The organism is Pseudomonas sp. NC02 (assembly GCF_002874965.1).
Taxonomy (GTDB): Bacteria; Pseudomonadota; Gammaproteobacteria; order Pseudomonadales; family Pseudomonadaceae; genus Aquipseudomonas.
In genome coordinates, this window is record NZ_CP025624.1 from 3707298 (window position 1) to 3762414 (window position 55117).

A 55117-nucleotide genomic window follows, 5' to 3' on the forward strand; every position below is an offset into this window, starting at 1 on the left:
AGGGGCCGTTTCCACAGCTCGGAAGCGGCAGGCTGTGTGCGGTCCTTGCTGGTGGTGCCGGGGTGGTTGGGCGAGGCGACGATGTAACCCTGCCCGGCCAACGCGCTGGCGAGCCAGGACTGGTTGATCCAGTTGCCGAAGATGCCGTGGGAGATCACCACCAACGGATGCTCGCCGGCAGCCGGTGCAGCGTCCTTCAAGGCCGGCGCGCCGTAGAAAACCGGATTGTCGGCGATCAGTTGTGGCGTGCCGGTGGCATCGGTCGGGTACCACACTGCCACCTGCAACGGCCTGCCGTGTTCAGCGTCGGGAATCACTATTTCCTGGAAGCCGATCCGAACCTCATTGGCCTGGGCCAGACCGGTTACAACCGTCAACAACAGCGCAGCACACAGCGTTTTCATCCTTGAGTTCCCTAAGTGGCTAAGCGCCATATTCTGGCATGGCCGTCATGGGAAAGCAGGTGGGAAATCAATGCGCGTATAAATCATCAGGCTATGGCAACTATCCGAATGGTACGTCTACCATGTAGTCACACTCCTTTCAGATAGCCCCCAATGATCAAAGCCAGCCTGCGTAGTCACCTGACCCTCTGGTTTGCCGGTTTGTCGCTGCTCACCCTGGTGAGCGTAGGGTTCTACGTTGGGCACATCGCTACCGAGCAACTGAAACTGGCCAGTGGCAATGCCTTGTTGAGCACTGCCCGCTCCACCGCCGCGCTATTGGCGGTGCAGCTGCGTGAACGCCAGCTCGAAGTGTCGCTGCTCAGCCGCGCACCGCTGTTCAGACGGGGCAACCTGGACGATCCGGACATACTGACCTCCATGGAACAACGCACCCAGTCCCGCGCCGAGTACGCGTGGATGGGCGTCGCCGACACAGACGGGCGTGTGCGCCAGGCGGTGAATGGGCTGCTGGTCGACCAATCCGTAACGGCACGGCCCTGGTTCCAGGCCGGTTTGCAGGGCAACTACACCGGCGATCCCCACGAGGCGGTACTGCTTGCCAAGCTGCTGCCGGGCTCCAACGGTGAGCCCTGGCGCTTCATCGACTTTGCCGCACCGATTCGCAATGCCGGGGGCCAGGTGATCGGCGTACTGGGGGCTCACGCCCATTGGACGTGGGTGACACAAATTGTCGAAGCGGCCAAAGGCAATACGCCGGACATCGAGGCGCTGATCATCGACAACGACGGCAAGGTGCTCTACCCGGAACAACTGGCCGGCCAGCAACTGCCCCAGGACCGCCTGGCCAATGACACCGGCTGGTCGGTCGACAACGGCTACGTGACCAGCGCCGTGGCGGTGCCCAGCCCGTCGAATTCCAGCCTGACCTGGTACATCGTGATGCGCCAGCCGCTGGAAATCGCCCTGCACCCTGCCCGCGTATTGCTCTACAAACTGCTGCTGTTGGGCGTCATTGCCGCGGTGATTTTCGGCTTCGTGGCGTATTACCTGGCGTCGTACCTCAGCCGGCCCATCGAAGAACTCGCGCGTTCAGCCAAGCAGGTCCAAAACCAACAGCCTGGCGCGTATTTCCCTCAAGACCATTTCGTACTGGAAATCGCCCAGCTCGGGCGCTCCATCAAGGGCATGACCCAATCGCTGCTTGGCAAAGAGCGCGAGCTGCAGGACACCAATGCGTCCCTGGAAGCCACCGTCGCCCAGCGTACTGCCGCCCTCACCCAGGCCAATGCCGAGCTGTTGAACCTGGCCAGCCATGACGCCCTGACCGGCGTCTACAACCGTCGGCGCTTCGATGAAAAACTGGCGGAGTACAGCCTGCTGTTCCAGCGCAGCGGGCGCGCATTTGCCTTGCTGCTGATCGACGTTGATCATTTCAAGCGGATCAACGATACCCATGGGCATGCCGTCGGGGACGATGTACTGCGCCAGCTCGCGCAGTTGATTCAGGACGCCACCCGCGCCACCGACTTCGTCGCCCGTTACGGCGGTGAAGAGTTTGCGGTGCTGTTGCCGGAAATCGAAGCGCCGGACAGCCCGGATGTGGTGGCCGAGAAGATTCGCGCGGCAATTGCCGGAGCGTATTTCGAGACCGCTGGGCAGGTCACGGTGAGTATTGGCGTCGGGCTCGTTGAAGCGTCGGACAGCGACACCACAGTGCTGATCAAGCGTGCGGATCAGCAGTTGTATCGGGCCAAGTCGTCGGGGCGCAACCGCGTGGCGTGACGGTGTAGTGCGTCATGAGCCTTTCCAGAAAGCCACAACGCTCTTGATTAAATATCGACAGCCGCGCGCCCATGACCGTAATCTGCCCCACGAACGATGAACACAACGTATGCAGGTCATCAATGGCTGAGGTGCTGGACCGTTTCGACCAATGGCTGGCTCGGTTCGGCAAGCGTTACGTTCATCTGGACTCGGGAGATGACGATTTCCAGGGCTTTATCATCGATGCTGAACAGGTCGCGGCAACCATCGAGCTGGCGCGTTTCGCCGGTATCAACGCCAGTCTTGAGAGTTTCTGATTTCAGGTAAATATCCATGTCCATCACCGACAACCTGCTCGCCTTCACCTTCGCCGCCACGTTGCTCACGTTGACGCCCGGACTGGACACGGCCCTGGTATTGCGCACTGCAACGGTGGAGGGCAAGCAACAAGCCTTGCGCGCCACCCTGGGTATCAATGCCGGCTGCCTGCTGTGGGGTGCAGCGGTGGCCTTTGGGCTGGGCGCGTTGATTGCCGTGTCCGAGGTGGCCTTCAACGTCTTGAAGTACTGCGGCGCGGCTTACCTGGCGTGGCTGGGCTTGAACATGCTGGTGCGTCCGCGCAGTTCGCTGGCGTCCGTCGAGGCCGATGGAAAGCCCGGCGCCAACTGGTTCCTGAAAGGCATGATGGGCAACGTCCTCAACCCCAAGATCGGGATTTTCTACGTGTCTTTCCTGCCGCAGTTCATTCCCCAGGGGCATCCGCTGGTGGCGTGGACGTTCGGGCTGGTGAGCATCCACGTGGTGATCAGCCTGGCCTGGGCACTGATACTGATCGGTGCCACGCAGCCATTGGCCGGTGTGCTGCGGCGTGAAAAGGTGATCAAGTGGATGGACCGCACCACCGGCATGATATTCGTGCTGTTCGCGGCCCGGCTGGCCTTCAGCAAGCGCTGAAGTCAGCGCCGGTCCCGATGCCGTACCAGGCCTTCGAGGGTAAACCGCGCCTGCATCAGCACCACATCCCGCACCAGTTCCATTTCCTTCTGGCTCACTTCGGTCCAGTTCAAGGCGGAGAGCAGCTTGGGTTTCTGTACCCGAAACGCCAGGCCCTGGGTGAACAGCGCCATCGAGTGGATCACCGTGCGTTCGTCGTCAACGGCAAGGCCGGCAACGCGCGCGATCAGCAGGCGGATCACGTTGGCGATGCGCGCCTTGAAGCGTTCCTCGAACGCCATGGTCGCGCTTTCAGGGCAGAGCCCGGCTTGATGGCGATCAAGAAACGCCCGCCACGCGGTGGTCTGGGGACTGTCCTGGATCGTTGAAACCACCGCGCCGAGAATGCCCAGTGAGGCGTCGATCAACCTCTGATCGTCGACCCCGGGATCGGCCAGCGCACCTTCCGCGGCTTCAACGGTGGGCGCCATCTTCTGCCACAACAGCGCGATCAAGTGCTCGACGCATTCCAGGTACACGCCTTCCTTGCCATCGAAGTAGTACTGGATCGCGGGCGCATTGACGCCGGCAGCATTCGCGATGTCTCGCGTGGACGCGCCGTCGTAGCCACGCTCGCCAAATACCTCGACAGCCGCCTCGATAATGCGTGCGCGGGTTTCTTCACCCCGCTGATAACCCCCTTCGGCGGCCGGTTTGTGTCGTGCCATGTGCCACTCCATTTTTTTAACGTAACCAAAATATACCAGTTGACAAAAATTCGCGAAAAAACGAATTTATTCCAACTGATATAAAACTGGAGTGACTTGATGTCCGCTGCACCTCCCTCTCCTCAGGTCATTCCTGAAACCACCGTCAACGGCCAACGTGGCAAAGCCCGACGGATTCTACTGTCACTCGCCGGCGTGGCGCTGTTGGCCGGGCTGGCGTGGGGCGCCTGGTGGTGGCTCACCGGGCGCTTTATCGAGACCACCGACGACGCCTATCTGCAAGCCGACAGTATCAGCGTGGCGCCGAAAATCAACGGCTACGTCGCCGAGGTGCTGGTGGCCGACAACCAGAACGTGAAGCGTGGCGACGTGCTGGTGCGCCTGGATGCGCGCAAATACCAGGCAGTCAGTGACGAAGCCTCGGCGACGATTGCGGCCCGCGAGGCCGACTTTGCCAAGGCCCAGGCCGACCTGGTCCAACAGGACTCGACCATCGCCGAAGCCCGCGCCCAACTGCAAGGCGCCCAGGCCGACGCCCAGCACGCGCAAACCGAAGTCGCACGTTATGCGCCGCTGGCGCGTTCCGGGGCCGAGCCGGAAGAACGCCTGGCGCAGCTCAACAACCAGCTCGCCCAGGCCCGCAGCACCGTGGCCGCCAAGCAGGCCGCGTTGCGCTCCAGCCAGACCCGCTACGGCACCCTCGAAGCCCAGCTCAAGCAAGCCCAGGCGCAACTCGGCGTGGCCAAGGCCAGCGAAGCCCAGAGCCAGCTGGACGTGGACGACGCGGTGATTCGCAGCCCGCTCGATGGCCGCGTCGCTGATCGCGGTGTACGCGTCGGCCAATACGTGCAGCCGGGCACACGCTTGTTGACCGTGGTGCCGGTGAGCGCGATCTACCTGACCGCCAACTACAAGGAAACCCAGATCGGCGAGATGCGCGCCGGGCAGGCCGTCACCGTGCATGTGGACGCACTGCCAGGCCATGATATTCAGGGCCATATCGACAGCCTGTCCCCAGGCACCGGCGCACAGTTCGCGTTGCTGCCGCCGTCCAACGCCACCGGCAACTTCACCAAGATCGTGCAGCGGGTGCCGGTGCGGATTTCCCTGGATGTACCGGATAACGACGTGCGCCAGGCACTGGTGCCCGGCTTGTCCGCCACCGTGGAAGTCGACACCCGCACCCACAAGGCAGACGCCAACCATGGCTGAAGCCATCTTGACGGAAGTGCCCGCGGACAAACCGCGCAACGCTTCGCTGACCGACTGGATCGCAGTCGCCGCCGGCTCGCTGGGCGCCTTGCTGGCGACCCTGGACATCTCGATCACCAACTCGGCGCTGCCGCAGATCCAGGGCCAGATCGGCGCGACCGGTACCGAAGGCACGTGGATCGCCACCGGTTACCTGATGTCGGAAATCGTCATGATTCCCCTCGCCGCCTGGCTGACCCGGGTATTCGGCCTGCGCCGGTTCCTGATCGGCACCGCGTTGATGTTCACGTTTTTCTCGATGTTCTGCGGGCTCTCCTCAAGCCTCGGCGCGATGATCGCCGGGCGTATCGGCCAGGGTTTTGCCGGCGGCGCGATGATCCCGACCGCGCAGACCATCGTGCGCACCCGCCTGCCTGCCCATCAGTTGGCAATCGGCACCACGATGTTCGGCATGACGGTGATCCTCGGTCCGCTGCTGGGCCCGGTGATTGGCGGATGGCTCACGGAAAATATCAACTGGCGCTGGTGCTTCTTCATCAACCTGCCCGTCAGCATCACCTTGATCACCTTGCTGATCACCGGCCTGCCCAGCGACCGCATGAACCTCCAGCAATTCATCAAGGCCGACTGGCTGGGCATCATTGGCCTGGCCATGGGCCTGAGTTCGCTCACCGTGGTGCTGGAAGAAGGCCAGCGCGAACACTGGTTCGACTCGCAGTTGATCATCTGGTTGAGCATCACGATGGTGATCGGCTTCTTCCTGATTGCCGTCGGGCAAGTCCGCTCGAGTACGCCGATCCTGCGCCTGCAACTGGTGCTCAACCGCAGCTTTGGCAGCGTGCTGCTGATCGCCACGGCGGTCGGCGCCGGGCTGTATGGCACGGCGTACCTGGTGCCGCAGTTCCTCGGCATCCTGTCGGGCTATAACGCGCAACAGTCGGGTTCGATCATGTTGCTGTCGGGGATTCCGGCGTTCCTGCTGATGCCGATCCTGCCGCGAATGCTTGGCCGCCTGGACCTGCGGATGATGGTCGGCGTGGGTTTGTTGATGTACTGGGCCAGCTGCTTTCTCGACACCCAGCTCACCGCCCAGAGCGTCGGCCATGATTTCTACTGGTCGCAGATCCTGCGGGGCTTCGGGCAGATCCTGGTGATGATGCCCCTCAGCCAACTGTCGATGCGCTCGGTGGAAACCCGCGATGCGGGTGACGCGGCCGGGCTCTACAACATGTCACGCAACCTCGGCGGCACCTTGGGGCTGGCGCTGCTCGGCGTACTGATGGACCGGCGCAGCCACTTCCACGACGACATGTTGCGCGAAGGCATCCAGGCCAACACCCAGTTGACCCAGGATCAAATGGCGAGCGATACCGCCAGCTACCTGGCGCAAACCGGCGACCCGTCCACCGCCTCGCTGCAGGCCCTCAGTCATCTGGCCAACGACATCGCCCAACAAGCGGCGGTGATGGCCTACAACGACGCGTTCTACGTGCTGGGACTCGCCATGCTGGCGTGCCTTCCCCTGATCTTCATCCTGAAAAAGCGCGCGGCGCAGGCAGGCCAACGAACATGATTTATCGCTCACTTCCCTTGCTCTTCACCGTCGGCCTGCTGACGGCGTGTACCGTGGGGCCGGACTACCAGGGCGCGCCGGATGCCGCGCCAAAGACCCTCGCGGCCGGGCGCTTGCCCCACGCCGACATAGGCCTGCCGCGCACACCCGCGGTCGCCCAGTGGTGGCAAGCCCTGGGCGATCCGCAGCTCAACCAATTGGTGGCCCAGGCCCTGCAAAACAGTCCGGACATGGCGACCGCCCAGGCGCGCCTCAAGCAATCGCGAGCCAGCCTGAGTGGCGCCAACGCCAACGCCCTGCCCAAGATCACCGGCGATGCAGCGATGCTGAAGCTGCGCTCCCCCGACACCTCGGCGCTGGGTGGCAGCAGTGGCGGTGGTCGCGGGCCATTGAGCCTTTACCTCGCCGGCTTTGATGCCAGCTGGGAGGCCGACCTGTTCGGCGGCACCCGGCGTGCAATCGAGGCGGCCCAGGCGGAAAACGACGCCTCGCAGGCGCAACTGGCCGATGCCCAGGTGCAACTGGCAGCCGAGGTGGTGCAGACCTATGCCGACGTGCGTGACCAGCAGGCGCGACTGGCGCTGGTGGACGCCAGTGTCGAGATTGAGGAACAGGCGCTGGACCTGACCCAGCAGCGACGCAGCCGTGGCGTGGCCTCGCAGTTACAGCTGGAGCAGGTCCTGACACAGGCCGAAAACACCCGGGCCCAACGCCTGCCGCTGCAAGCGTCAATCGTCGAGGCGATTGACCAGTTGAACCTGCTCTGCGGCCTGGAACCGGGCGAGTTGGACGCGAGCCTCAACACTCCCCGCGCCCTGCCCGCTATCCCTAGCCAGGTGCCATTTGCCGACCCGGCGGCGATCCTGAAAGCACGCCCGGATATCCGGGTGGCCGAGCGCCAACTGGCTTCCAGCAACGCGCAGATCGGCGAGAAAACCGCCGACTGGTTTCCCAAGCTCAGCCTGATGGGCGACTTGTCGTTCTCGGCGGCCGATCCCGGGCACCTGGCGCGCAAGGACAGCGGCACCTGGCTGCTGTTGCCGCGGCTGACCTGGAACGCATTGGATTTCGGCCGGGTGGCGGCCAGTGTCAAAGGTGCGGAAGCCGGGCGCGACGAGGCCCTGGCCCATTACAAAAGCGTGGTGTTGAGTGCGTTGCGTGATGCGGATGTGGCCCTGGCGCGGTATGGCAACCAGCGGCAGAACGTGGTGCTGCTGCGTAACGTGGAATCTTCGGCAGTACGGGCCGCGGACCTGACGCGCCAGCGTTATAAGGCAGGTACGGCGAGCACGCTGGATTGGCTGGACGCGGAACGTACGCGGTACCAGGCGCAGGAAAGCCGGATTTCCGGGGATGCGCTGTTGCTCAAGGACTTTGCGTCATTGCACAAGGCGCTGGGGTTGGGATGGACGTTGTGACAAATAACCCGAGTGACCACTGACCTGTGGCGAGGGGGCTTGTCCCCCGTTGGGCTGCGCAGCGGCCCCAAAAAAGAGGGACTGCTACGCAGTCCAACGGGGGACAAGCCCCCTCGCCACAACAAGCCCTCTCACCACAGGTACGGTGTCAGCTTTTAATTGGCCGTATTGGCCCGCGCCGCGTGCAGCTTCTTGTAGCTGTCGATCAACCGCAGGTGCCGGTCCAGCCCTTCCAGCTTCATGCTCGTCGGCGTCAAACCATAGAACCGCACACTGCCATTCACCGACCCAATCGCCGCGTCCATCCGCTCGTTGCCAAACATCCGGCGGAAATTCACTTCGTAGTCCGCCAGTTCCAGGTCTTCGTCCAGCTCCATCTCCAGCACCGCATTCACAGCCTGATAGAACAAGCCGCGCTCGACGGTGTTGTCGTTGTACTGCTGGAACATCTCCACCAGTTCCTTGGCTTCTTCAAACTGCTGCAGGGCCAGATAAATCAGCAGCTTCAATTCCAGGATGGTCAGTTGACCCCACGCCGTATTGTCATCGAACTCGATGCCGATCAAGGTGGTGATGTCGGTGTAGTCGTCCAGTTCGCTTTCCACCAGGCGCTCAACCAACCCCTTCAATTCCGCTTCGTCGAGACGATGCAGGTTCAGGATGTCCTCGCGAAAAAACAGCGCCTTGTTGGTGTTGTCCCAGATCAGGTCGTCGATTGGGTAGATCTCCGAATAGTCCGGCACCAGGATGCGGCAGGCGGTCGCGCCGATGTGCTCGTACACCGCCATGTAGACTTCCTTACCCATGCCTTCGAGGATGCCGAACAACGTGGAGGCTTCCTCGGCATTGGAGTTTTCACCCTGGCCGGAGAAGTCCCATTCGACGAACTCGTAATCCGACTTCGAGCTGAAGAAGCGCCACGACACCACACCGCTGGAGTCGATGAAGTGCTCGACAAAGTTGTTCGGTTCGGTCACCGCATGGCCTTCAAACGTCGGCTGCGGCAGATCGTTCAGGCCTTCAAAGCTGCGGCCTTGCAGCAGTTCGGTGAGGCTGCGCTCCAACGCCACTTCCAGGCTGGGGTGCGCGCCGAACGAGGCGAATACGCCGCCGGTGCGTGGGTTCATCAACGTCACGCACATCACCGGGAATTCACCGCCCAGGGACGCATCCTTCACCAGTACCGGAAAGCCCTGGGCTTCCAGGCCCTGGATACCGGCCAGGATACCGGGGAATTTCGCCAGCACTTCCTGCGGTACATCCGGCAGCGCGAATTCACCTTCGATGATTTCGCGTTTTACCGCGCGTTCGAAGATTTCCGACAGGCACTGCACTTGCGCTTCGGCCAGGGTGTTACCGGCACTCATGCCGTTGCTGAGGTACAGGTTCTCGATCAGGTTGGACGGGAAATACACCACCTCGCCATCGGACTGGCGCACGAACGGCAGCGAAACAATGCCGCGCTCTTCGTTGCCGGAGTTGGTGTCGTAGAGGTGTGAGCCGCGCAGCTCGCCGTCACGGTTGTAGATGTGCAGGCAATGCGCGTCGAGTATCTCCGGTGGCAGTTCGTCCTTGCGGCCCGGCTTGAACCAGCGCTCGTCCGGGTAATGCACAAACGCCGCATTGGCGATGTCTTCACCCCAGAACTGGTCGTTGTAGAAGAAGTTGCAGTTCAGCCGCTCGATAAACTCGCCCAATGCCGACGCCAATGCGCCTTCCTTGGTCGCGCCCTTGCCGTTGGTAAAGCACATCGGCGAGTGCGCGTCGCGGATATGCAGCGACCATACGTTGGGCACGATATTGCGCCACGAAGCGATCTCGATCTTCATGCCCAGGCCCGCGAGAATGGCCGACATGTTGGCGATGGTTGTTTCCAGCGGCAGGTCCTTGCCCGCGATGTAGGTGCCCGCGTCGGACGCCGCGCTCGGCATCAGCAATGCCTGGGCATCGGCATCCAGGTTTTCCACTTCCTCGATGACAAACTCCGGCCCGGCCTGCACGACTTTTTTCACGGTGCAGCGGTCGATGGAACGCAGGATGCCCTGGCGGTCTTTATCGGAGATGTCCGCCGGCAATTCGACCTGGATCTTGAAGATCTGGTTGTAGCGGTTTTCCGGGTCGACAATGTTGTTCTGGGACAGGCGAATATTGTCGGTAGGGATGTTGCGGGTTTCGCAGTACAACTTCACAAAGTAAGCCGCACACAACGCCGACGACGCCAGGAAGTAATCGAACGGACCGGGGGCCGAGCCATCGCCCTTGTAGCGAATAGGCTGGTCGGCCACCACGGTGAAGTCGTCGAACTTGGCTTCAAGTCGAAGGTTGTCGAGAAAATTGACCTTGATTTCCATGCGGGATTACCAGAATAGCGAGCAAAATATGGCCGCCATTATCCGGGTTTCGAGGCGTAAGTCTTGTGCTTTCGGGCCTGGCCGATCGTTGGCGATGGGTATCAGCCGTGTTGAAAGTCCGCAATCTGCTGCCACATCGCGATCGGGTTGGAGTACATCGGGAAGTGCCCGCACCGGGCAATCGGCGCCAACCGCACGCCTTGCGCCTGGATATGCGCCAGGTACGACAAATGGGCATTCTGCTCGCCGTACATGAACATGCGCGGGCATTCCAGGCCGAGGAACTTGCCCATCAAGTCGGCGTTATCCGACAGTTCGACCATCGACTGGAAGATCCCCCGCACGGCCCCGGCACGCACCTTGTGCCGCAGGCTCGCCGAATACAGCGCGCTGGCGTAGGCCGGTGCCTGCCGGGTGCGCTCGATAAAGGCGCTGAAAAACGCCTCGGGATCGTCCGCCGGGTAGTCGACGATCTGCCGGCTGAGAAAGCAGTCTTCCGGGGCGATATTGCCTTCGATATCGACAAAGCTCAGCACCCGGCCCGGGAACTGGTGCGCCAACATCAGCGCGGTAAGCCCGCCCATGGAGTGGCCTACCAGATGGAAGCGCTCGATGTTGAAATGCTCGAGCACCTGCAAGGCGGTTTGCAGCAGGAACGGGATGGAGATCTTCGACAGGTCATCGCAATGGCTCTCACCGCAACCCGGGGCGTCATAAGCCAAAAATGGATGACCGTCGAAGGCAGGTTGCTGGACGATGTCGGCGTAATCTTCCTTGGTCGAGCCAAAGCCATGCAGGAACACGATTGGCGCCAGGGTACCCGCGCGGTGGATCGCGGCGATGTTCAACGGCACATCGGCGACGACGATGGGGAGTTGTGTGTGGGTGAATGGCATGGTGAAGACTCCCTGAAAAACCGATTGGCGGCTCAAAAGCCGTTAATTTCAACGGTATTCAGGTTTCTGTAAATTCCTGATTCGGGAAGGTATTCATAGGCTGATCGTATGAGTCGTTCCATAACGCCCTACCCCGCACTCAATCCCCACAACACGTCCAACACATGTTGCGTAGGCCGCTCAACCTCCCCGGCGCGATGGGCGATCCCCAGTTGCCGCCACAGCAACGGTTGCAACGGCCGCATCGCAATCCGGGTGTCGTGCAAGGGCGTGGACGCTTCATGGGGCAACAACGTGGCCCCGTAACCGGCGGCCACCAGGCTTTTGATTGCGTCGTTGTAATTCAGCTGAATACGCGCCGTCGGCTGGTAGCCGTCATTGGCAAACCACTCCGAGGTCAGGCGCGAAAGCCGGGTGGTGTTGTCATTCAGGATTAACGGCTGGGCAGCCAGCCAGGCGGGTGTTACCACCTCGGGGCATTCCTGGCGCGCCGGCAAAAACGCCATGACCGGGTCGCGCCGCCAGGGCTCGATCCGCAAGCCCTTCACCGGTGCCTGGGGCAGCGCCACCAGGCCGATCTCCAGGGCGCCCTCGGCCAGCTTCTTCAATGTGTCCTGCGACGTGAGCACTGCCACCTGCACATCAATGGCGGGATGATGTTGGCTCAAGGTTTCCAGGGCTTGCGGCAGCAACTGTGCGATGGCTCCGGTTGAGGCTCCCAGGCGCACCCGCCCCGCCAGCCCCTGCACCTGTCGCTCCACGTCTTCAAGCGCCTGCTCGGCATCCGCCAACAAGCGGCGCGCGCGCTCCACCAGGGTTTCGCCAATCGCTGAAGGCTGCACCCGCCCACGGGTACGCGATAGCAGCTTGCCGCCCACTCGCGCCTCCAGGTCGGCGATGTGCAGGCTGACGGTGGGTGGCGCCAGGTTAAGCATGCGGGCGGCCTCGGCGAACGAACCGAGGTCGGCAATCGCCACCAACGTACGCAGGCGGTCCAGGCTGATTTCGCGCATGGGTCAATCCTCATTCATAAAAACTGAACTTCATCGTTTGGAAATTCAACTTTTCCTATCCTAGCGGCTGGCCGAAGATTGGAACACCTGATTTCCTATCCGAGTGCATCCCATGGCAAATCCTCTTGTATTCATCGACGGCGACCAAGGCACCACCGGGCTACAGATCCATCAACGCCTGCGCGACCGCACCGATCTGCAACTGATCACCCTCAGCCCTGAACACCGCAAGGACCCGCAGCAGCGCGCCGAGATGATCAACGCCTGCGATATCGCGATTCTCTGCCTGCCCGACGACGCCGCACGGGACGCCGTCGCCAGCATCCACAATCCGGCCGTGCGGGTGATCGACGCGAGTTCGGCACACCGCACTCATCCCGACTGGACCTACGGTTTCGCCGAGATGAACCCGCAACAGGCGCAACGCATTGCCACGGCGCAGCGGGTGAGCAATCCCGGTTGCTATCCCACCGGCGCGATTGGTTTGTTGCGCCCGTTGCTTGAGGCCGGGCTGCTGCCCGGGGACTACCCGACGACCATTCATGCCGTCTCGGGCTATTCCGGCAAGGGCCGCGCCGGGGTGCAGGAGCATGAGGGCGCCGACGCCTCACAGGCGCCCGCGTTCCTGGTGTATGGGCTGGGGCTGGCACACAAGCATGTGCCGGAGATTCAGCAGCAAAGCGGGCTGACGGAAAGGCCGACCTTTGTGCCGGCCTACGGGGCTTTTCGCCAGGGGATCGTATTGACCATCCCCCTGCAACTTCGGTTATTGGCGCCGGGTGTGAATGGCTCGCGGTTGCATGACTGTTTGACTCAGCACTACCGCGATACGAATCACGTCCAGGTGCTGTCGATGCAGGCCGCCAAGGAGCTGACCTACCTTGACCCTCAAGCGCTGAACGGCACGGACGATGTGCGCCTGATCGTGTGTGAAAACCACGAGACGGGCCAGGTCCTGCTGGCGGCGATATTCGACAACCTCGGCAAGGGCGCCGCAGGTGCCGCCGTGCAGAACCTGGATTTGATGATCAAGCCGAGACCGTAGCGATAAAGGCGCGCAGGTCCGCCAGCATCAACGCCGGCTGCTCCCAGGCCGCGAAGTGACCACCGGCGGGCATCTCGCTCCAGTGCACGATGTTGAAGGTCTTTTCGGCAAATGAGCGCGGCGGCGGCACGAACACCGGATCACGAAAGGCGGCAAATCCGGTCGGCACCTGGATGCGGGTGCCGACCGGGAATTTTGACGATCCCTCAAGACGCTTGCCGTGATACATCCACGTCGCGGTGACCATGGAAGATGGCGCGAGATACAACATGATGTTGGTCAGCAGTTGCTCCTCGGTAAAGGTGCCCCAGAGATCCGGGCTGCCATCGGCGGTAGTGGGCAGATCGGCCCATGTGCCGATTTTTTCGAGGATCCATCCCGCGGCCCCCACCGGGCTGTCGGCCAGCGCGACACCCAGGGTCTGCGGGCGGGTTTCCTGCTGGTGGTTGTAGCCGGTTTCCCAGTCGATCAGCACGTCACGCCGGGCGATGAAAGCCTCCTCCTCCGGCGTGGTCGCAACGGTGCCCTGGGCCAGCAGGTCGGCCATGTTCAGGTGAATCCCAAGTAACGCCTCGGGCCGATCGTGGGCCATCCAACCGGCGATGCCCGAACCCCAGTCACCGCCCTGAACGATGAAGCGGGTTGGCCCGAACAGCCGGGCCATCAGCCCGTGCATGAGTTCGGCTGCCCGACGTGGGCCAATCACTCCGGTGATCGGACTGGAGAATGCAAACCCCGGAAGCGACGGCACGATCACATCGTGTCCGTCAGCCGCCAGCGGTTCCAGCAGCGCCTCGAACTCCAGGTACGAACCTGGCCAGCCATGGAGCAGCAGGATCGGCGGCCTGGAACCGTCGCCCCGCACATGGAGAAAATGCAGGTGCTCGCCCTCAATCTCGGTGATGAAGTTGGGCAGTTGGTTGAGGTGTTTTTCGACCCGGCGCCAATCATAGGATTCCAGCCAGTAAGCGACCAGGCGCTGAAGGTCGCGCACGCCTACGCCCGACTTCCACCCTCCCAAATCGGGAAGCTGGGTCCAATCGTAGGCGGCGACTTTGTCGCGGAAGGCCACAAGACGTTCGTCGGGGATATTGATGGTGTAGGGCAAGATCATGGGATTCTCCTGGTGAGTTTCCGTATTACATTGCTTTACGCAATACTGACCCCGACAAAAACCGATGTGAACCCCATTACGTCGCTCAAGGCCTTTGCGAAAAACGCACAAGTGAGTTTCCCGTGGACATAACGGACGAACTGGAAATCTTTACCCTCGTGGCCGAGACCGCGAGTTTCTCGGCGGCCGCGCGTCGCTTGAACCTTGCGCCCTCCTCCATCGCGCGGGTGCTGGACCGCATGGAGGCCCGGCTGGGCGTACGCCTGTTGTTGCGAACCACGCGCTCACTGACCGTGACCCCGGAGGGCGCCGCCTATCTGTCGTGCGCCCGGCGGATCCTCACGGACCTGCGGGAAACCGAACAGCAGATTACCGACCAGAGTTCACCCCGCGGGCGCCTGCGTGTCAGCAGTTCGCTGCTGTATGGCAGGACCTTCGTGATCCCGTTGTTGGGCGAGTTCATTCAGCGTTACCCGGACATCCTGGTGGACATCAACCTGACCGACACCGTGGTCGACATCGCCGCCGGGCAAGCCGACGTCGCAGTGCGATTGGGCCCGCTGCCCGACAGCAGCCTGACGTCCCGCCGGCTGGGCGCCACCCACAAGGTCATCATTGCTGCGCCGAGCTATCTGGCACGACGCGGCACGCCGCAGGTGCCGGAAGACCTGCTGGATCACGACTGCATCGGTTTCAACTTCAAGCGTGCGGCGCCCACCTGGCCGTTTCGCAAGGATGGCCACGACTATTCACTGACGATCAAGGGCCATGTCGAAACCAATAACGGTGACACCCAGGGCCAATTGGCGGCCGAGGGCATCGGCATCGCGCGGGTCTGCGCCGAGACCGTGGCGGACGCCATTCAGGCGGGTCGGCTGGTGCCGCTGCTGGAGGCATTCAATCCCGGCGATGGCGAAGAGATCCATGCCGTGTTCCTCGGCGGTACCCACACGCCGGCGCGGGTCCGGTGTTTTGTCGACTACCTGGTTGAGCGGTTCCAGTAGGCGCGAAATTGCATGATTACTCGGCAACGAGTTCGACGTAGCTCGACTCCCCGCCTCCCGTCGCGCCCGACAACCAGCCCCAGACGAAGGCCAGGGTGGTACGCCCGGCGTCATCCACGCCTAGCGTGCCCCGGGACCAGCCGGCAAGAATCTCGCCCTCGGTGGTCAGGCACTGGTACAGCAACTCGATGGTATCGGGGCCTGTGGCGCGCCCGACTTGATTGCCCATGCGAATCCGGCCGCCCTGGTAGGTGCCCCATATGGCGTTTTCATCGACGTGGTAATGAAACACGGTGCCTGTACCGGACACACCATGGGTGTTGCCCGCGACGATAAACCGGCGGTTGTCCAGGCGTTCGCTGATTTGGCAAAAGGCATTTGGCATTGACAGGCGCTTCCTTGGTCGAGAGGGTTCATTCCGGGGCGCCCAACCTACCTCATATGGCTTTTGTCGGTCATGTAAAACCTGCACAATTGTGGGCTTTCCCGCGACAGGACGTCCCTTCATGCAACGCATCGTGATTCTCGGTAATGCGGGCAGCGGAAAATCCACCCTCGCCCGCGCCCTCGGACAACGCCTGGGCCTGCCCGTGGTGCACCTGGACACCCTGTTCTGGTCGCCCGGCTGGGTCGAGCCCGACGCCGAGCAGTTCCGTACCCGCGTGCGCGACGCCGTTGCCGCCGATGGCTGGGTGTGTGAAGGCAACTATGCGCGGCGCACGTTCGACCTGCGCCTGCCCCGTGCCGATTTGATCATCTGGCTCGACACGCCACGGCTCACCTGCTTTACCCGGGTGATCCTGCGCAGTGCGCTGAACCGCCCGCGCCCGGATATTCCCGCCGGCTGTACCGAGAAACTCGACCGGGAGTTCCTGACATTCCTGAAGTACGTGTGGACGTTTGATCGCGGCCACCGGCCAGGTATCGAGGCGGTGCGGTTGGCGGCAGGCCCGTCGGTGCCCGTGGTGCACTTGCGCGGTGGCCAGCAGATCGCCGAGTTTCTCGAGCGCTTGCCCGCAGCATCTGAAGGCTGCCTTGAATAGAGGGAGCAGGAGCGTTGGCCGCGATAGTGGGTCGTCTTGCCAGTGAAGAAATCATTGATGGCAAGACTTCCACCGCCCTCGGGCCATGCCGTCCTGACAGGTTTTTTCAACTGTAGGATCTTGTTGGCAGCCGCTCCCTCGTGCGACCTGAAGAAGCCCCTATCTGGACCTCAGGTACCGATAGAGCGTCTGCCGACTGATTTCAAAATCACGCGCCAATTTGGATCTACTTTCTCCTGCAGTGGCCCGGTCAATCAAGTTTACAACCTGATTGTCAGACAGCTTTTTCTTGCGACCTCTATAAGTCCCACGATTCTTTGCACTGGCAATTCCCGCCGCCTGTCTTTCCCTCATCGCAGCGCGCTCGAACTCTGCAATCAGCTCCATTACCGCAATGATCGACTCCACGACTTCAAGACAGTCATGCCGGAAAACCAGGTTTTCGTTCAAACACTCCAGCGTGACCTGCTTTTCAATCAACCGGCGAATGATGGCGCACAGCTGCTCCGTGCTTGAAGTCAGCGCTGCCATGCTGTCCACCACCACGGTATCCCCGCACTGCAGGTAGCGGAGTAGCCTTTCCAGGCCTGCAGGATTCGCGGCATTTTCTGCCGGCTCATCGCAAAACACGGCATCAAATACATCGTCGCTTGTTATTTTCTCTGCGCCACCCTCGGGCTCTTTTAGAGCGCGCCGGACATATTTGATGCGATGCAATCTCATGGTGCCTCCTTGGCAATACTTGTACAGCGTCATTTTATACTTGTACAAACTGTAACTAAATCATCAATTCCTTACACCGCACTTGTAACACTGAACCCACCCAAAATACACAGTTGCAAAGAGTTGAACTTCCCTTATCATTTTGAAGCATGGAATTCTAACAAGCTTTTCGCAAAAAAGTCGATTTCGTATTCCTTGAATGCCCCGTGCAATTCAAGCAACCCATATGAGTATCTACTGTTTTACAGCTCAAATAATTGACATGACCGGCTTGACGCGGCTGTTAATTTCTCGATGCAATCAGAGGATGAATGGATGAAAGTCTTGGAAGGCGCCATCGAAATTGATCGCCCAACTACCGATCAGGAAAAGATTGATAAGGTAACCCGCAGTATTACCGATCATGGGAACTACCTGCGAAAGCGTTATCCGATCCTGCAGCACCAGGATGCTCTGGGCGCGAGTGTCATGGCGTTTTCCCTGATAGGGATGGTCATTACGGGAGGGCTCTATCTAAAGGGTTTTATCCCCGCATGGATGTGTATTCTGGTCAATGCGCTGCTGACTTCGTTCATTCATGAAATCGAACATGACCTGATTCATCGCCTTTATTTTAGAAAACAGCCGCTGGCCCATAATGCCATGATGCTCTTCTGCTGGCTGGCACGCCCGGGTATGCCCAGCCCGTGGCTAAGACGCAGTCTGCACTTTCATCACCATAAGGAGTCCGGAACTGATTCTGATGTTGAAGCCTGGATCACCACGAGCGGCAGTCCTTGGGGAATACTGCGATTACTGAAACTGGTGGACGGATTTGTATTTGGTTTTCTAAATGCGGTGTTTGCCCCTGGATGGCGGCAAAAGGTAAAATTGTTAGGCAAGATCATTCGGCTCAATACACCATTCGGGCTTCTGTATTGGGGGTGCTGGTATGTGTTCCTCGGCTACCACCTGTATGTCTGGCTTGGGTCAGTTACCGGGATGGAGGTTCACAGTTCAGCTACGACGCTGGAATTAATGGATATCGTCAATAGCGCAGTGGTTATTCTTATAGCGCCCAATATGATACGGCAGTTCTGCCTGTTCTTTATAAGTTCAAATATGCACTATTACGGCGATGTTGCCCCGCGTAACGCATTACAACAAACCCAGGTGATGAACCCTTGGTGGCTGTGGCCGTTCCAGTTGTTCTGTTTTAACTTTGGCAGCACTCACAGCATCCATCACTTCGTGGTGAGAGACCCGTTTTATCTGCGTCAGATGACGGCACCTTATGCTCATAAAGTCATGGCCCAGGCCGGTGTCAGGTTCAATGACTTCGGCACCTACAAACGAGCCAATCGCTTTTCCATGGAGCACTCCCAAACTCGGTCTCGTGGGTGAATTCCTCCACAACCATTATCCGTGTTCGGCAAGTATCAAGGGCCGCACTTCAAATACGAGGACGTTGAGGTATGAAAGCGCAAGGGATATGTGCGAAGCAGTTTGAAGCGGTCAAGCAGGCCTTCGAGGACATGTTCGATGATCCGCAGGAACGTGGGGCCGGCCTGTGCGTGCAGGTAGGCGCAGAGATCGTTGTCGACCTGTGGGCCGGCATGGCAGACCAGGCGGGCACGAAACCCTGGACCCGCGATACGCTGGCCAATACCTTCTGCGTAATAAAACCCTATGTCGCGGTGGCCGTCCTGATGTTGGTTGAGGCGGGCAAGCTGGAGCTGGATGCACCCGTGGCCCGTTACTGGCCCGAGTTCGCCCGGAGCGGGAAAGCAAAGGTCACCCTGCGCCAGGTGATGAACCATACCGCAGGCCTGCCGGCGCTGCGGGGGCCCGACCATAACCCCATGATGTATGACTGGGAGCACATGCTGCGACTGCTGGAGGCCGAGCCGCTGTGGTGGGAACCGGGAACAGACCTGGGCTACGGCACCACCACGTTTGGCTGGATCCTCGGCGAGTTGATTCGCCGGGTGGACGGACGAGATCCCTGTGTGTTTATCCACGAAGAGATTCTCGATCCCCATGAGTTGGACGTGCACCTTGGCGTGAACGAAGAACACTTTCATCGTATCGCGCGTTTCGACAGTGCCACGGGACGAGTCGGTGACCCTTACTCGCAGGCGTTGCGAACCGTGGTGAAAAACGAGCCGTCGCATATCGCGACGCTCGCCTTCACCAACCCCGGAATGGTGCCCAGACGAACCAGTGACCCTCGCTGGTGGGCCTACCGGCAACCCGCCGTGTGTGGACACGGTTCGGCTCACGGCCTGGCCGGTTTCTACAGTGCATTGATGGCAGGAAACTTTATCGGTCCCGAGCTGCTTACTGAATTCAGCCGTGAGCACAGTCATGGCATGGATCGAGTATGGATGCGCCCCATGCGTTATGGATTGGGTTGCATGCTGGAGCAGCAACGCGACCCGACGGCTTCCCATGCAATGGGCCCGAACACCTTTGGCCATATCGGGCTTGGTGGCCCGATCAGTTTCGCTGATCCCGAAAAACAAGTGAGCTTCGGTTTTGTCACCACGACTTCGGGCAGCCATTCGATGATTGATCCACGCCCCCGCCGACTTTCATCCCTTGTCTATGCGGCGCTTTGAAGGCAAGGGGCGGATCTGTTCATCTGAGGCTTTCAAGGGGGCGCAATACTGCCGAATGCAACGCAGCAAGTTTGTGGCAAGACACAAGTGGCTGATGGCAAACCGAAACATTCCCCTCCCGGCCAACAATGAGTCATTGGCTTATGAACGAAGGCTGGTACAACGACGACATGATTTATTTATAAATAAATTCATACGCCTCGATATAAGAACCTATCTCGTTTGAATGAGCAGTCACCCACACTGCATTCATGCCTGTCTTTCTTTGATCGTTGAATTCCGACTGAGTGGTACAAAGCGCAACCCAGCGCTCAGTCTTTAAATCCTTAATCCGCAGACCCGCCTCACATCGACTGAACTTTCCAACGTAGGGCCCCGGAGTCACCAGCTCGTAAGGTGACGCATACTGAACAATGTCGCCGGGCAACAGGTACGTAACGACGTCATAACTGTGCAAGGACAAAATCAGACCCACGCAAAAACCACCAAAAAAAGATTCTCCAACACGGTTCGGGTTTCTTACAGCCGGACGATAGTAGGTGGCCCTTGCAGCAAAAAAGAGTCCAACCAGACAACCAATGACTATATAGGTCGTCCACTCGGGAATCGATGGCATTAAAACCGTTCGCATTACAATGCGACCGGCCCAGAGCGTATAAGCAATCCATGCTCCAAATAACAGACACACCACCAACAACAAGGTTCTTTTCTTTGATTTGTTTTCAAATGAAGGATATTCCATTCCCTGCCTACTCTATTTTTAATTCCCGGGAAAAGCGCTTCGTGCTTCACGCCAACTTCCTTTACCCGATTGGCATGCCGGGCATATTAACGAATGAGCGTCATGGTGACCGATCTATTTACCCACGACTCACAGACACGGCCAGAGCGCCATCGGTTCTACCCATTAGCGCAAATTGTTCAACCGCCTCACATCCCTTATCCTCGTGGCCTTACCTGCCAGCGCCCGCCGGAGCCCCCCATGGACCTCGCCACCCTCACCCTCTTCCTCCCGGCCTGCTTCGCCCTGAACATGGCGCCAGGCCCGAACAACCTGCTGTCCGTGAGCAACTCCACCCGCTACGGCTACCGCACTTCGTGCCTGGCAGGCGTCGGGCGACTGCTGGCCTTTGCCGGGATGATCGCCCTCGCGTCCGCCGGGCTGGCGGTGGTGCTGCAAACCTCGGAGTTGTTGTTCTACGGGATCAAGATCCTGGGGGCGGCGTATCTATTTTATCTGGCGTATCAACTGTGGCGGTCCAATCCGCACGCGGAGGCTGAGTCGACGGCGCCCAAGGCGGGCTTGTGGGCCTTGGCGCGACAGGAGTTCCTGGTGGCCGCCGGCAATCCCAAGGCAATCCTGATTTTTACCGCCTTCCTGCCGCAATTCGTCGACCCGGCACATCCGATCACGCCGCAATTTGCCCTGCTGGGAGCGATGTTCCTGGCGCTGGAATGGTTCGCCATCAGCGCCTACGCCTATATGGGTTTGCATATGCGCCGCTGGTTCGCGCAGCCTCGGGGCAAGCGGATTTTCAACCGCTGCTGTGCGGGGTTGTTGTCGGCCGCCGCGACGGTATTGCTGATGGCGCGCAGGGCCTGAGCACTGCGAAAAACCGGCGAAAACGCTTACAATCGCCGTCTCACCGCAACTCAGGCAGGCCAGTTCGCCCATGGCGCTCGACCCCATCACCATACTGGTCCTCACCATCGCACTGGCAGGCGCCGCCGCGCTGTACCTGGCCGTCGAGTGGCGCAATGTCCGCGAGCCATCGCTGCTGTACTGGACTGCCGGTTTCGCCATCATCAGCGTGGGCAGCACCCTGGCGCTGTTGCGGGCCAGCGGCCTGCTGTTGATCGGCATCTGGTTCGCCAACGGATTGCTGATCACCGCCCACTGGCTGTTCCTGCTGGGCGTTGCGCGTTTCACCCAGGTGCGCCTGTCTCGCGCCTGGTACCTGATGTTCGTGGCCTGGTTTGCGATGCTGCTGTTGCCGGAAGGACAGTCGTGGTCCAGGGCCATGCTGCTGGCCAACTCGCTGCTGGTTGCCCTGCCGACCCTGCGGGCCAGTTTCCTGTTGCGCCCCCATGGCCGATCACTCAGCGTGGGCGCGGTGCAACTGCGCTATGTGCTGCTGGCCCACGGGCTGTTCTATCTGGCCAAGTCGCTGGTGGCGATCGTGCCGGGGACACTGATCGACCTGACGGCGTTTCGTGGCGAGATCATTCAGGTGTCGCTGGTGGAAGGCGCCATGGCGATCATGCTAATTGCATTGTCGATGACCGGCACCGAGCGCTACCGCCGTGAGGAACAGATTGCACGGTTGGCCGCCCGCGACCCGTTGACCGCGCTGTACAACCGCCGCGCTCTTGAAATGCGCGCGCCGAGCCTGCTGAGCGAGGTGTCGCAGGCCCGGCCAGGTGCCCTGCTGTTGATCGACATCGACAATTTCAAGCTGATCAACGACCTGTACGGCCATACCGCGGGCGACCGGCTGCTGGTGGCCCTGAGCGAGATGATTCGCGCGCAGTTGCCCGATGATTCGCTGGCGGCGCGGTTGGGTGGCGACGAGTTCGTGATCCTGCTTAATGACACCTCGAACGCGCGCATTGTCGCGCTGGGCAGCGCCCTGCGCGAACAGTTTCATCAGGCTGCCTCGCAGGCCTTCGCCACGCCCGAAGCGGTGACATTGAGCATCGGCGCCAGCCTGTTCGACACGCCCCCCGCCAGCCTCGCGGCCTTGATCGAACAAGGCGACGCGGCGCTGTATGAATCCAAGCGCGGTGGACGCAACCGTATTCGTCTGGTGGACCGGACGGCGGTGGGCGCCGATTGACTCAATCGGTGCATCAACCTTTGAGCGCCGCCTCAATCCCCGCAATATCAATCCTGGTCATCCCCATCATCGCGTCAAACGCCCGCTTGGCCGCTGCCGGGTCGGGGTGGGTGATCGCCGCGCTCAGTACACGCGGGGTAATCTGCCATCTCACCCCCCATTTATCCTGGCACCAGCCGCAGACGTTTTCCTGGCCGCCATGGCTGACAATCGCGTGCCACAAGCGGTCGGTTTCCGCCTGGTCGTCGGTGGCCACCTGGAACGAAAACGCCTCGTTGTGCTGCACGCCGGAGCCTCCGTTCAGCCCCAGGCAAGGAATACCCATGACGGTGAATTCCACGGTCAACACATCGCCCTGTTTGCCCGCCGGATAATCCCCGGGGGCGTGATGGACCGCGGTCACTGCGCTGTCCGGGAAGGTCCTGGCGTAGAAGTTGGCAGCGTCCAGTGCACTGCCGTCGTACCAAAGGCACACCGTGTTTTTGCTGAGCATGAGTGTTCTCCAGCGTGGAGGTTCGGACTTGCAGTGTAGTACCGCTACCGACAAGAATGCGTTCGCGTCCTGACATGAACCCAAACGGTGCAGAGAATGAGTAATGGTGTAAGGATCGACCCGCGAATCATCCCGGCTCCGCGGTCCATCAGCCCCGAGGCCCAGGCGATGCTGCAACGCATGGTGAACGCCGATGGCGTGCCGCTGAACAGCCTGTACACCCTGCCCGCACCCGATGACCACGCTGGCTGGCGCCGCATGCAGGCCGCAGTTGCCCAACAGTACGCGGCGTCCCAGGCGGGACAGACGGCAGACCACGTTGAGACATTCACCGTGGAAGACGCCACCGTGTACCGGGCGACGCCGGCATACGGGGCCGAGTTCGCCTATATCGACCTGCACGGCGGCGCCCTGGTGTTCGGCGGCGGCGAAAACGCCCGCCTCGCCGCCGGCAAGCACGCCGACCTGCACAACCTGACCTGCTACGGCGTGGACTACCGCATGCCGCCTGACCATCCGTACCCGGCGGCACTCGATGACTGTCTGGCCACCTACCGGCATGTGCTGAAGCACCACACCCCGGACAAGATCGTGATCGGCGGACGCTCGGCCGGAGGCAACCTCGCCGCTGCCATGGTGCTGCGCGCCCGCGACGAAGGCTTGCCGCTGCCGGCCGCGCTGGTATTGCTGTCACCTGAAGTGGACCTGACCGAATCGGGCGACAGCTTCCAGGTCAACCGCACCGTCGACGTGGTGTTGCCCAACCCGCTGATGAGCACCAACCTGCTGTACGCCGCTGGCGCGGATTTGTCTCACCCGTACCTGTCGCCGCTGTTCGGGGATTTCGCACCAGGCTTCCCGCCGACGTTCGTGCAAAGCGGCACCCGCGACCTGTTCCTGTCCAACGCCGTACGCCTGCACCGGGCGCTGCGCCGGGCCGAGGTACCGGTGGAACTGCACATCTTTGAAGCAATGCCCCACGGCGGTTTCATCGGCGCGCCGGAAGACGCAGAACTGTCGGCAGAGCAGGTGCGTTTCGTGCGCCACTGGTTGAACCGCGACTGATCGCCGTGAGTTGACACACCCTGTAATAATCCATAAAGATAAGCGCCTTCTTCAGGGTGTGTCCTCAATGTCTGCAACGACCTTCAACTTTTCCGTCATTGGCTTGATTGCCAAGGCGCAAGGTTGCGTTGCGCACGCCCTCAAATCGAAGAAACAGTCGCTCATGTGACCGGGGCGCGCTGTCCCGTCAGATGAGCTGACAGGACATTGAGCGCGAAGGCCCCCTCCTCTTGCTTACTTCCCTCTGCCCTTCTGACGGTGACGAAATCGGTCAACCATCAGGAGAAAGCGCATGTCATCGTTTCAAGGTATCTGGGTTCCCGTCGTTACACCGTTTCATAACGGCGTTATCGACTTCATCGGCTTGCGCCGCCTGGTCTGCCATCTGCTGGAACAAGGCGCGGCCGGGATCATGGTCTGTACCACCACCGGCGAAGCCGCAGCACTGAGCCGCCGTGAGCAGTTGGCGATGCTGGATGCCGTACTGGAACTGGTACCGCCGCAGCAGGTGGTAATGGGCCTGGCGGGGTATAACCAGATTGAGCTGCTGCAGTTCCAGAGTGAAATCCTGCAACGCGCGGTGGCCGGTTTGCTGGTACCGCCGCCGAGCTACATCCGCCCGTCCCAGGCGGGCCTTGAGGCGTTCTTCCGCACCGTGGCCGATGCGTCCAGTGTGCCGATCATTCTGTATGACATTCCCTACCGCACCGGTATCGCCTTCGAACAGGCGACGTTGCTGAACATCGTCGCCCATGAACGGATCGTCGCGATCAAGGATTGTGGCGGCAACCTGGCCAATACCCTGGCGCTGCTGGCCAGCGGGAATGTGGATGTGTTGTGTGGCGAGGATGTGCAGATATTCAACGCGCTGTGCCTGGGAGCGACCGGCGCGATTGCCGCGTCGGCGCATGTGCGTACCGCGGATTTTGTGGCGCTGCATCGACAGGTTCGCGACAACCGGTTGCTGGCGGCTCGCGAGACGTTTTTCGGGCTGCTGCCGTTGATTCACACAATGTTCGTGGAGCCCAATCCGGCACCGGTGAAGGCCGCGCTGGCGATGGACGGTTTGATCGGCAGTGAGTTGCGGGCGCCGATGTTGGGGGCGAGTGAGACGGTGACAAATCGGTTGCAGCAAGTATTAGGCGTGCGGCAATAACCCGTGGCGAGGGAGCTTGCTCCCGCTGGGCTGCGCAGCAGCCCCAATTCAGGCACCGCGTTTTCGCCAGGTAAAATGGGGTGACCGGTTTTGGGGGCGCTTCGCACCCCAACGGGAGCAAGCTCCCTCGCCACAGGGCACGGGCTGCTTATCCTCTCGCCACCGCCAACCGATGCAACGTGATCTTGCGCACCTCCTGCTTGCTCACCTCGATGTGAGTCTTGAGCAGTTGCTGCGCCAGATCGCGGTGCCGTGCCGAGATCGCATCGAGGATGCTTGCGTGTTCCTCATAGGTCGCTGCAATACGTGATTGCTGAGTGAAATCCAGCCGCCGAATGATGCGGATTTTCTCGGTTATCTCGTAATGCATGCGCGCCATTTCAGCGTTGCCCGTGGCCTGCACCAACCCGCAGTGGAACTCCTCATCCAGCGCGCAGACGACCTGTGCGTCATCCAGCCGCGCACTTTCGTCCACCCGCCAGATCGCTTCAAGCCGTTCAAGCCCCTGCTCCGCCATGCCACACAAGCGGCTGACGGCGGCCAACTCCAGCACGATTCTTACGTCGTAAAGCTCTTCGAAATAGTTGAAGTCGAACGGCCGCACCTGCCAGCCACTCCTGAAAAACACCTCCAGGTACCCTTCCCGCTCCAGCCGATACAGCGCCTGGCGCACCGGCGTGCGGCTGGCCTGCATGCGCTCGGCCACGTCGCCTTCGCTGAAGCGATCACCCGGCAGCAGGCGAAAGCCGAAGATGTCGTCCTTCACCTGCTGGTAGACCCGTTCCGCCAGGCTGTCCGGCCGTTCGCCGGGTTTTCTCGTGGTTGAGAGCTGCATGCCTAGTTCCTGCTCGCCATGTACGCGCGCCAGCCGCCGAATTCGGTGATGTCGGTGGCGCCTGCCAGGGCCCAGGGCTCGCAGATAAAACCCTTCACGCTGCGCCCGTCCGCCAGGGTGAGGTTGCCGATGCCCAGCGGCGCAGGGATCTCGGCGACGAACTCACCAAAGCGGGCGACAGGCATGTCCCACAGCTCGACGATGATCGAGCGGCCCGAGTCATCCCTGGCCAGCCCCGGCTTGGGCGGAACCGTGCCCGGCAGTGCATGCAGGCGGTAGTTGCTCGCCGTCAGGGTTTGCTCCACCAGCACGGCGTTGCGGCTGGTCAGCTGGAAGTTCAGCGGCATCCCGGTGAGATGCGCCCCAACCACCGCCACCCGCACGCTGCCGGGCGCCTGTCGCGCCGGTGCCGGTTGCGGCAGATTGCGTTGGGTAGCGCCGAGCGGAAGATCAAGGCCGGCCTGCCAACGCTTGCCCAGATGCGCCAGGGCGGCGTCGTGCCAGGCCGGTGCGATAAGGGTGACGCCGCACGGCAGGCCGTCGCTGCGCAGCCCGGCGGGCACGGCCAGTGCCGAGAGGTCGGCCAGGTTGGTGAAGTTGGTGTAGAAGCCAAACTGCGAGTTGTAGAGCACCGGCTCCACGGCCATTTCCGCCAGGGTGCGGATCGTCGGCGATGTCGGCACCAGCAAGGCGTCGAAACCGGCCAGGGTGTCGTTGATGCGGCGGCTCAGTTCGGCGCGCAGGTATTCGGCTTTATAGGCATCGCAGGCGCTGTACGTGTGACCGTTTTCCACAATGCCACGCACCACCGGGTTGATCGCTTCGGCGTTGCTGGCGAGCATGCCTTCCAGTGCCACCGTGCGCTCCGCAACCCAGGAGCCGTAATAGAGCTGCTCGGCGAGTTGCTGAAACGGGCTGAAATCCACCGCCGTGATTTCGGCCCCGAGGGACTGGAACCTGAGCAGCGCCTGTTCAAATACGGCCTGGTTCTGCGCGTCGCCAAAAAACTCCAGGCTGGCCGGAACCGCCAGCTTGATCGTGGCGCCGACCGCTACAGGAGCAGTGTTGGGATTGACGCGTGAATAGGCGTCGCTGGCGTCGTAAGCAGCAGCGAGGCCCGCAACCGTCTCGGCATCTTCAACCGTCAGCGCAAACACCGAAATACAGTCCACGGTACGACAGGCCGGCACCAGTCCGGTGTTGGACAAGCGCCCCTTGGTCGGCTTCAACCCGACGATATTGTTGAAGCCCGCCGGCACCCGCCCGGAACCGGCGGTGTCGGTGCCCAGGGAAAACGCCACCAGCCCGCGGGCAACCACCGAGGCCGAACCCGAGCTGGAACCGCCGCTGACATAGCCCGGGTTAAAACTGTTGCCCACCGCGCCGTAGGGCGAGCGTGTACCCACCAGGCCGGTGGCGAACTGATCGAGGTTGGTCTTGCCCATCAGGATCGCCCCGGCCGCCCGCAGCCGGGTCACCACCGTGGCATCCGCCGCAGCGCGATAGGCAAACTCCGGACACGCCGCCGTGGTCTCCCAACCCGCCGCATCGATGTTGTCCTTGATGGCAAACGGCACGCCATACAACGGCAACTGGTCGATATCGCCGTCGACCGCCGCAAGCCGCTCGGCCAACTGCGCCAACTGGTCACTCAATTGCTGCGGTTGCACCCGGCTGATCCAGGCATTGTCCTCGGCGGGGAACGTGCTCGCCAGGGTCAACAGGATGTCGGGAGTCAGCGCCTGGGTGCGGTAGGCAGCTTGCCATTCACCCAGGGTCCAGCCGAGTTGTTCGTTGCGCATTGAGGATTCCATCTTGTATCCAAGTTTGGATTTCTTTTAGCAATCCCTGGGCCAATCAGCTGCAAGCCAATGAATACGTGAGGTTGACAGAAAACCCACCGATGGATCGCCTCCAGCCGTGCTCCGTCATGAAGCAGCAATGCGCCAAAAAAAGACATTCTGGCGGCCGCGCGGTTGCGAGCGGCCCGATACCGGCCTATGTTCGAAACCATGTTGTAAACGCTGCTGTCCATCCCATACGCCCTTTCCGTAGCCAGGTGACGACATGCCCACCGCTTCCCGCCCCGCCGTGCTCGAACTGATTGGCAATACCCCGCTGGTGCGGGTCAGCCGCTTCGATACCGGCCCGTGCACGCTGTTCCTCAAGCTTGAATCCCAGAACCCCGGCGGCTCCATCAAGGACCGCATTGGCCTGGCCATGATCGACGCCGCCGAGCGCGATGGCCGCCTGCGCCCCGGCGGCACCATCATCGAAGCCACCGCCGGCAATACCGGCCTCGGCCTGGCCCTGGTGGGACGCGCCAAAGGCTACCGGGTGGTACTGGTGGTGCCGGACAAGATGTCCACCGAGAAAGTCTTGCACCTGAAAGCCATGGGCGCCGAGGTGCACATCACCCGCTCGGATGTCGGCAAGGGCCATCCCGAGTATTACCAGGATGTGGCGGCGCGACTGGCCAAGGACATTCCCGATTCGTTCTTCGCCGACCAGTTCAACAACCCGGCCAACCCCCTGGCCCACGAGACCAGCACCGCCCCGGAAATCTGGGCCCAGACCCAACATGACCTGGATGCCATCGTGGTTGGCGTCGGCTCGGCCGGCACCCTCACCGGCCTGACACGCTTCTTCAAGCGCGTGCAACCCGACCTTGCCATGGTGCTGGCCGACCCGGTCGGCTCGGTGATGGCCGAGTACAGCCGCAGCGGCACCATGACCGAGCCCGGCTCGTGGGCCGTGGAAGGTATCGGCGAAGACTTCATCCCCTCGATCGCCGACCTCTCCAGCGTGCGCCACGCCTATTCCATCAGCGACGAAGAAAGCTTCGACCACGCCCGCCAACTGCTGCGGGCCGAAGGCATTCTCGGTGGCTCCTCCACCGGCACCCTGCTGGCCGCCGCCCTGCGTTATTGCCGCGAACAGACCGAGCCCAAGCGCGTGGTCACCTTCGTCTGCGACACCGGCACGCGCTACCTGTCGAAGGTCTACAACGACCAATGGATGAACGACGCCGGCCTGCTGCAATACAAACACTACGGCGACCTGCGCGACCTGATCGCCCGTCGTTTCGAGGACGGCCGGGTGATCAGCGTCGGCCCCGACGACAGCCTGCTCACCGCCTTCCAGCGCATGCGCCTGGCCGACGTCTCACAGCTGCCGGTGCTGGTGGACGGCAAGCAACTGGTGGGGGTGCTCGACGAGTCGGATGTATTGCTCGGCCTGCATCAGAACGCCGCGCACTTTTCCATGACCGTGGGCAGCGCCATGACCAACGCCCTTCACACCCTCGCACCCAGCGCCAGCCTTGCGCAATTGCAGGCCGAGCTGGATCGCGGGCTGGTGGCAATCATTGCCGACGCCTCGGGCTTTCACGGCCTGATCACCCGCGTCGACCTGCTCAATCACCTACGGAGATCCCTTGCATGACCCAGCACGATAAAAGCGCCTTCGCCACCCGCGTGATCCATGCCGGGCAATCCCCGGACCCGACCACCGGGGCGCTGATGCCGCCGATCTACGCCAACTCCACCTACCTGCAAGACAGCCCCGGCGTTCACAAAGGCTTCGACTACGGACGCTCCCACAACCCGACGCGCTTTGCCCTGGAACGCTGCGTGGCCGACCTTGAAGGCGGCACCCAGGCGTTCGCGTTCGCCTCCGGGCTGGCGGCGATTTCCACCGTGCTGGAACTGCTCGACGCCGGTTCCCACGTGGTTTCCGGCAATGATTTGTACGGCGGCACCTTCCGCCTGTTCGACAAAGTGCGCCAGCGCAGCGCCGGGCATCGCTTCAGCTTCGTCGACCTGACCGACCTGTCGGCTTTCGAAGCCGCGTTGCAGGACGATACGCGGATGGTCTGGGTCGAAACCCCGAGCAACCCGCTGCTGAGCCTGACCGACCTCAGCGCCATCTCCCGCATCTGCAAGGCCCGGGGCATCCTCTGCGTGGCCGACAACACCTTTGCCAGCCCATGGATCCAGCGCCCGCTGGAGTTGGGTTTCGACATCGTGGTGCACTCCACCACCAAGTACCTCAACGGCCACTCGGATGTGATCGGCGGCATTGCGGTGGTGGGCCAGAATCCTGAACTGGCCGAACGCGTGGGCTTCCTGCAAAACTCCGTGGGTGCGATTGCCGGACCGTTTGATGCGTTCCTGACCCTGCGTGGGGTGAAGACATTGGCGTTGCGCATGGAGCGCCATTGCAGCAATGCGCTGGAGCTGGCGACATGGCTGGAGCAGCAGCCGCAGGTGGCACGGGTTTACTACCCCGGCCTGGCATCGCATCCGCAGCATGAGCTGGCACGCCGGCAGATGCGCGGGTTTGGCGGGATGATTTCGGTGGACCTGAAAAGCGACCTGGCGGGCGCCACACGCTTCCTGGAAAACGTGAAGATCTTTGCGTTGGCTGAAAGCCTGGGGGGCGTTGAAAGCCTGATCGAGCACCCGGCGATCATGACCCATGCGAGCATCCCGGCAGCGACCCGGGCGCAGCTGGGGATTGGTGATGGGTTGGTGCGGTTGTCGGTGGGGGTTGAGGATGTGGAAGACCTGCGGGCGGATCTGGCGCAGGCGTTGGCAAAAATCTAACGCGCAATCTGCCGGAGCGAGCATGCCCGCTCCGGCAACACCTTAAATAGCGTAATTGACCTCAACCATTCGCCCGGTCTTGATGGACTCCAGCGCACAGTCCGCCAAGTGCAACGCATACAGCCCATCGCGCATGTTGGTGGGCAGCGCGCGCCCCGCGCTCAGTGCCTGGATAAACTGCCCCAACTCATTGCGGTAGGCATCCGCATAACGCTCCAGGAAGAAATGCTGCAACGGCTCCAACGCCTCGGTGTGCTCGTGGTTCCAATGGCGCAAGGTGCTGGGTCGATGGTTATCCGTGAGCAGCACCCCCTTGGCCCCGGATACCTCAAGTCGCTGGTCATACCCGTAGACCGCCTCCCGACAGCAGTTGATATGGCACTGTTTCCCGGATGCGGTGCGCAGCAGCACCATCACGCTGTCGAAGTCGTCAATCTGCGCCAGGCTCGGATCTACCAGCCGGCTGGCTATCGCGCCGACTTCAATGGGCTCTTCACCCAGCAGGTGCCGCGCCATGTCGAAGTCATGAATGGTCATGTCCCGCAGGATGCCGCCGGAATGTGCCAGGTAATCCCGTGGCGCCAACCCCGGGTCACGGCTGGTGATGATCACCTGCCGCACAGCACCAATTTGCCCCGCGTCGATGGCCTGGCGCAGGCGCAGCGTGTCGGGATCGAAGCGGCGGTTGAAGCCCAGCATTACTTTACCGCCCTCGCGCTCCACAGCTTGCGCCGCCGCCCGCGCCTTGGCGAAATCCAGGTCAATGGGCTTCTCGCACAGCACGGCCTTGCCCTGGGACACGGCCGCCAGCAGCAAATCGATATGAGTGTCGGTGGGTGTGCCAATCACCACCGCGTCGATATCGTCCCGACTTAGCACTGCTGCGCAGTCATAGGCCGCCTCGCAACCCAGCTGCGCAGCCAAGCCATCGACGCCCTCCCGCCAGGGGTCGGCGACCACCACCAGAGTGGCATCAGGATGGGCCGCGACATTGGCCGCGTGAATGTTGGCGATGCGCCCTGCACCAAGGACAGCGATACGTAGCATGGTCGAACTCCTGGGATTGTTATTGGGTGTGGAGATTCAGTCCGGCAGGTTGAACGGTGTGACGATCTGTACCTGTGACGGCGCAATCGGCCCAGCCTTCCACAGCCGATGAAATTGCAGGATGTGCAGGAACACATGGCGCGCATCGATCTGCAGGTTGTGATCGATAATCGCGGCGACTTTTTCTTCAGCCAACAGCTGGCGATTCTCTTCGTCGAGGTCGTGAGCAATAAACACGTCCAACGGGCGATCCAGAGCCGCGAAGGCGTCGACAATTGCCCGGTTGCCACCGCCGACGCTGTACACCGCCTTCAGTTCGGGATGCTGCTTCAACGCATCGGTGACCCGGGCAAATGTTCGGTCATACACGCCGTACCCACCGCTGATATCCAGTACCCGCAGGTGCGTCGCACGGCCGCGCAGCCACATGCGAAAACCCATTTCGCGTTCTTCCTCGCCCCGGAACAATTCACTGCCAATCACCACCGCCACTTCCTGGGGTTGGGGTGACAGCCAGCGGGACAGAAGGTACGCGGCGGTTTGTCCAGCGGTGCGGTTATCCATGCCTACGTAGCCGATGCGCTCGCTGTGGGGCAGATCGGTGACCAGGGTCACCACCGGAATACCTGCGGCCGCCAGGTGCTTGACCGCCAGATTCACCGCCGGCTCGTCCGCGGCCTTGAGCACCACACCCTGGCTGCCGGTCTCGAGGCAGCGCAGCAATTGGTCGTGCATCGCCTGAGGCTCGATCTCTTCGAACACATGAAACCGCGGGGCGATACGAAACGGTGCCAGGCTGCCCAGTTGGGCGGTGATGGCGGCCTGCACCGCCGCACTGAAGCGCTTGGGCGTGTGCATGATCACATCGACATGAAAGGTACGGCCTACTGCCAGGCCATTTTTTTCCTGGGATTCCAGCTCATCCAGAGCCTGTTCGATACGCCGCCGGGTTTGGGCGTGCACGCTGCCGCGCTCATGCAAGACGCGATCGACTGTCGCCTTGCTGACGCCCGCCTGGGTGGCCAGTTGCTTGATGGAAAAGTGTTTAGCGCGTTCGAGCATGCTGTTGGACCTGAGGTCTTTTTGAGGTTTTTTTGAGACTTGTTGAGGTGACCGCAATGCTAGTCTCAGTTTTGCCCGGCGTCGAGCCCGGCCTTCAAAACAACAAAAACCCAGGAGACCCCGATGCCTTCAACCGACCTCAGCCATACCTTCAAAGGCCAATACTTTGTCGTCACCGGCAGCACCCAGGGATTGGGGGCTGCCGTCGCCCATACCCTGGCGCGGCGCGGTGCTGCCGGCCTGATCATCTGCGGACGCCGTCCGGACCAGGGCCAGGAGCAAGTACGGCAGTTGGCAGCGCTCGATTGCCGCGCGGTGTTTGTCCAGGCGGACCTGGAACAGATTGGCGACTGCCGCGCCGTGATCGAGGCGGCCCGTGCCCACTTCGGCACCCTCCACGGGCTGATCAACTGCGCCGGGATGTCGGATCGCGGCACCATTCTCGACACCTCCCCCGAACTGTTTGATCGACTATTTGCGGTCAATGTGAGGGCGCCGTTTTTCCTGATGCAGGAAGCCTTGAAGCTGATGATCAGCCAGAGGGTTGAAGGTGCAGTGGTCAATATCCAGAGTGTCACCGGCCACGGCGGGCAATCGTTCTTGAGTGCCTACGCGGCGTCCAAGGGCGCTCTCGCGATTCTGACCAAAAACGTGGCGTTCAGCGCCCTGCGCAACCGGATTCGGGTCAACGGCTTGAACATCGGCTGGATGGACACACCGCACGAGGATGAAATCCAGCGGCACTACCACGGTGCCGGGGATGCCTGGTTGGAAGCCGCCGAAGCCGCACAGCCCTTCGGCCGCCTGCTCAAACCTGAAGAGGTGGCCCGGAGCGTGGCATTTCTATTGTCACGCGAGTCGGGAATGATGACCGGCACGGTGATCGACCTGGAGCAAGGCGTCATCGGCTGTGGCGACGGCGGCACCCCACGCCCCGATCAGGCCTTGAGCCTGGTGGAGGGTGCGTGATGCCTGCCTTTGTCAGCGCCGATGCGGTGCAACTGGAAGATTTTCACTCGATCTGTGCCCAGCAGGCTGCTGCCGAGGACTACCCGCACTGCGCCGAAGTGTGCAGCAACATCCCGATCTATCAGGCCCAGGCACTGCGCAACGGCGATCGTCACGCCGTGCTGGACGAACTGCATCGCCTGTTCAGCCAGGGGCCGGGAGTGATGGTGGTGCGCCAGGGCTACGCCGACCTGGACGTGGTCGACCGTCACAGCCAGGTATTCGAAGCGATCTTTGCCCAAGAGGCTGCGCAAGGTGTGGCCGCCGACCACTTCGCCAAGGCCGGCAGTAACGGACGTATCTGGAACTCATTACAGAAGGCCGCACTGCAGTCGCCGGCATCCTTTGTCGAATATTACGCCAACCCACTGCTGGGGTTGATCGCACAAGCCTGGCTCGGCCCGGGCTACCAAGTCACGGCCCAGGTCAACGTGGTGCACCCCGGTGGCCAAGCCCAGCAACCGCACCGTGATTATCACCTCGGGTTCCAGACCATCGACGTGGTGGAGCGCTTTCCGTTGCCCCTGCACACGCTGTCCCAATACCTCACGCTGCAAGGGGCCGTGGCCCACAGCGACATGCCCCTGGAAACCGGCCCGACCCAACTGCTGCCGTTTTCCCAGCAATACCCACTGGGCTACCTGGCCTGGAGGCGCACTGAATTCATCGAGTACTTCCAGCAGCATGCCGTGCAATTGCCGCTGAACAAAGGTGACCTGCTGTTCTTCAACCCGGCCCTGTTTCACGCCGCTGGCACCAATCGCACACCGGACCGCCAGCGCATGGCCAACCTGCTGCAAATCTCCTCGGCGTTCGGCAAAACGATGGAGGCTGTGGACCGCGACCGGATGATGCTGGCGCTGTACCCCTGCCTGTTGGAGCGCCTGGCGGACAACGTCATGGATGGCGAGGCGCTGCACGCGGTGATCGCCTGCACCGCCGATGGCTATTCCTTTCCCACCAACCTGGATACCGACCCACCCTTACAGGGCCTGGCTCCGCAAACCGGGCAGCAACTGATGTTGCAGGCACTGAACGAACGCTGGCCCTGCGAGACCTTTGCCGAACGCGTTGCGCAACTACACGCCAAACGCCAAGGCTGAGGAATGTTTTCAACGTCTTTCAAAACAACAAAAAAACGGACTGACACCATGAAAAAACAGCTGCTGACCTTGCTCCTGACCCTCATCGTTACCCCGCTAGCCCTCGCCGAGACACGCATCGGCGTCAGCATCGCCCAGGTGGACGACGTGTTCCTCGCCCAGATGCGTGACTACATGGCGGCCCACGCCAGGGACCTCACCGACGTGACCCTGCAATTCGAAGACGCCCAAGGCGATGTGGTGCGCCAACTGAACCAGGTGCAGAGCTTTTCTGCCCAAGGCATGGACGCGATTATCGTCAACGCGGTCGACACCGCCGCCACCCAGAAAATGACCGTAAATGCCCAGCAGGCGGGTATCCCGCTGGTGTACGTCAACCGTCGCCCGGACATCCCGGTCCTGCCGGCCGGGGTGGGTTATGTCGGCTCGGACGAGATCAAAGCGGGCGAGATTCAGATGCGCTACCTCGCGGAAAAAATGAACGGCAACGGCAACCTCGCAATCATGCTCGGCTTGCTCTCTAACAACGCCACCCACAACCGCACACAGGGCGTGAAAAACGTACTGAAGGATTACCCCAACATCCATATCGTCGAAGAACAAAGCGCCGACTGGCAGCGCAGCAAGGCCATGGACCTGATGAACAACTGGATCGTCTCGGGCAAGAAAATCGACGCCGTGGCGGCCAATGCCGATGAAATGGCTATCGGTGCCGCGATGGCGATTACCCAGGCCGGAATGCACCCTGGCAAGGACATCCTGGTGGGCGGCAGCGACGGCGGACCCGCCGGCCTGGATGCGATCAAAAAAGATCTATTGGTAGTCACGGCCTATCAGGACAACAAGGGCCAGGCCGTCGGCTCGATTGACCTGGCGCTGAAGATGATCAGGAAGCAGCCCTACACGGCGGAGCTGACCATTCCCTATCAACAGATCACCAAGGACAACTATCAGGCCTTTCTCACCCCTTGATTGTTATCAGCCCAGCGCCAAGCAGACCGGCCAGCCCCGACAAACAGAGCACTCCCACTCCATAAGCGAGGGTGCGCCAGGGCTGGCGGCCGCTCAGATACATCACCGTATGCATCACACGGGCAGCGGTGAACAGACAGAACAACCCCGCGGTAGCGGTGCCTGGCGTTTCCATCGCCAGGCACAGGCCACCCAAAATGAAGAACAACGGAATATTTTCCAGATCATTGGCCCAAGCCTTTTCGGCCCGGGAGACTTGCGGTAACTCCTCTGGATTCGCATCGCGATGGAAGAAAGCTGCATCCTCGTGGTTAGTGAATGCACGGAATCTGAGTCGAAAGAAACCCTGGTAACAGGAGATCGCCAGCATCTTCAAGAACAGCACCAGTACGCACAACGCATAAACCTCCATCACCGGCCCCCTGAAGGTTCGCGGAACCCGTTGACCACGATATACAGCAGCGGACCGATGGATACGAAAACCGCCGTTACCAGTAAATAGGGCAACACCGACGCCAGGGATTTGCCCCTGGCCCGCGCATCCCGGTACATCCATACGCCCGCCAAGGCCGCCATCAGATACAAATCAATCACCACCTGGGCAGTATCCGGCCTCGATATCAATTCACGTCCGAACGCCATGAGCGATTGTTCGGCGATCAGCATCGTGATCAATGTGTACAGGGCAAAAGCCAACAGCCCGGCCAGGGCAATCCAGGGTCTGCGCATGTTCTCCTCCTTGGAGACAACGGTTCGGGAAGCTGCACATTAGTGATAACGTCGTTCCCCTCTCAATGACCTCGAAGGTCATCGACACCACCGACCCGCACGGCCAGAGTCAACCCATGAGCAGCCAACCTTTCCCCCGCGCCAACCCCGACACTACCGCCGGCACGCAACTGCGCGTGCTGCGTCGGCACGCCAGATTGAGCCAGCTGGAACTGGCGCTGATCACCGGGGTTTCCCAACGCCACCTGAGCTGCATCGAGACCGGGCGCGCCAAGCCGAGCCCGGGCACCTTGCATAATTTGCTGATGGCGCTGGAGGTTCCGCTGGAGCAATGCAACAGCGTGTTCCTCGCTGCCGGCTTCGCCCCGCGCTATGAGGCAACCCCGCTCTCCTCGCCCTCCATGGAGGCTATTCGCGAGGCAATCAGCCATGTACTCCACGCGAACAATCCTGCACCGGCGATCGTGCTGGGCAGCCACTGGGAAGTGCTCGCCGCCAACGCCAGTACCCAGGTGCTGTTCGAGCTGGTGGGGATCAAACCGGAGGCGGCTGATGGGCTGAATTTGCTGGTCACCCTGCTACAGCCTGGCGGCCTGGGTGATCATTTGATCAACGCTGACGAAATCCGCACCATCGCCTGGCAACGGGCGACGCGCGAGGCGTTGGGCAACTCCGAACTTGCCAGGCTTCTGGACAGCCTGCCGGCCCCGCAAAGTACCGAAGCCTTGGTCAATGAACCGCCGCCACTGGTGCTGACACGCGTCAACTCCCGTGAAGGTGAGCTGAACTTCATGTCGACCTTCACCACCTTCGGCATGCCTCAGGACATCACGGTAACGTCGTTGCGCATCGAGCATTTGATTCCGGCGGATGCGCAGACGTGGCAGGTGATGACCGCGGCGTATGAGCGGTCATTGGTGAGGTAGAAAGCCGCGGCGGGGCCATTAGTTATTTGTCGTATTTTGCCCGCCATAGCTATTGGCGCGGCTCTTGGAGGAGGAGCCGTTGCTGTATTGGGTGTCTTGCCCGCCGTAGCTATTGGAGCGGCTCTTGGCTGAGGTGCCGTCGCTGTATTGAGTGTCTTGCCCACCATAGCTGTTGGAACGGGTCTTGGCCGAGGTGCCGTCGCCGTATTGGATATCCTGCCCGCCATAACTATTGGAGCGGCTCTTGGAGGAAGTACCATCGCTGTATTGGGTGTCTTGCCCACCGTAGCTATTGGCGCGACTCTTGGAAGAGGTGCCATTGTCGTATTCGCAATCGGACCCACCATAACTGTTCGCCCTGCACGTCTCGGCAACCGCTTGGTAAAGCGGCGCAGCCAACAAAACCGTGCCCAGCAAAACGACCTTAAGCTTCATGTTAATTCCTTGTAGGGGTGGCGATACGCTATTACAGACTGGAGATTCTGAACTTAGTTTCCAACGTTCTGAAATGCGCTCGCGCGAGCCGACGTGGCAACCCTTTGCCAGCCCCGGCAACTCCTGGCCTGCGCCCTGCCCCGGCAATACCACCCAGCCCGCGCCGCACAAGGCATGCAGCACATGGCCCGGGTTTTGCTCTGTTGCTGCTACCAATAAGGGAGCGGCACCATGATAGGAAGCACGACAAGTCTGTTAGCGCTGGGACAGAAGACTTTTACACAATCCATGGAAAACGGCACCCTGCGGGCCGGGAGGATTGAAGTCACCAACGCCACGCCCGAGATCAAGACCAAGCTGGAAGCCAGCTATCAGGAGCAAGTGCGCTCGACCGCGCAAACCGTTGCCACCGCCAGGGCCAACCCTTCATGGGCGACCTTCGACGATAAAGGCAACGCCGTCGAACTGCCCGATGTTCAGTCACTCAGCAAAAGCGACGCCACCCATGTGGCCAACGGTCTTCAGTACCTGCTCGATATCGGGCGCCTGGACGGCAAGACTGTCACCGCGAAAAATGGCGACCAGTCGACCGATAACATCGCGGTCTACAAAGACTGGCTCCAGGCCCACATCGGCGTTGATGTACAGGCCTGAGACGGTTCACACCATCGGCACGGCAATCAGCAAGATCGCCGTGCCATGGGTGGCCGTCGCCGCCACCACACCGTAGCGCATCCGCACCAGCCCGCAGGCCACGCCTTCAATCAGGGTAAAGGCCAACACTGGCCAGCCCAGTTGCGTCACGCTCAACGCCAGAAATGAATGGCACGCGGCGAACGCCAACCCGCTGAGCAACGCCGCGCGCAGCGGCGTAACGTGCTGTTCGAGATAGCCCTGCAGGAAGCCGCGAAACAGCACCTCTTCCAGCGCATTGGCGCAGTAGGCAAGCACCAGCATGCCCATCAGCCAGGCCCAGTAAACCGGCTCAATGCCTTGATACAGCCGCAATGGCAGGCCGATCAGACACCCGGCCCCGAGTCCCACCGCCAGGCCCGCCCAACGATTGCCCTTGAACAGCACCGTCAGTTGCCACAACTCCGGTGCCAGGCGCGCGAGCAGGGCAATCAGCCCAAGGGATAACCCGCCCAGCGCGGCCAGCACCCACGGGTTGGCCGTGAATTCGATCTGCACCTCGCGGCTCAGCGACCACATGCCCAGTGGCGTCATCGCATCGCGCATCAGCACAAAGGCCAGCAGCAGGATAACGATGCGCAAGCCCGGCAATGTTTTTGGCGTGAGACCGAACCACAGGCCAAACAGGATCAGTCCTGGGAGCAGGTAGATTCCATAGTGGACCAGTACCGCAAACGCCTCGGCGATCACCCGGTTTCAGTCCCGTGCCACGGCGATCATGTCGATTTCCACGGCCGCGCCCTTGGGCAATTGCAGCACGCCCACCGAGGTGCGCGTATGGGATCCTGCGGCCCCCAGGATCTCGTTCAACAGGTCCGACGCACCGTTGGCCACTTCGCTTTGCTGGTCGAAGTCATCCGCGCTGCGCACGTACACATTGATCTTGAGGATCGCCTTGACCTGGTCCAGCGAACCCAGTGCCTGCTTGAGCAAGCCCAGGCAACGCAGTGCGCTGACGCCCGCGGCAATCTGTGCGTCGGCCAGGCTGAGGCTTTCGCCGACCTTGCCGGGCAACACGATGGCGTCACCCACCCGCGGAATCTGGCCGCTGATGTAGACGTGATTGCCGTCCCTCAGCAGCGGCGTGTAGTTGCCGCCGATCTTGAACTCGTTGAGTTGATAACCCAGGCGCACCATGGCCGCCGCGTACTTTTGATCCGGTGTCATTTTTTTGTTTTCCTCAGTCGTTGCGAATCCACGCCATGAAGTCGCCGGCCACAGCATAGCCATGTGCCATTTCCACGGGAAGTGCCGACCGCTATTTCGCAAGTGATACGACAACCAATACTGGCAAACAGCGCTTATCTTCTAGCCAAGAACAAATTTCACTTTCCTTGATCCCGGTAAATACGGCATGGTTGTACGACGACTTAAAAACATAGTCCGAGTCGTCCCGGTACCCACAACAACAAGGAAACACCCATGCAAAACGTCAAGGTTCTGATTGGTTTTCTGTGCCTGTTCAGCGGCTACGCGGCCGCCGCGCCTGCCGCAAGTGACAAGGATGTAGCCGCTGCGGTCGATCACCTGACCCAGGCCATGCTGCACAAGGACATCCCGCAACTGCAGGCCCTCACCGCGAACAACCTCACCTACGGCCATTCCAGCGGCAAGGTCCAGAACAAGCAGGAATTTATCGCCGACATTGAAACCGGCAGAAGCGGTTTCAAGACCCTGGAAATGCAGAAACAGACCATCACCCTCAATGGCGACACCGCCCTGGTGCGCAACCACTTTTCCGCACAGGCGGTGAACAGTGGCGTCGAGGTGCCCACCGAAATTGAAAACTTCCAGGTCTGGCAGAAGCAGAAAGGCAAATGGCTGCTGATCGGGCGCCAGGCCTACAAGTTCTGAGTCCCGCCTGGATCGTTCCCACGCTCTGCGTGGGAATGCATCCGGTGACGCTCTGCGTCACTATCGCGCAAATCTACAGCGGGACGCGGAGCGTCCAAGGCGGCGTTCCCACGCAGAGCGTGGGAACGATCCGGCCCCCTAGCACGCCTCCACCGCCCAGCGCACTTTCACCAACGCCTCGCGCAGCACCTCCCGGTCCACCGACCCCAGCGCCACACGCAAGGCATGGGGCACGTGGGCCGAGACGGCAAACGGCTCGGCGGTGGACACCGAGATATTCTCCCGGGCCAGCGCCATGGTGATCTGGTCGGCGCGGGCATCCTCCGGCAACGGCAACCACAAGAAATACGAAGACGGATGGCGGATCACAGTGAGCCCCGCCAACACCTCATCGGCCACCGCCTGGCGCGCCTGGGCGTCTTCACGCTTTTGCGCTTCCAGTTGCAGCACCGTGCCGTCGTCGATCCACGCGGCAGCCACCGCAGTCATCACCCCCGGGGTGTTCCAGGTGGTGGCCATGACCGTACGTTCCAGCGCCGCCATCCACGGCAGCGGCGCAGCCACGTAACCCACCCGCAGGCCGGTGGCGACGCTCTTGGAAAGCCCCGACACATACACCGTGCGTTCCGGTGCCAGTTCGGCCACGGGCGGTGGCGCGTCCTCGGCTAAAAACGCGTAGGCAGCATCCTCGATCAGGATCAGGTCATGCCGACGGGCAATCGCCACCAGGTGCTCGCGCTGCGCCATGTTCATCACCCAGCCCAACGGGTTATGCAGGGTCGGCATGCTGTACACGGCGCGTACCGGGCGCCGGGCGCAGAGTTGTTCAAGAAAGGCCAAGTCGGGGCCCGTCGCGGTCACCGGGATCGCGACGATTTCCAGGTGCAGAGTCTCGGCCAGTACCTTGAACCCGGAATAGGTCAGCGCATCCACCGCCACCACATCGCCGGGCTTGAGCAGCGACATCATGGTCACCGCCAGCCCATGCTGGGCACCGCTGACGATCAGCACCTGCTCGGCCTGCACCGTCAACCCACGACTCAGCAGATGACGCGCCACCGCTGCCCGCTCATGCAGCCGACCGGCGTGAGGCTGATAGCGCAGCAGCGCCGCCAGGTCGCCGGACAACGCCAACTGGCGCAATGCGGTGCGCAGCAGGTCGGTCTGGCCCGGCAGCGACGGGTAGTTGAAGTTGAGATCGATCATGCCCGCCGCCACCGCGATCTGGCCGACGCCCTGCCCTGGCGACAACGCGATTTCCCGCACAAAGGTTCCGCGCCCGGTTTCACCACTGACCAGGCCCATGGCCTCAAGCTCGGTGTACACCCGGCTGGCGGTGACCAGCGCCAGGCCATGGCTGGCGGCCAACTGGCGGTGCGTCGGCAACCGGGTGCCCGCCGCCAGCGCGCCCGAACGGATATCCCGGGCGAAGGTGTCCACCAATGTCTTGTAGCGGGCGCGGGGCATAGGCGATGTATCCATGACAATTTTTTGATTGTCTTGATAGTGAATCATAGGATGCGCAGGACGCAACTTATCCCTATCGAGCCCTACACCCATGGAACGAACCACCCACCTCAACACCCGGGAAAACAACGCCAGCGGCTGGATCAACGGTTTGATCGGCGTGGTGATCTTCAGCGGCTCGCTGCCAGCCACGCGCCTAGCGGTGCTGGAGTTCGATCCGGTATTCCTGACCGTCGCCCGCGCCACCATCGCCGCCCTGCTCGGCCTGTGCCTGCTGTGGCTGTTCAAGGAAAAAACCCCGGCCCGCAGTCAGTTGCTGCCCCTGGCAATCGTCGCGCTGGGCGTGGTGATCGGCTTTCCTTTGCTCACCGCACTGGCCTTGCAGTACGTCACCAGTGCCCATTCCATCGTATTTGTCGGCCTGCTGCCGTTAGCCACTGCGGTCTTCGGCGTATGGCGCGGCGGCGAGCGGCCCAAGTTGGTGTTCTGGCTGTTTTCGATCCTGGGCAGCCTGCTGGTGGTGGGCTACGCGGTTGCCCAGGGCCTGAGCGCTGCGCCCGCCGGGGATTTGCTGATGCTGTTGGCAATCCTGGTGTGCGGCCTCGGTTATGCCGAAGGGGCCAGGCTCTCACGCACCCTGGGCGGCTGGCAGGTGATCTGCTGGGCGCTGGTGATCTCGCTGCCGATTGTGGCCCCGCTGACGGCAATCCTCGCCCCGGGCACTTTCGTGAGCATCAGCCTGCCGGCCTGGCTGAGCCTGGCCTATGTGTCGCTGTTCAGCATGCTGATCGGGTTTGTGTTCTGGTACCGCGGGCTGGCCCAGGGCGGCATTGCCGCCGTCGGGCAATTGCAGTTGCTGCAACCGTTTTTCGGCCTGGCACTGGCGGCCACGCTGCTGCATGAGCAGGTGAGCCTGGGCATGCTGGGGGTGACCGTCGCGGTGATTGCGTGCGTGGCGGGGGCCAAGAAGTTCGCCCGCTAGCCATCAGCGCTCAGGCGCAACCATCTTGAACTTGATGACAATCGCATTGGACACCACGCTGTCCGCCCACTCCCCCGCGCCGATCCTGAAGTCATCGCGCTTGAGCACGAATTCGCCGTCGAACACGCCAATGCCGCTCTGCTCCTTGAGGGCCACCTTGACCTCCACCGGCCGGGTCTGGCCCTTGAGGGTCAGGTTGCCGCTGAACAGGTAACGGTTGTCGCCCAGGTCAGTGATGTGGGTCGAGGTGAAGGTGCCCACCGGGTAGGTGGTCATGTCGAACCAGCCGGGCTTGGGCAGTTCGGTGTTGGCGTCGTCGCTGCCGGCATTGATGCTCGGCAGCTGGATGGTCAGTACGGTGCTGGCGGCAGCCGGGTTTTGCGTGTCGAAATTCAGGGTCGCCGAATAGGTGCCAAACGTGCCGTACACCTCTTGGCCCATCTGGTCATAGGTGAAGCTGATGGTGCTGGCCGTCGGATTCACGTCGGTGTATTCCACGGCGTACGCGTTGGACAAGGTGGCGAAGGCAAGGAAGACCGCTGGCAATCGAGATTTCATGGGATTCTCAACCGGGAATGAACACGCTGTGCACTGCTAACAGCGTAGGCGCTGGATTTATTCACGCGCCTGGCATTAGGCTCGTGCCTCGACGGAACTCAAACAACAAGGAGCCACGATGCCCGCGCTTTCCCTGCAAGACACCACCGCCCCCGAAGGCGTCTGTTATGGCTGCGGCAGCAGCAACCCCCACGGGCTGCACATCAAGAGCCGCTGGGACGCCGACGGCATCCACGTGATCGCCGAGCACCAGCCCGACGCCCGATACAGCGGCTGGCCAGACCTGGTCTATGGCGGTCTGATCGCGATGCTGGTGGACTGCCACTCGAACTGGACCGCCATGGCCTACCACTACCGGGCCGAGCAACGCGAACCCGGCAGCCTGCCGCGTATCGACTGCGTCACCGGCAACCTGGGAATCAAATTCATCAAGCCGACACCCATGGGCGTGCCGCTGACCTTGCGCGCGAAAGTCGAAGGTGACGTGGGGAGCAAAAGCCGCGTGGTGTGCGAGGTGTACGCCGATGGCGTGCTGACGGCGATTGGCGATTCGGTCTTCGTGCGGGTCGACACTGGGCAACTGGCCGCCGCGGCCCATGGCCGGGAAGCCTGATACTGGTCTACATTCAGTCCCACCGCTAATCGAGGACGCTACCGATGACTCGTCTGACCGCCAAAGACTTCGCCCCTGAACTGCTGGAGCTTTACGACGGCTACGCCCACGGCAAGATCAACCGCCGGGAATTTCTCGACCGCGCAGCACTGTTCACCTTCGGCGGGCTGACGGCCTCCGCCCTGCTCGCCGCCCTGAGCCCCAACTACGCCCTGGCCGAGCAGGTGAAATTCACCGACCCGGATATCGTCGCCGACTACATCACCTACCCGTCACCCAAGGGCAACGGCACGGTGCGCGGCTACCTGGTGCGCCCGGCCAAGGCCAGCGGCAAGGTGCCGGCGGTGGTGGTGGTGCATGAAAACCGGGGGTTGAACCCGTATATCGAAGACGTCGCCCGTCGGTTGGCCAAGGCCGGATTCATTGCCCTGGCGCCGGATGGCCTGACCTCGGTGGGCGGCTATCCCGGCAATGATGAGAAAGGTGTGGAGTTGCAACAGAAAGTCGATCCCGAGAAGCTGATGAACGACTTTTTCGCGGCCATCGAATGGTTGATGCACCACGATGCAAGCACCGGCAAGGTGGGCATTACCGGGTTCTGTTATGGCGGCGGCGTGACGAATGCGGCGGCCGTGGCTTATCCGGAGCTGGGTGCGGCGGTGTCGTTTTATGGGCGCCAGCCGGAAGCCAAGGATGTGCCACGGATCAAGGCACCGATCATGTTGCATTACGGTGAGCTGGATACGCGGATCAATGAGGGCTGGCCGGCGTATGAGAAAGCGTTGAAGGCGGCCGGCACGACCTATGAGGCGTTTATCTACAAGGGCGCCAATCACGGCTTCCACAACGATTCCACGCCGAGGTATGACGAGGCGGCGGCGAATCTGGCGTGGGAGCGGACGTTGGGCTGGTTCAAGAAATACCTGGTGTAACCCGCCCTCCAAAACACCACCCAACTCATGTGGGAGCGGGCTTGCTCGCGAAAGCGGTGTGTCAGTCAGCAGATGTTTGACTGATCCACCGCTTTCGCGAGCAAGCCCGCTCCCACAGGGGACTTTCAGCTTTCTTGAGGTCAGTGCTCCAGCGCATACCGCCGGCAATGATTCAAATACCCTTCCTCATGGCTCCCCACCAACTGCACCACACTGGTCCACAGCCACGAAGGCGCATCCAGTTGCCTGGAGCGGTTCTCTTGCAACTGCGCCATCCAGTCCTTGCGCGTATCCCGGTCCATCTGCCGCGCATGGGCCACGCCGACCACCCGCGCCAGGTACCCGGCCGCGTGCATCGCATCGATCTCGCTCAGCTCATCCAGCTCCAGCTTCATGTCCTGGGGCAGCAGTTCGCGGATGAAAAACCCGTGATCCAGAAACCGCGTGGCCAACATCCGCTCCCCCAACGCCGGTGACAGGTGCCGCGCGCCCTCCACCACCCGCCGGCCGTTATCCCGAGGCATTTTTGCCCGGGCCGCACGCGGCGCCGCAGCGCCTACCGCTTCCTTGATGTCGAGCAGGCAGTATTCCTGATCAGACTTGTCCCCTACTCCCAGCAACACCGCATAACGCAGCAACCCAAGGGAGCTGCAACCCTTGACCCAATAGGCCGAGTCCAGCAGCTCAACCTCGGCGTCGTTGGAGCGGCCTTTGAGCGAAGTCACCAGCCGGTGGATTTCATCCGACGCGCACAACGTTTCAAGGGCTGATTTTTCCGCCCGCGACAACGACCAGAAATGCTTGCCCAGCGGAATCGTCGGCCGGGTGTTTTCAATACGTTCGCGAGCCAGATTCTTCCAGGTGCGCTCCACCGCACTGCGCATCCCGGCCTTGACCTGGGACGGGCGCGGCGGTGCCTCGTCGGGCTTGTCTTTAAACGCCTGCGCGTAGCCCACCATCATCTCTTCAAGCATGCGCGCGGTGGTCACCCCCGGCAGGTCCGAACCCCGCGCAGCGGTGGCCAGGGACAAGGCCAGGCGCACCAGGTCATGGGCCGGATTGCCGATCACCGCCTGGTCAAGGTCACGGATATGCATGTCGATCCGGCCCTTGGTATCGCCCGTGGGCCCAAGGTTACCGGCGTGGCAGTCGCCGCAGATCCAGATCGCCGGCCCGTGGGGCAAGCGCCGGCCGCGCTGGCTGTGCAACCACTCGTAAAACTGAACCGTACTGCCCCGCACATAGGCGTGGGCGGAGCGCGCCATCTTCAGGTTGCGCAGTTGCGTGAGGTGGGGCATTCGCGAAGAGGGACGCGGAATTTTCATAGAAGTACTCGTCGTGGAGATACGGTAGAGGCTGGCCCGCGACAAATGTTTCATTTTGTTTCAGAGGATTCTATTAATAAGCCACGCCAATCAATCCCACTGCAATCGGTCTTTCTATTCCTCCCGTCCCCGGGACTAGCATCGGGTCAACTCGATGCAGCGAGTCACAACTCTAACTGCACACATCCCCAAACACTGCCGCCCTAACAAAAGAGATAACGCAGATGAATGAAGTGATGAACACCGCACCCGCCAAGATCAACCTGGTCAAGGCCCGAGGCTCGCTGGTATGGGACGACCAGGGCAAGGAATACATCGACTGTACCGCCCAGGCCTGGTCGAACAATTTGGGGGCCAATGACCCCCGGGTGGTGGAAGCCGCCGTTGCGCAATTGCGCGAAATGACTCACATCCGCCCCAACTTTGGCTCACCGGCCCACACCCGGCTGGTGAAGAAGCTGCGGGAAGTCTCCCCGGGCGCCCTCAACCAGATGGGCTTTGCCCTGCATGGCAGCCTCGCCGGTGAAATGGCGATGAAACTGGCTTTCAAGAACCGCCCCGGCGCACAGAACCTGCTGGTGCTGCAGGACGGCTACCACGGCCGCTCCCTGGCCACCCTCGGCGCCAGTTGGCCGCACCCGAACAATCCGTTCCTGGCGATCCAGCCACGTTTCACCCGCGTCCCCCACCCCAACCCGTACCGCACGCGCCTGGGCATGGACCCGGAAACCGAGTCGCAGCTGTGCCTTGGCCTGCTGGAAGAAACCATCCTCAAGGGCGTCGACGGTGGCGTGGCAGCAGTGATGATGGAACCGATCCAGGGCAATGGCGGGCATATCGAGTTCCCCCGCTCCTACTACAAAGGCGTGCGCGAGATCTGCGACCGCTTAGGCGTGCTGCTGATTTTTGATGAAGTGCAGACCGGTTTCGGGCGCATGGGCACGATGTTCGCTGCGGACTATTACGACGTGCTGCCCGACATCATCGTGTTCGGCAAAGGCGTCGGCGGCGGCTTCCCGCTGGCCGGGATCCTCGCCGATGACAAGCTCAAGTGGTTCGACGAAGGTGAAGAAGCCCTGACCTTCGGCCACTTCCCGGTCTCGCTGGCCGCCGGCTACGCCACGGTGGAAGCGATCGTCGCCGACAACCTCTGCGAAAAGGCCCGCGACTCCGGCGACTACATCACCGCCCGCCTCAAGGACATGCAAACCCGCCACCCGCTGATCGGCGACGTGCGCTGCCCCGGGCTGATGGCGTCCATCGAGCTGGTCAAGGACCGCACCACCAAGGAACCGGCCTGCCGGGAATCCCAGGAGGTGTATCGCCTTGGGGTGGAGCGCGGCGTATTGTTTGGCGAAAGCCGATACGCCGGGCTGGGTAACCTGATCAAGGTCAAGCCTCCTCTGGATATCGAACGCCCGTTGCTGGCCAAGGCCCTCGATGTGCTGGACGAGGTGATCGGCATCATCGAGGAGCAACGGCCATGAGCACATTCGTTGAAAACACCGTGACCGCCCCGCCGAATGCCCAGGCCCCGCTGTCCAGCGACGACGCCGACCTGGCCAGCCTCGGCTACGAGCAAAAGATGCACCGCACCATGAGTTCGTTCACCTCGTTTGCCCTGGCCTTTTCCATGGTCTCGATCAACACCGGGGTGGTCACGCTGTTCGCCGACCCGTTCAACCGCGTCGGCGGTATCGGCATCCTTTTGTGGCTGCTGGTGATCCCGCTGGTGTGCTGCATCGTCATGGTCTACTGCCACCTGGCCGGGCGCATTCCGCTTACCGGCTACGCCTACCAATGGTCCAGCCGGTTGGCGGGCAATCACTTCGGCTGGTTTACCGGCTGGGTCGCGTTCACCTCGTTTGTCGCCGGTACAGCCGCCACCTCGGCGGCCATCGGCACGGTGTTCGCGCCGGAGATCTGGGCCAACCCGACACAGGGCCAGATCCAGGGCCTGAGCATCGGTGCCACGCTGGTGGTAGGCCTGCTGAACATCTGCGGGATTCGCCTGGCCACGCGGATCAACGACATCGGCGCGATCATCGAAATCATCGGCACGGTGCTGCTGGCGATTGCGTTGTTCTTCGGGGTGTTTTTCTTCTTCGAGCACACCCAGGGCGTGGCGATCCTGACCTCGGCACAACCGGTGAGCGGCGGCACCCTCAGCTTCACCACCCTCGCCCTCGCCACCTTGCTGCCGGTCTCGGTGCTGCTGGGCTGGGAGGGCGCCGCCGACCTGTCCGAAGAAACCAAGGACCCACGCCGCGCCGCGCCCCGGGCGATGATTCGTGCGGTGCTGGTGTCCAGTGTATTGGGCTTCGTGGTGTTCGCCTTGCTGAGCATTGCGATCCCGGGGTCGGTCAGCGAGCTGCTCAGCCACAGCGAAAACCCGGTGATCAATATCGTGCGCCTGCAACTGGGCAACGCCGCCGGCGTGGGCATGATCGTGATCGCCTTCGCCTCGATCCTCGCCTGCCTCATCGCCAACATGGCGGTGGCCACGCGCATGACCTTCGCCTTGTCCCGGGACAACATGCTGCCGGGCTCCAAGGTGCTGGCGAAGATCAACCCGCACTTCGGTACGCCGGTCGCCGCCATCGTGCTGATCACCGCCATCGCCGTGCTGCTGAACCTGGCGAGCGGCGGGTTTGTCACGGCGATCTACTCGATGGTCGGCCTGACCTACTACTGCACCTACCTGCTGACGCTGATTGCCGCGTACCTGGCCTATAAAAATGGCCGGATGCCGGGGGCGCCTGCGGGTGTGTTCAGCCTGGGCAAGTGGTTGTTGCCGATGATCGTCCTCGGCGGCCTGTGGGCCATCGCGGTGATCCTGACCCTGAGCGTGCCCGAAGAAAGCCACACCGGCGCCATCACCACCGGGGTTACACTCGGGGTCGGCGTGCTGTGGTGGTTGTTTTCGCTGCGCACGCGCCTTAACAATGGCACCGCCGGGCCGAGCGGCAAATTGCTCGACCACTAGCCGCTGATTGCAGCCAAACAACAAAACCCCGGGCGCCGGGGTTTTGTCTTGTCACCTTCAAGGAGCTTCCCGATGTTTGAACAGGCCAGTTGGCTCAATCAACCCCAGCAATGGAGCCAAGAAGGCGAGCGCCTCAAGGTGCGCACCGATGCCAGCACCGATTTCTGGCGCGAAACCCACTATGGTTTTGTGCGCGACAACGGGCATTTCCTGTTTGTTGAAACCGACGGTGACTTCACCGCCCAGGTCAAGATCCACAGCGCGTTTACCCACCTGTATGACCAGGCCGGGTTGATGGTGCGGGTGGATGAAGCGCATTGGGTGAAGATCGGTGCGGAACTGTCCGACGGTGTGACGCTGTTGAGCAGCGTATTGACCGATGGTGTGTCGGACTGGGCCACCGGTGTGTTCCCGGGTGATCCCGAGGCGTTCTGGATTCGCGCCACCGTGGCCAAGGGCGTGCTGCGCGTGCAGGTGTCGGTGGATGGCGTGAGCTGGCCATTGGTGCGCCTGGCGCCGTTCCCCGTGGCTGCGTCGTATCAGGTGGGGCCTTATTGCTGCACGCCGGAACGTGGCGGGCTGGAGGTGGAGTTTTCCGAGCTTCAGGTAAGTGCGCCCAACGGCAAATCCCTGCACGACCTGTCCTGACTAACCCCGGCTGCTCGCCACTTCCATTGCCAACTCGGCAAAGTTGCGCGCCGCCACACTCGGTTGTGGCGGCAAGGCGACCGCCACTTCACACATCGGCATATCGCTGATCACCGGGAAGGCCAGGCCGGGCCGTGCATAAAAACGTGCAGTGGACAGCGCGGTGATACTGATCCCGCGCTCCGACGCCACCGCCTGCAACTCGGTCTCCACCGTCGAAGCTTCATGGACGATCCGCGCCGGCTGGCCATCGCGGTACGCGTCGGCGGTCCAGAAACTGCGCCACACGCCCACTCCCGGTGCAGCAATGATCGGCTCATCCAGTACGTCGTAGATGCTCACGCTGCTCTCCCCGGCCAACCGGTGGCTGGACGCCAGGCACGCCACGCAGGGTTCGGTCACCAGGGTGTGCAACTCGATGTCCGGCAGGCCCAGTGGCGGGCGCAGCACCGACACGTCCATGCCCTCGTCGATCCCGGCATGGGGCGAGCCGAAGTCATACTCGCGCACCACCAGTTCGATCTCCGGGTAGCGCTTGGCGAACACGCTGAGGATTTGCGGCATCAAGTCCACACCCGCGCCGATCAGGAAGCCGATATTCAATGAGCCGCGTACGCCGCGTGCATGTTCGTGGGCGGTGCGTACCAGGCGGCTTACCCCATTGACGATTTCCCGCGCCTCTACCAGCAAGGCCAGGCCGGCTTCGGTCAGTGCTACGTTGCGGGTGTTGCGTTGGAACAGTTGTACGTCCAGCAGCGCCTCAAACTGGCGGATGGTCTGGGACAGCGCCGGTTGCGAGACATGCAGGCGGGTCGCGGCGCGCACGAAGCTGAGCTCCTCGGCCACCACCACGAAGGCCTTGAGTTGACGGATGTCTACGCCGGAAGTTTGCATTGCAGCCTCTTATGATCAGTGGCAGACCGAGTGGGAGAATAACCTGTGGCGAGGGAGCTTGCTCCCGTTGGGTTGCGCAGCGACCCTGAAACCATCCGCCGCGTTCTTGCTGAACTAACACCGTCGCTTCTTTGGGGCCGCTACGCAGCCCAGCGGGAGCAAGCTCCCTCGCCACAGCGTCGACCCAACCTCAGTGCATGGCCACTTCACGCAACCACGTCTTGAACGCCAGCATCGCCGGCGTCTCGGCCCGTGACTGCAAGCGCGTCAGCCAATAACTGCCGGTGGTGATGCCGATCTCGAACGGCTGGCGAATCACGTCCGTCGCCAACTGCCGGCTGAACATCATCGCCGGCGCCAGGGCCACCCCCGCCCCTTGCAGCGCCGCCTCCATCATCGCCAGGGACGAGTCGAAAACGATACTGCGCGGCACCAGCGTATCGGCAGGCAAGCCCGCGGCCTGGAACCATTGCGTCCACTCATCCGCGCGATATGAGCGCAGCAGCGTGTGCTTCAACAGGTCCGCCGGAGCCTGCAATTGCCGAGCGAGTTGCGGCACGCACAGCACCGTCAGCGGCGCCTCCAGCAATTGGCACGCCTCGGTGCCGTGCCACGCGCCGGAACCAAACCGGATTGCGTAATCCAGGCCTTCGGCCGCCACGTCGACGCGGTTGTTGTTGGTGGACAGGCGCAAGTCGATAAACGGGTAGCGCGCCTGGAAATCCGCAAGCCGCGGCAACAGCCAGCCCACTGCAAAGGTGCCCACCGCGCCTACCGTCAATACTTCGCGGTAATGCCCACCTTCAAACTGGCCTAAGGTTTGAGCTATCCGGTCGAAGGATTCGCGCAACACCGGCAGCAGGGTCTCGCCCTCGCTGGTGAGCATCAGGCCCCGGGGCAGGCGTTTGAACAGCGTGACATTGAGCTGCGCCTCCAGGCTTTTCACCTGGTGACTGACCGCCGCCTGGGTGACGCACAGTTCAATCGCCGCCCGGGTAAAACTCAAATGCCGCGCAGACGCCTCGAAGGCTCGCAGCGCGTTGAGTGGCAAATGGGAACGGAGCATGGCTTGACCCTAATTTTTCTAATGGCTGTTGCGAGATATCATTGTTTGCCGCGGGATCACAAACTGCCTAGATTTGCGGCGCCTGCGCAGGCAACGGTATTCACCCGATCACCTTCATGGAAGTCACGTCATCATGTACACATCCCTTTTTCCAACCGTGCGCAACACCGCGATATTCGCCTTATTGCTCGGCGCAGGCAACTGCATGGCGGCTACCGACATGCGCCAGGTCGTGGACAGTACTGTCCAGCCCCTGATGCAGCAACAGGACATCGCCGGCCTGTCGGTGGCGATCGTACAGAACGGCAAGGCGCAATACTTTAACTACGGCGTTGCCAGCAAGGAGAGCAAGCAGCCCGTCACCGAAAACACCCTGTTTGAAATCGGCTCGGTGAGCAAGACCTTCACCGCCACCCTCGCCGGCTATGCCCTGGCCAACGGCAAGCTGAAGCTGTCGGACCCGGCCAGCCAATACCTGCCGGCATTGCGCGGCGACACGTTTGACCACATCAGCCTGCTCAACCTCGGCACCTACACCGCAGGTGGCTTGCCCCTGCAATTCCCCGATGAGTCCGATAACGCCGGCAAGATGATCAGCTACTACCAGCACTGGAAACCGGACTTCGCTCCCGGCACGCAACGCCTGTATTCTAACCCGAGCATCGGCCTGTTCGGCCACCTGGCAGCGCAAAGCCTGGGCCAGCCGTTTGACCGGTTGATGGCGCAGACCCTGCTGCCGAAACTCGGCCTCAAGCACACCTTTATCAGCGTACCCAAGTCACAAATGAACCTGTACGCCCAGGGTTACGACAAGTCCGGCAAACCGGTGCGCGTCGGGCCTGGCGCCCTGGACGCCGAGGCCTACGGCATCAAGACCAGCACCTCGGACCTGATTCAGTACGTTGAAGTGAACATGCACCCGGCGACGCTGGAGAAGCCGCTGCAACAGGCGATTGCCGCAACCCACACCGGCTACTACACGGTGGATGGCATGACCCAGGGCCTTGGCTGGGAGATGTACCCCTACCCGATCACGCTGGATGCATTGACGGAAGGCAACTCGGCGCAAATGGCCTTTCAGCCCCACAAGGTCAACTGGCTGACACCACCGCAAGCGCCCCATGCCGACACGCTGGTGAACAAGACTGGCGCCACCGGTGGTTTTGGCGCCTATGTGGCGTACGTGCCGAGCAAAGGCCTGGGGGTGGTGATCCTGGCGAACAAGAACTACCCGAATGCCGAACGGGTGAAAGTGGCCCATGCGATCTTGAGTGCGATGGATAAATAAATCCCTGCACACCTCAAATGTGGGAGCGGGCTTGCCCGCTCCCACATTGTTTTGTGGCGTGATTCAAGTTGGGTTTACATCCCCAGCCAGTGCGGCAAGGCCAGCGATATGAACGGCAGGTAAGTCACCATGATCAGGAACACCAGCAGGATCATCAGCCACGGCAACGCCGCGCGGATGGTCTGCCCCAACGTCAGCCCGGTCACCGCCGAGGTCACAAACAGGTTCAACCCCACCGGCGGATGCACCAGGCCAATCTCCATGTTGACCACCATCACAATCCCCAGGTGTATCGGGTCGATCCCCAGCTTCATCGCAATCGGGAAAAAGATCGGCGCCAGGATCAGCACGATCGCCGACGGCTCCATAAAGCTGCCCGCCACCAGCAGCACCACGTTGACCATGATCAGGAAACCAATCGGCGTCAGGCCCTCGGAGATCACCCACGCGGTGATTTCCTGGGGAATCTGCTCCGTGGTCAGCACGTGAGCGAAGAGCATGGCGTTGGCGATGATAAACATCAGCATGATCGCCAGGCGCCCGGACTCCAGCAGCACCTTGGGGCAATCCCTGATCTTCATGTCCTTGTAGATGAACAGCGCGACAAACGCCGAGTACACCGCCGCCACCGCCGCCGCTTCGGTCGGGGTGAACATGCCGCTGTAGATCCCGCCCAGGATGATCACCAGCAGCAACAGGCCCCAGAATGCCCGGCGGGCGCAGGTCAGCCACTCGCGGAAGGTCGCCCGTGGCTGGGCCGGCAGTTTCTTGATGCGCGCGACGATGTAGATCGCGACCATCAACATCAAGCCCAGCAGCAGGCCCGGAATCACCCCGGCCATGAACAGCTTGCCCACCGAGGTTTCCGTGGCGGCCGAGTACACCACCATCACGATCGACGGCGGAATCAGGATGCCCAGGGTACCGGCGTTGCAGATGATCCCGGCGCCGAATTCCTTCGGGTAGCCCGAGCGCACCATGCCCGCCACGGCAATCGAACCCACCGCCGCCACTGTCGCGGGCGAGGAGCCCGACAGTGCGGCAAACAGCATGCATGCCAGCACCGCCGCAATCGCCAGCCCGCCGCGGATATGCCCGACGCAGGCGTTGGCAAAGTCGATCAGCCGCTGCGCCACGCCACCGGTGGTCATGAACGCACCCGACAACAGGAAGAACGGAATCGCCAGGAAGGTATAGGCGTCCGAGGTTTCAAACAGCTTGATTGCCAGGGAACTCACCGAGTCCGGGCTGAACATCAGGATCGACACCGCGCCCGACAACCCCAGGGAAATCGCGATGGGCACACCGAGGAACATGAACACGAACAGCAGCAAAAACAGACACAGAACGGCCATCAGTGACGCTCCTCATGGCTGCCGGCCAACTTGCTGGCTTCACCGGCTTCGTCGGCCAGGCCCAGCCCGGTTTGGCGGTGGGTGAAGATGCGGTAGAAAATTTCCAGGTAGCGGATGAACACCAGGGCAAAGCCGATGGGCACGATCACCACGATGTCGTCGACGTCGATGCCGAACTTGTCGAGGTCTTCGGCGCCGATGTGCGCGGTGGTGACCGCACTCAGCCATTTGTAGCTGGCAACCATGAACAACCCGGCGTAGGCCAGGCAGCACAGGCAAGCCAGCATGCCCAGCAGGCGCTGCACCCGGCGCGGCGTCAGCTTGACCAGCGCGTCCACGCCCAAGTGGCCGGCGGTG

General features: G+C 61.7%; 56 protein-coding genes (2 of these 56 only partly in view). 30 read left to right on the forward strand and 26 right to left on the reverse strand.

Annotated elements, in window-relative coordinates:
• Positions 1 to 404, reverse strand: the start of a protein-coding gene (locus C0058_RS17545) for an alpha/beta fold hydrolase (RefSeq protein WP_102369197.1). It extends 634 nt beyond the left edge of the window; the window shows 404 of its 1038 coding nt (coding positions 1–404); its start codon is at positions 402 to 404; its stop codon lies off the left edge, out of view.
• 153 nt (positions 405 to 557) lie between these two features.
• On the opposite strand from C0058_RS17545, the gene C0058_RS17550 reads away from it, so the two are divergent.
• The 3 genes from C0058_RS17550 (at position 558) to C0058_RS17560 (ending at position 3125) form a co-directional block, all read left to right on the forward strand.
• Positions 558 to 2189: a sensor domain-containing diguanylate cyclase gene (locus C0058_RS17550; protein ID WP_003215172.1), complete on the forward strand. Its 1632-nt coding sequence runs from the start codon at positions 558 to 560 to the stop codon at positions 2187 to 2189.
• 122 nt (positions 2190 to 2311) lie between these two features.
• The gene (locus C0058_RS17555) at positions 2312 to 2488 is read left to right on the forward strand and encodes a hypothetical protein (protein WP_174717785.1); all 177 of its coding nucleotides are present in this window, start codon (positions 2312 to 2314) and stop codon (positions 2486 to 2488) included.
• 16 nt (positions 2489 to 2504) lie between these two features.
• Positions 2505 to 3125: a LysE family translocator gene (locus C0058_RS17560; RefSeq protein WP_008436344.1), complete on the forward strand. Its 621-nt coding sequence runs from the start codon at positions 2505 to 2507 to the stop codon at positions 3123 to 3125.
• A gap of 2 nt (positions 3126 to 3127) precedes the next feature.
• On the opposite strand, the gene C0058_RS17565 is transcribed toward C0058_RS17560, so the two are convergent.
• The gene (locus tag C0058_RS17565) at positions 3128 to 3832 is read right to left on the reverse strand and encodes a CerR family C-terminal domain-containing protein (protein WP_003215166.1); all 705 of its coding nucleotides are present in this window, start codon (positions 3830 to 3832) and stop codon (positions 3128 to 3130) included.
• A gap of 99 nt (positions 3833 to 3931) precedes the next feature.
• On the opposite strand from C0058_RS17565, the gene C0058_RS17570 reads away from it, so the two are divergent.
• From C0058_RS17570 to C0058_RS17580, 3 genes are read left to right on the forward strand one after another with little or no spacing between them, the layout of a single operon-like run.
• A complete protein-coding gene (locus C0058_RS17570) occupies positions 3932 to 5044 on the forward strand; it encodes an HlyD family secretion protein (protein ID WP_102369198.1) in 1113 nt (370 codons plus the stop codon).
• The gene (locus C0058_RS17575; protein WP_003215162.1) at positions 5037 to 6617 is read left to right on the forward strand and encodes a DHA2 family efflux MFS transporter permease subunit; all 1581 of its coding nucleotides are present in this window, start codon (positions 5037 to 5039) and stop codon (positions 6615 to 6617) included. The genes C0058_RS17570 and C0058_RS17575 overlap by 8 nt, the downstream gene beginning before the upstream one ends.
• A complete protein-coding gene (locus C0058_RS17580; RefSeq protein WP_102369199.1) occupies positions 6614 to 8035 on the forward strand; it encodes an efflux transporter outer membrane subunit in 1422 nt (473 codons plus the stop codon). Before C0058_RS17575 ends, C0058_RS17580 begins: the two co-directional genes overlap by 4 nt.
• A 155-nt stretch (positions 8036 to 8190) precedes the next feature.
• Here C0058_RS17580 and C0058_RS17585 read toward each other — a convergent pair whose 3' ends face one another.
• The 3 genes from C0058_RS17585 to C0058_RS17595 form a co-directional block, all read right to left on the reverse strand.
• Positions 8191 to 10386 carry an OsmC domain/YcaO domain-containing protein gene (locus tag C0058_RS17585; RefSeq protein ID WP_102369200.1) on the reverse strand — a complete coding sequence of 732 codons (2196 nt, stop codon included), beginning with the start codon at positions 10384 to 10386 and terminating at the stop codon, positions 8191 to 8193.
• Positions 10387 to 10487: 101 nt separating this feature from the next.
• The gene (locus C0058_RS17590; RefSeq protein WP_102369201.1) at positions 10488 to 11282 is read right to left on the reverse strand and encodes an alpha/beta fold hydrolase; all 795 of its coding nucleotides are present in this window, start codon (positions 11280 to 11282) and stop codon (positions 10488 to 10490) included.
• Between the two features lie 128 nt (positions 11283 to 11410).
• Positions 11411 to 12295 carry a LysR family transcriptional regulator gene (locus C0058_RS17595; RefSeq protein ID WP_102369202.1) on the reverse strand — a complete coding sequence of 295 codons (885 nt, stop codon included), beginning with the start codon at positions 12293 to 12295 and terminating at the stop codon, positions 11411 to 11413.
• A gap of 112 nt (positions 12296 to 12407) precedes the next feature.
• Between C0058_RS17595 and argC the strand changes: the two genes are divergently transcribed.
• The gene (argC, locus tag C0058_RS17600; protein WP_102369203.1) at positions 12408 to 13340 is read left to right on the forward strand and encodes an N-acetyl-gamma-glutamyl-phosphate reductase; all 933 of its coding nucleotides are present in this window, start codon (positions 12408 to 12410) and stop codon (positions 13338 to 13340) included.
• On the opposite strand, the gene C0058_RS17605 is transcribed toward argC, so the two are convergent.
• Positions 13324 to 14454: an epoxide hydrolase family protein gene (locus C0058_RS17605; RefSeq protein WP_102369204.1), complete on the reverse strand. Its 1131-nt coding sequence runs from the start codon at positions 14452 to 14454 to the stop codon at positions 13324 to 13326. The two genes, argC and C0058_RS17605, sit on opposite strands and share 17 nt — an antisense overlap.
• 122 nt (positions 14455 to 14576) lie before the next feature.
• Between C0058_RS17605 and C0058_RS17610 the strand changes: the two genes are divergently transcribed.
• Positions 14577 to 15458: a LysR family transcriptional regulator gene (locus tag C0058_RS17610; RefSeq protein ID WP_003215146.1), complete on the forward strand. Its 882-nt coding sequence runs from the start codon at positions 14577 to 14579 to the stop codon at positions 15456 to 15458.
• Between the two features lie 16 nt (positions 15459 to 15474).
• On the opposite strand, the gene C0058_RS17615 is transcribed toward C0058_RS17610, so the two are convergent.
• Complete coding sequence (locus C0058_RS17615; protein WP_008436319.1) at positions 15475 to 15843, reverse strand: hypothetical protein; 369 nt, start codon at positions 15841 to 15843, stop codon at positions 15475 to 15477.
• 121 nt (positions 15844 to 15964) lie between these two features.
• Here C0058_RS17615 and C0058_RS17620 point away from each other — a divergent pair, with 121 nt between their 5' ends.
• Complete coding sequence (locus C0058_RS17620) at positions 15965 to 16501, forward strand: ATPase AAA (RefSeq protein WP_008436317.1); 537 nt, start codon at positions 15965 to 15967, stop codon at positions 16499 to 16501.
• Between the two features lie 159 nt (positions 16502 to 16660).
• Here the strand turns inward: C0058_RS17620 and C0058_RS17625 are convergent, their stop codons facing one another.
• The gene (locus tag C0058_RS17625) at positions 16661 to 17224 is read right to left on the reverse strand and encodes a recombinase family protein (RefSeq protein ID WP_102369205.1); all 564 of its coding nucleotides are present in this window, start codon (positions 17222 to 17224) and stop codon (positions 16661 to 16663) included.
• Between the two features lie 315 nt (positions 17225 to 17539).
• Here C0058_RS17625 and C0058_RS17630 point away from each other — a divergent pair, with 315 nt between their 5' ends.
• Both C0058_RS17630 and C0058_RS17635 read left to right on the forward strand, forming a co-directional pair.
• Entirely contained in the window at positions 17540 to 18607 is a 1068-nt protein-coding gene (locus tag C0058_RS17630; RefSeq protein WP_087695041.1) for a fatty acid desaturase, read from the forward strand.
• 71 nt (positions 18608 to 18678) lie between these two features.
• Complete coding sequence (locus tag C0058_RS17635) at positions 18679 to 19824, forward strand: EstA family serine hydrolase (protein ID WP_008436310.1); 1146 nt, start codon at positions 18679 to 18681, stop codon at positions 19822 to 19824.
• A gap of 175 nt (positions 19825 to 19999) precedes the next feature.
• On the opposite strand, the gene C0058_RS17640 is transcribed toward C0058_RS17635, so the two are convergent.
• Positions 20000 to 20566, reverse strand: coding sequence for a hypothetical protein (locus tag C0058_RS17640; protein WP_102369206.1), 567 nt, complete (start codon positions 20564 to 20566; stop codon positions 20000 to 20002).
• Between the two features lie 240 nt (positions 20567 to 20806).
• On the opposite strand from C0058_RS17640, the gene C0058_RS17645 reads away from it, so the two are divergent.
• Complete coding sequence (locus C0058_RS17645) at positions 20807 to 21427, forward strand: LysE family translocator (protein ID WP_008436300.1); 621 nt, start codon at positions 20807 to 20809, stop codon at positions 21425 to 21427.
• A 70-nt stretch (positions 21428 to 21497) separates the two neighbouring features.
• Positions 21498 to 22661, forward strand: coding sequence for a GGDEF domain-containing protein (locus tag C0058_RS17650; RefSeq protein WP_008436297.1), 1164 nt, complete (start codon positions 21498 to 21500; stop codon positions 22659 to 22661).
• 13 nt (positions 22662 to 22674) lie between these two features.
• On the opposite strand, the gene C0058_RS17655 is transcribed toward C0058_RS17650, so the two are convergent.
• The gene (locus C0058_RS17655) at positions 22675 to 23154 is read right to left on the reverse strand and encodes a VOC family protein (protein WP_087695027.1); all 480 of its coding nucleotides are present in this window, start codon (positions 23152 to 23154) and stop codon (positions 22675 to 22677) included.
• Between the two features lie 96 nt (positions 23155 to 23250).
• Here C0058_RS17655 and C0058_RS17660 point away from each other — a divergent pair, with 96 nt between their 5' ends.
• Both C0058_RS17660 and dapA read left to right on the forward strand, forming a co-directional pair.
• Positions 23251 to 24219, forward strand: a complete 969-nt coding sequence (locus C0058_RS17660) for an alpha/beta hydrolase (RefSeq protein WP_102369207.1) — start codon at positions 23251 to 23253, stop codon at positions 24217 to 24219.
• 292 nt (positions 24220 to 24511) lie between these two features.
• Positions 24512 to 25375 carry a 4-hydroxy-tetrahydrodipicolinate synthase gene (gene dapA, locus C0058_RS17665; RefSeq protein ID WP_102369208.1) on the forward strand — a complete coding sequence of 288 codons (864 nt, stop codon included), beginning with the start codon at positions 24512 to 24514 and terminating at the stop codon, positions 25373 to 25375.
• Between the two features lie 148 nt (positions 25376 to 25523).
• Here dapA and C0058_RS17670 read toward each other — a convergent pair whose 3' ends face one another.
• Together C0058_RS17670 and atzF are read right to left on the reverse strand one after the other, a co-directional pair.
• Positions 25524 to 26210 (reverse strand): GntR family transcriptional regulator, encoded by a 687-nt coding sequence (locus C0058_RS17670; protein WP_008436291.1) that lies wholly within the window; start codon positions 26208 to 26210, stop codon positions 25524 to 25526.
• Between the two features lie 2 nt (positions 26211 to 26212).
• A complete protein-coding gene (atzF, locus tag C0058_RS17675) occupies positions 26213 to 28012 on the reverse strand; it encodes an allophanate hydrolase (RefSeq protein ID WP_102369209.1) in 1800 nt (599 codons plus the stop codon).
• Between the two features lie 265 nt (positions 28013 to 28277).
• Here atzF and C0058_RS17680 point away from each other — a divergent pair, with 265 nt between their 5' ends.
• Together C0058_RS17680 and C0058_RS17685 are read left to right on the forward strand one after the other, a co-directional pair.
• Entirely contained in the window at positions 28278 to 29654 is a 1377-nt protein-coding gene (locus C0058_RS17680; protein ID WP_003215116.1) for a cystathionine beta-synthase, read from the forward strand.
• Positions 29651 to 30817 (forward strand): cystathionine gamma-synthase, encoded by a 1167-nt coding sequence (locus tag C0058_RS17685; RefSeq protein WP_102369210.1) that lies wholly within the window; start codon positions 29651 to 29653, stop codon positions 30815 to 30817. The genes C0058_RS17680 and C0058_RS17685 overlap by 4 nt, the downstream gene beginning before the upstream one ends.
• 42 nt (positions 30818 to 30859) lie before the next feature.
• Here the strand turns inward: C0058_RS17685 and iolG are convergent, their stop codons facing one another.
• Both iolG and C0058_RS17695 read right to left on the reverse strand, forming a co-directional pair.
• Entirely contained in the window at positions 30860 to 31864 is a 1005-nt protein-coding gene (iolG, locus tag C0058_RS17690) for an inositol 2-dehydrogenase (protein ID WP_102369211.1), read from the reverse strand.
• 36 nt (positions 31865 to 31900) lie between these two features.
• Complete coding sequence (locus C0058_RS17695) at positions 31901 to 32926, reverse strand: LacI family DNA-binding transcriptional regulator (protein ID WP_003215111.1); 1026 nt, start codon at positions 32924 to 32926, stop codon at positions 31901 to 31903.
• A 123-nt stretch (positions 32927 to 33049) separates the two neighbouring features.
• Here C0058_RS17695 and C0058_RS17700 point away from each other — a divergent pair, with 123 nt between their 5' ends.
• Genes C0058_RS17700 through C0058_RS17710 form a run of 3 tightly spaced genes read left to right on the forward strand, consistent with a single transcriptional unit; the run spans position 33050 to position 36009 of the window.
• The gene (locus tag C0058_RS17700) at positions 33050 to 33895 is read left to right on the forward strand and encodes an SDR family oxidoreductase (RefSeq protein ID WP_003215109.1); all 846 of its coding nucleotides are present in this window, start codon (positions 33050 to 33052) and stop codon (positions 33893 to 33895) included.
• Positions 33895 to 35037 (forward strand): phytanoyl-CoA dioxygenase family protein, encoded by a 1143-nt coding sequence (locus tag C0058_RS17705; RefSeq protein ID WP_003215107.1) that lies wholly within the window; start codon positions 33895 to 33897, stop codon positions 35035 to 35037. Before C0058_RS17700 ends, C0058_RS17705 begins: the two co-directional genes overlap by 1 nt.
• Positions 35038 to 35085: 48 nt before the next feature.
• The gene (locus C0058_RS17710; RefSeq protein ID WP_102369212.1) at positions 35086 to 36009 is read left to right on the forward strand and encodes a substrate-binding domain-containing protein; all 924 of its coding nucleotides are present in this window, start codon (positions 35086 to 35088) and stop codon (positions 36007 to 36009) included.
• Here C0058_RS17710 and C0058_RS17715 read toward each other — a convergent pair.
• Together C0058_RS17715 and C0058_RS17720 are read right to left on the reverse strand one after the other, a co-directional pair.
• Positions 35999 to 36421 (reverse strand): MAPEG family protein, encoded by a 423-nt coding sequence (locus C0058_RS17715; RefSeq protein ID WP_102369213.1) that lies wholly within the window; start codon positions 36419 to 36421, stop codon positions 35999 to 36001. The two genes, C0058_RS17710 and C0058_RS17715, sit on opposite strands and share 11 nt — an antisense overlap.
• Entirely contained in the window at positions 36421 to 36738 is a 318-nt protein-coding gene (locus C0058_RS17720) for a DUF2834 domain-containing protein (protein WP_003215101.1), read from the reverse strand. Before C0058_RS17720 ends, C0058_RS17715 begins: the two co-directional genes overlap by 1 nt.
• Before the next feature lie 116 nt (positions 36739 to 36854).
• Here C0058_RS17720 and C0058_RS17725 point away from each other — a divergent pair, with 116 nt between their 5' ends.
• Positions 36855 to 37664 carry a helix-turn-helix domain-containing protein gene (locus C0058_RS17725; protein ID WP_174717786.1) on the forward strand — a complete coding sequence of 270 codons (810 nt, stop codon included), beginning with the start codon at positions 36855 to 36857 and terminating at the stop codon, positions 37662 to 37664.
• Between the two features lie 18 nt (positions 37665 to 37682).
• Here C0058_RS17725 and C0058_RS17730 read toward each other — a convergent pair whose 3' ends face one another.
• Positions 37683 to 38099: a hypothetical protein gene (locus C0058_RS17730; protein WP_003215097.1), complete on the reverse strand. Its 417-nt coding sequence runs from the start codon at positions 38097 to 38099 to the stop codon at positions 37683 to 37685.
• A 288-nt stretch (positions 38100 to 38387) separates the two neighbouring features.
• Here C0058_RS17730 and C0058_RS17735 point away from each other — a divergent pair, with 288 nt between their 5' ends.
• Positions 38388 to 38753 (forward strand): hypothetical protein, encoded by a 366-nt coding sequence (locus tag C0058_RS17735; RefSeq protein WP_003215095.1) that lies wholly within the window; start codon positions 38388 to 38390, stop codon positions 38751 to 38753.
• A gap of 6 nt (positions 38754 to 38759) precedes the next feature.
• On the opposite strand, the gene C0058_RS17740 is transcribed toward C0058_RS17735, so the two are convergent.
• Both C0058_RS17740 and C0058_RS17745 read right to left on the reverse strand, forming a co-directional pair.
• A complete protein-coding gene (locus C0058_RS17740) occupies positions 38760 to 39482 on the reverse strand; it encodes a CPBP family intramembrane glutamic endopeptidase (RefSeq protein ID WP_003215093.1) in 723 nt (240 codons plus the stop codon).
• Between the two features lie 6 nt (positions 39483 to 39488).
• Complete coding sequence (locus C0058_RS17745; RefSeq protein WP_003215091.1) at positions 39489 to 39959, reverse strand: RidA family protein; 471 nt, start codon at positions 39957 to 39959, stop codon at positions 39489 to 39491.
• 255 nt (positions 39960 to 40214) lie between these two features.
• Here C0058_RS17745 and C0058_RS17750 point away from each other — a divergent pair, with 255 nt between their 5' ends.
• Entirely contained in the window at positions 40215 to 40646 is a 432-nt protein-coding gene (locus C0058_RS17750; protein WP_003215089.1) for a nuclear transport factor 2 family protein, read from the forward strand.
• Positions 40647 to 40784: 138 nt separating this feature from the next.
• Here the strand turns inward: C0058_RS17750 and C0058_RS17755 are convergent, their stop codons facing one another.
• On the reverse strand, positions 40785 to 42113 hold the full coding sequence (locus C0058_RS17755; protein ID WP_102369214.1) for a PLP-dependent aminotransferase family protein: 1329 nt from the start codon (positions 42111 to 42113) through the stop codon (positions 40785 to 40787).
• 91 nt (positions 42114 to 42204) lie between these two features.
• Between C0058_RS17755 and C0058_RS17760 the strand changes: the two genes are divergently transcribed.
• The gene (locus tag C0058_RS17760) at positions 42205 to 43095 is read left to right on the forward strand and encodes a DMT family transporter (protein ID WP_102369215.1); all 891 of its coding nucleotides are present in this window, start codon (positions 42205 to 42207) and stop codon (positions 43093 to 43095) included.
• A 3-nt stretch (positions 43096 to 43098) separates the two neighbouring features.
• Here the strand turns inward: C0058_RS17760 and C0058_RS17765 are convergent, their stop codons facing one another.
• Positions 43099 to 43653, reverse strand: coding sequence for a YceI family protein (locus tag C0058_RS17765; protein WP_102369216.1), 555 nt, complete (start codon positions 43651 to 43653; stop codon positions 43099 to 43101).
• 118 nt (positions 43654 to 43771) lie between these two features.
• On the opposite strand from C0058_RS17765, the gene C0058_RS17770 reads away from it, so the two are divergent.
• Both C0058_RS17770 and yghX read left to right on the forward strand, forming a co-directional pair.
• Positions 43772 to 44266 carry a PaaI family thioesterase gene (locus C0058_RS17770; protein ID WP_102369217.1) on the forward strand — a complete coding sequence of 165 codons (495 nt, stop codon included), beginning with the start codon at positions 43772 to 43774 and terminating at the stop codon, positions 44264 to 44266.
• Between the two features lie 44 nt (positions 44267 to 44310).
• Entirely contained in the window at positions 44311 to 45198 is an 888-nt protein-coding gene (gene yghX, locus C0058_RS17775) for a YghX family hydrolase (RefSeq protein WP_063029644.1), read from the forward strand.
• A gap of 140 nt (positions 45199 to 45338) precedes the next feature.
• Here the strand turns inward: yghX and C0058_RS17780 are convergent, their stop codons facing one another.
• Positions 45339 to 46523, reverse strand: a complete 1185-nt coding sequence (locus C0058_RS17780; protein WP_102369218.1) for a DUF2252 family protein — start codon at positions 46521 to 46523, stop codon at positions 45339 to 45341.
• Positions 46524 to 46747: 224 nt separating this feature from the next.
• Here C0058_RS17780 and C0058_RS17785 point away from each other — a divergent pair, with 224 nt between their 5' ends.
• The 3 genes from C0058_RS17785 to C0058_RS17795 all read left to right on the forward strand — a co-directional run bounded on the left by C0058_RS17785 (position 46748) and on the right by C0058_RS17795 (position 50157).
• Complete coding sequence (locus C0058_RS17785; RefSeq protein WP_087695004.1) at positions 46748 to 48010, forward strand: aspartate aminotransferase family protein; 1263 nt, start codon at positions 46748 to 46750, stop codon at positions 48008 to 48010.
• Positions 48007 to 49509 carry an APC family permease gene (locus C0058_RS17790; protein WP_087695002.1) on the forward strand — a complete coding sequence of 501 codons (1503 nt, stop codon included), beginning with the start codon at positions 48007 to 48009 and terminating at the stop codon, positions 49507 to 49509. The genes C0058_RS17785 and C0058_RS17790 overlap by 4 nt, the downstream gene beginning before the upstream one ends.
• Positions 49510 to 49581: 72 nt before the next feature.
• The gene (locus C0058_RS17795) at positions 49582 to 50157 is read left to right on the forward strand and encodes a DUF1349 domain-containing protein (RefSeq protein WP_102369219.1); all 576 of its coding nucleotides are present in this window, start codon (positions 49582 to 49584) and stop codon (positions 50155 to 50157) included.
• Here C0058_RS17795 and C0058_RS17800 read toward each other — a convergent pair whose 3' ends face one another.
• Positions 50158 to 51051 carry a LysR family transcriptional regulator gene (locus tag C0058_RS17800; RefSeq protein ID WP_003215068.1) on the reverse strand — a complete coding sequence of 298 codons (894 nt, stop codon included), beginning with the start codon at positions 51049 to 51051 and terminating at the stop codon, positions 50158 to 50160.
• A 190-nt stretch (positions 51052 to 51241) separates the two neighbouring features.
• Positions 51242 to 52117, reverse strand: coding sequence for a LysR family transcriptional regulator (locus C0058_RS17805; protein WP_102369220.1), 876 nt, complete (start codon positions 52115 to 52117; stop codon positions 51242 to 51244).
• 133 nt (positions 52118 to 52250) lie between these two features.
• Here C0058_RS17805 and ampC point away from each other — a divergent pair, with 133 nt between their 5' ends.
• Positions 52251 to 53405, forward strand: coding sequence for a class C beta-lactamase (gene ampC, locus C0058_RS17810; protein WP_102369221.1), 1155 nt, complete (start codon positions 52251 to 52253; stop codon positions 53403 to 53405).
• 74 nt (positions 53406 to 53479) lie between these two features.
• On the opposite strand, the gene dctM is transcribed toward ampC, so the two are convergent.
• Entirely contained in the window at positions 53480 to 54760 is a 1281-nt protein-coding gene (dctM, locus tag C0058_RS17815; protein ID WP_003215062.1) for a C4-dicarboxylate TRAP transporter large permease protein DctM, read from the reverse strand.
• Positions 54760 to 55117 carry the 3' portion of a TRAP transporter small permease gene (locus tag C0058_RS17820; protein ID WP_003215060.1) on the reverse strand. It continues 275 nt past the right edge of the window, so 358 of the gene's 633 nt are visible here — the last part of the coding sequence; its start codon lies off the right edge, out of view — the gene reads right to left on this strand; its stop codon occupies positions 54760 to 54762. Before C0058_RS17820 ends, dctM begins: the two co-directional genes overlap by 1 nt.

What these genes read in the sequence shown, in the direction of transcription:
- C0058_RS17550 (WP_003215172.1), top strand. Translation starts at nt 558, where the DNA reads ATGATCAAAGCCAGCCTGCGTAGTCACCTGACCCTCTGGTTTGCCGGT.
- C0058_RS17555 (WP_174717785.1), top strand. Translation starts at nt 2,312, where the DNA reads ATGGCTGAGGTGCTGGACCGTTTCGACCAATGGCTGGCTCGGTTCGGC.
- C0058_RS17560 (WP_008436344.1), top strand. Translation starts at nt 2,505, where the DNA reads ATGTCCATCACCGACAACCTGCTCGCCTTCACCTTCGCCGCCACGTTG.
- C0058_RS17565 (WP_003215166.1), bottom strand. Translation starts at nt 3,832, where the DNA reads ATGGCACGACACAAACCGGCCGCCGAAGGGGGTTATCAGCGGGGTGAA.
- C0058_RS17570 (WP_102369198.1), top strand. Translation starts at nt 3,932, where the DNA reads ATGTCCGCTGCACCTCCCTCTCCTCAGGTCATTCCTGAAACCACCGTC.
- C0058_RS17575 (WP_003215162.1), top strand. Translation starts at nt 5,037, where the DNA reads ATGGCTGAAGCCATCTTGACGGAAGTGCCCGCGGACAAACCGCGCAAC.
- C0058_RS17580 (WP_102369199.1), top strand. Translation starts at nt 6,614, where the DNA reads ATGATTTATCGCTCACTTCCCTTGCTCTTCACCGTCGGCCTGCTGACG.
- C0058_RS17585 (WP_102369200.1), bottom strand. Translation starts at nt 10,386, where the DNA reads ATGGAAATCAAGGTCAATTTTCTCGACAACCTTCGACTTGAAGCCAAG.
- C0058_RS17590 (WP_102369201.1), bottom strand. Translation starts at nt 11,282, where the DNA reads ATGCCATTCACCCACACACAACTCCCCATCGTCGTCGCCGATGTGCCG.
- C0058_RS17595 (WP_102369202.1), bottom strand. Translation starts at nt 12,295, where the DNA reads ATGCGCGAAATCAGCCTGGACCGCCTGCGTACGTTGGTGGCGATTGCC.
- argC (WP_102369203.1), top strand. Translation starts at nt 12,408, where the DNA reads ATGGCAAATCCTCTTGTATTCATCGACGGCGACCAAGGCACCACCGGG.
- C0058_RS17605 (WP_102369204.1), bottom strand. Translation starts at nt 14,454, where the DNA reads ATGATCTTGCCCTACACCATCAATATCCCCGACGAACGTCTTGTGGCC.
- C0058_RS17615 (WP_008436319.1), bottom strand. Translation starts at nt 15,843, where the DNA reads ATGCCAAATGCCTTTTGCCAAATCAGCGAACGCCTGGACAACCGCCGG.
- C0058_RS17620 (WP_008436317.1), top strand. Translation starts at nt 15,965, where the DNA reads ATGCAACGCATCGTGATTCTCGGTAATGCGGGCAGCGGAAAATCCACC.
- C0058_RS17625 (WP_102369205.1), bottom strand. Translation starts at nt 17,224, where the DNA reads ATGAGATTGCATCGCATCAAATATGTCCGGCGCGCTCTAAAAGAGCCC.
- C0058_RS17630 (WP_087695041.1), top strand. Translation starts at nt 17,540, where the DNA reads ATGAAAGTCTTGGAAGGCGCCATCGAAATTGATCGCCCAACTACCGAT.
- C0058_RS17635 (WP_008436310.1), top strand. Translation starts at nt 18,679, where the DNA reads ATGAAAGCGCAAGGGATATGTGCGAAGCAGTTTGAAGCGGTCAAGCAG.
- C0058_RS17640 (WP_102369206.1), bottom strand. Translation starts at nt 20,566, where the DNA reads ATGGAATATCCTTCATTTGAAAACAAATCAAAGAAAAGAACCTTGTTG.
- C0058_RS17645 (WP_008436300.1), top strand. Translation starts at nt 20,807, where the DNA reads ATGGACCTCGCCACCCTCACCCTCTTCCTCCCGGCCTGCTTCGCCCTG.
- C0058_RS17650 (WP_008436297.1), top strand. Translation starts at nt 21,498, where the DNA reads ATGGCGCTCGACCCCATCACCATACTGGTCCTCACCATCGCACTGGCA.
- C0058_RS17655 (WP_087695027.1), bottom strand. Translation starts at nt 23,154, where the DNA reads ATGCTCAGCAAAAACACGGTGTGCCTTTGGTACGACGGCAGTGCACTG.
- C0058_RS17660 (WP_102369207.1), top strand. Translation starts at nt 23,251, where the DNA reads ATGAGTAATGGTGTAAGGATCGACCCGCGAATCATCCCGGCTCCGCGG.
- dapA (WP_102369208.1), top strand. Translation starts at nt 24,512, where the DNA reads ATGTCATCGTTTCAAGGTATCTGGGTTCCCGTCGTTACACCGTTTCAT.
- C0058_RS17670 (WP_008436291.1), bottom strand. Translation starts at nt 26,210, where the DNA reads ATGCAGCTCTCAACCACGAGAAAACCCGGCGAACGGCCGGACAGCCTG.
- atzF (WP_102369209.1), bottom strand. Translation starts at nt 28,012, where the DNA reads ATGCGCAACGAACAACTCGGCTGGACCCTGGGTGAATGGCAAGCTGCC.
- C0058_RS17680 (WP_003215116.1), top strand. Translation starts at nt 28,278, where the DNA reads ATGCCCACCGCTTCCCGCCCCGCCGTGCTCGAACTGATTGGCAATACC.
- C0058_RS17685 (WP_102369210.1), top strand. Translation starts at nt 29,651, where the DNA reads ATGACCCAGCACGATAAAAGCGCCTTCGCCACCCGCGTGATCCATGCC.
- iolG (WP_102369211.1), bottom strand. Translation starts at nt 31,864, where the DNA reads ATGCTACGTATCGCTGTCCTTGGTGCAGGGCGCATCGCCAACATTCAC.
- C0058_RS17695 (WP_003215111.1), bottom strand. Translation starts at nt 32,926, where the DNA reads ATGCTCGAACGCGCTAAACACTTTTCCATCAAGCAACTGGCCACCCAG.
- C0058_RS17700 (WP_003215109.1), top strand. Translation starts at nt 33,050, where the DNA reads ATGCCTTCAACCGACCTCAGCCATACCTTCAAAGGCCAATACTTTGTC.
- C0058_RS17705 (WP_003215107.1), top strand. Translation starts at nt 33,895, where the DNA reads ATGCCTGCCTTTGTCAGCGCCGATGCGGTGCAACTGGAAGATTTTCAC.
- C0058_RS17710 (WP_102369212.1), top strand. Translation starts at nt 35,086, where the DNA reads ATGAAAAAACAGCTGCTGACCTTGCTCCTGACCCTCATCGTTACCCCG.
- C0058_RS17715 (WP_102369213.1), bottom strand. Translation starts at nt 36,421, where the DNA reads ATGGAGGTTTATGCGTTGTGCGTACTGGTGCTGTTCTTGAAGATGCTG.
- C0058_RS17720 (WP_003215101.1), bottom strand. Translation starts at nt 36,738, where the DNA reads ATGCGCAGACCCTGGATTGCCCTGGCCGGGCTGTTGGCTTTTGCCCTG.
- C0058_RS17725 (WP_174717786.1), top strand. Translation starts at nt 36,855, where the DNA reads ATGAGCAGCCAACCTTTCCCCCGCGCCAACCCCGACACTACCGCCGGC.
- C0058_RS17730 (WP_003215097.1), bottom strand. Translation starts at nt 38,099, where the DNA reads ATGAAGCTTAAGGTCGTTTTGCTGGGCACGGTTTTGTTGGCTGCGCCG.
- C0058_RS17735 (WP_003215095.1), top strand. Translation starts at nt 38,388, where the DNA reads ATGGAAAACGGCACCCTGCGGGCCGGGAGGATTGAAGTCACCAACGCC.
- C0058_RS17745 (WP_003215091.1), bottom strand. Translation starts at nt 39,959, where the DNA reads ATGACACCGGATCAAAAGTACGCGGCGGCCATGGTGCGCCTGGGTTAT.
- C0058_RS17750 (WP_003215089.1), top strand. Translation starts at nt 40,215, where the DNA reads ATGCAAAACGTCAAGGTTCTGATTGGTTTTCTGTGCCTGTTCAGCGGC.
- C0058_RS17755 (WP_102369214.1), bottom strand. Translation starts at nt 42,113, where the DNA reads ATGCCCCGCGCCCGCTACAAGACATTGGTGGACACCTTCGCCCGGGAT.
- C0058_RS17760 (WP_102369215.1), top strand. Translation starts at nt 42,205, where the DNA reads ATGGAACGAACCACCCACCTCAACACCCGGGAAAACAACGCCAGCGGC.
- C0058_RS17765 (WP_102369216.1), bottom strand. Translation starts at nt 43,653, where the DNA reads ATGAAATCTCGATTGCCAGCGGTCTTCCTTGCCTTCGCCACCTTGTCC.
- C0058_RS17770 (WP_102369217.1), top strand. Translation starts at nt 43,772, where the DNA reads ATGCCCGCGCTTTCCCTGCAAGACACCACCGCCCCCGAAGGCGTCTGT.
- yghX (WP_063029644.1), top strand. Translation starts at nt 44,311, where the DNA reads ATGACTCGTCTGACCGCCAAAGACTTCGCCCCTGAACTGCTGGAGCTT.
- C0058_RS17780 (WP_102369218.1), bottom strand. Translation starts at nt 46,523, where the DNA reads ATGAAAATTCCGCGTCCCTCTTCGCGAATGCCCCACCTCACGCAACTG.
- C0058_RS17785 (WP_087695004.1), top strand. Translation starts at nt 46,748, where the DNA reads ATGAATGAAGTGATGAACACCGCACCCGCCAAGATCAACCTGGTCAAG.
- C0058_RS17790 (WP_087695002.1), top strand. Translation starts at nt 48,007, where the DNA reads ATGAGCACATTCGTTGAAAACACCGTGACCGCCCCGCCGAATGCCCAG.
- C0058_RS17795 (WP_102369219.1), top strand. Translation starts at nt 49,582, where the DNA reads ATGTTTGAACAGGCCAGTTGGCTCAATCAACCCCAGCAATGGAGCCAA.
- C0058_RS17800 (WP_003215068.1), bottom strand. Translation starts at nt 51,051, where the DNA reads ATGCAAACTTCCGGCGTAGACATCCGTCAACTCAAGGCCTTCGTGGTG.
- C0058_RS17805 (WP_102369220.1), bottom strand. Translation starts at nt 52,117, where the DNA reads ATGCTCCGTTCCCATTTGCCACTCAACGCGCTGCGAGCCTTCGAGGCG.
- ampC (WP_102369221.1), top strand. Translation starts at nt 52,251, where the DNA reads ATGTACACATCCCTTTTTCCAACCGTGCGCAACACCGCGATATTCGCC.
- dctM (WP_003215062.1), bottom strand. Translation starts at nt 54,760, where the DNA reads ATGGCCGTTCTGTGTCTGTTTTTGCTGCTGTTCGTGTTCATGTTCCTC.